Source organism: Nocardia gamkensis NBRC 108242 (assembly GCF_001612985.1).
Classification (GTDB): Bacteria; Actinomycetota; Actinomycetes; order Mycobacteriales; family Mycobacteriaceae; genus Nocardia; species Nocardia gamkensis.
On sequence record NZ_BDBM01000003.1, the window covers coordinates 285693 to 339799 of the forward strand.

The window sequence follows — 54107 nt, forward strand, 5'->3', positions numbered from 1 at the left end:
CCGCTCCAGTTCGTCGCGAAAATCGGGATGCGCCACGGCGATCAGTCTGCGGGTGCGCTCGGCCAGCGTCCGCCCGGCGAGTTCGGCGGCGCCGAACTCGGTGACGATCACGTCCACGTCGCTACGCGCCGTAGTGACCGGCCCGGACAGTGCCGCGGTGATCCGGCTGACCGTCCCGCCTTTGGCGGTGGAGGGCAGCGCGATGATCGCGTGACCGCCGGGCGAGCGAGCGCCTGCCCGGACGAAGTCCACTTGGCCCCCTGTGCCGCCGAGATAGGACCCACCGCTCTGTTCGGCGTTCACCTGTCCGGTCAGATCGACCTCCATGGCAGAGTTGATGGTGACCAGCCGTTCCAGTCGCGCGAGCACGCCCGCGTCGTGGGTGTAGTCGGTCGCGCACATCCGGATCGCCGCATTGCGGTCGGCGAACCGGTACAGGCGCTCGGTGCCGATGAGCGCGCCGGTGACCGATACCCCGCGATCAATGGCTTTGCACGCGTTCGTGATCGCGCCCGACTCGACCAGATCGACCAACCCGTCACCGATCATCCCCGAATGCACACCGAGATCGGTGCGGTCGTGCAGCATCCGCAGCACGGCGTCGGGTACGGCGCCGACCCCGATCTGCAGCACCGCGCCGTCCTCGATATAGGCCGCCGCGTGCGCGGCGATCGCTTCATCGACCGGACCGATCCGGGCGGGCGGCACCTGAACCGGCGGCCGGGAAACTCGCACCGCGTAGTCGATTCGAGCGCCGGGCAGCCGCTCGCCCAGCGTGAAGGGCACTTGGTCGTTGACCTCGGCGACCACGACGCGCGCCGCCGCCACCGCCGCGCGCACATGGTCGCTGACCAGGCCGAAGCTGTGGTCGCCGTGTTCGTCGGCTGGGCTCACCTGCACGAAAGCCACGTCGCAGCCGAGGATTCCGGCTTCGATCATCGGTCCCACCCGGCTGACATGGCAGGGGACGATGCCGAGCCGATGCTCCTCGGTCAGCGATCGCAGCGCGCCGATCGCGCCCATGCTGGACAAGGTGAAGGCTTCGGTCGCCGCCGGGGTGAACAGACCGGAGAAGCTCGTCGCGATGAACGCCGACACCCCGCCGATCGCACCGCCCTGTGCGATGAGCACCTCGATCAAGGTGGCCGGCTCGCCGCACGCCTGCCCGACCACGATGCGGTCACCGGCCCGCAGGATCGTGCTCAGGTCCAGGTCGGCGGCCTCGAGCAGCGCGGTCACCGCTGGACCCGGCCGTTCGGAAGGTCGTCGGCGGCGGGCCGCAACCGGCTGAGCACCTCGGCGGTGTCGGCGCCGAGCCTGGGTGCTGGTCCCGCGACGTGGCCGGGAGTTCGGGAGAACCATGTTGGCGGCCCAGGAAAACGGACCGATCCATATGGTGAATCAACTGTTTCGAAGAAGTCCGTGTCGGCGAGATGCGGATTGTCGAAGAGTTCGTCCAGCGACCGCACCGGTGCGGCCGGAATGTCCAGCGAACGCAGCAGTTCCAGCCATTCGGCCGTGGTCCGCTCACGGAACGTTTCGGCGAGATGGGCGTAGACGGTGTCGATCCTGGCCGCGCGCTGCTCCAGCGTGGCGAACTCCGGCCCGGCCCACGGCGGCCGCACCGCCTCGACGAATGCCGTCCACTGCTTGTCGTTGTAGACCAGCGCGGACAGGTAACCATCCACGGTGCGATAGGGCTTGCGGTTCGGCGTCACCGCGCGCGGGTAGGCCGCGGGGCCCAGCGGGGGATCGAACATGGCCCCGTTGGCGTGCTCGACCAGCATGAACGCGGCCATCGTCTCGAACATCGCGACCTCGACTTCTTGTCCCTCCCCGGTGCGTTCCCGGTGGAACAGCGCCATCGTGGTCGCGTACAGCGCGGTCATCCCGGCGATCTTGTCGGCCATGATGGTGCCGACGTACCCGGCGGCGCCGGTGAGCCGCTCCTGCACGAAGGGCAGTCCGCACTCGGCCTGAATCGTGTCGTCGTACGCGGTACGGCCGGCGTCCCGGCCACGGCGGCCGTAACCGTAGCAATTGGTGTAGACGACCGAAGGATTGAGCGCGGCAACCTCGTCGTAAGCGAAGCCCAACCGGGCGATCGCGGAGGCGCGCATCGAGTGGATGAACACGTCGGCCTGTGCGACGAGTTCGCGCAACGATCGCTTGCCGTCCTCGGATCGCAGGTCCAGCACCACGCTGCGCTTGCCCCGGTTGACATTGATGAAGACGCCGCCCATCCCCCGCTCCGGGCCCACCGAGATGTAGCGGGTGTTGTCCCCGTCCGGCGGCTCGATCTTGATCACGTCCGCGCCCATGTCGGCCATGATCTGCGTGCAGTACGGGCCCATGACCATCGCCGTCAGATCGACGACCCGGACCCCCACCAGCGGACCACGATATTCCATCGCCACGCCTCTTTCACCACCCTCCACCGCCGCCGGATCACCATCCGACCAGCGGCCGTGAGCCTATCTGATGAATCTTTGCAAGGATAGTGATATCAAGGATGCTGTGGACGATTTCAACGCTGACGCCCCACCCCCTCGGCATGCCCTCCGCCCGATCGCCGAGGTACTGGACGCCGCGCTCGGCTCCCACCCCGACGCCACGTCGGTGGAGGCCGTTTCCGGTGCGTGGACCTACGTCGAACTCGACGATCACGCCCACCGCGCTGCCGGTGCCCTCTGGGCGCTCGGCGTGCGCCCCGGCGATCGCGTCGCGGCCTGCCTCCCCAACGATCTGGACATCGTCGCCGCCTTCCACGGCGCGCAACGCATCGGTGCGGTGTGGGCGGGCATCGGCGAGGCGCTGACCGCGACCGAACAGCAGCACCTGCACGACCTGTGCGAACCGGCAGTCGTACTCGCCGGATCCCGCTGCCGGGTGGACTCGCCCGGTACGGTCGACCCCGATCATTGGGCGACACTGCTGGATCGCGCGGCACCCGCGCCACGGGTGGAGCACGACATCGATGCCCCGGCCGCAATCGCCTTCACCAGCGGCACCTCCGGACAGCCGAAGGCCGTGGTGCACAGCCAGCGCAACCTCCTGCTGCCCGGCGCCGTGCTGACGGCCACTCGAGGCTGGGGGCCCGATCTGCGCAAGGGCGACAGCTTCCCGCTGACGATCCTCAATCTGATGGTTCTTTCCACCCTGCTCACCGCGCAGGCCCGCGGCTGCTCGGTCGTCATGGACCGCCGCGATGCCGACGGGGTCGCCGAATGGATCGCCGAGCATCGCGTCACGGTCTGGAACGGCGCACCCGCGCAGCTCTACGACCTCGCGCGCAGGCCGGGGCTCGATCTCGGCTCGTTGCGCGAAGTCTGGAGCGGCGGCAGCGATACGCCCGACTCGGTTCGCGCGGCCTTCGCCGACGCGCACGGGCCGGTGCCCCGCGCCACCTACGGCCTCACCGAGGCGCCGACTGTGGTCTCGATCGACCCACCCGGCGACGAATGGTTCCCGGGTACCAGCGGCCGGGTGCTGCCACAGTACGACGTCGCCGCCTACGACGACGATGGCCGCAGGCTACCGCCCGGTTCGCTCGGCGAGCTGCGGCTGAAGGCGGCCACCGACGGCCCGTGGGCCCGATGGTGGACGCCGATGCTGGGCTACCGGGAGCGCGAGGGCGTGCGACCGCCGCGACCCGGACCGATCCCCACCGGCGACGTCGGCACCGTGAACGCCGAAGGCAGGCTGTCGATCCTGGACCGCAAGAAGATGGTCATCATCCGGGGCGGAGCGAACGTCTACCCGCAGGAGGTGGAGCGGGTCATCGCGACGCACCCCGGCGTGGCCAAGGTGGCGGTGTGCCCGGTGCCGGACGAGCGGCTCGGCCAGAGGGTCGCGGCGGTGATCGAAAGCGCCGATCCCGCGGTGGATCTCGACGCCCTGGCGCGATTATGCCGACGCGAGCTGGCCGGATACAAGGTGCCGGAGTTCTGGGCACGGGTGGACGCACTGCCGGTGAACGCCATGGGCAAGATCGAGCGAACACGGCTCACCGAACTGGCGACCGCCGCGCGGCACACGACGCGGGAGCGGCCGTGACCGCCCGGTCCGCGCGCGCCCCGCGCCTGTTCGACCTCGACGGCCGGGTGGCGATCGTGACCGGAGCGTCCTCCGGGCTCGGCGCCGCGGTCGCGGAAACGCTGGCCTCGCTCGGGGCCCGCGTCGCGGTCGCGGCCCGGCGCGCCGACCGGCTGACCGAGCTCGCCGGGCGCATCGACGGGCTCCCCGTGGTGTGCGATCTGAGCCGGCCGCAGGGCATCGGCGCCGTGGTCACCGCGGTGGCCGACGGCTTGGGGCCGCCGGAGATCCTGGTCAACGCGGCGGGGAACCGGTTCACCACCGAGCGCGCCGAATCCGAGCCGCTCGACGCCGTGTACCGGACCCTGGAACTCAACCTGGTGGCGCCGTTCCTGCTCGCTCGAGCGGTGTTCCCGCACATGCGCGCGGTGGGTCGCGGCTCGATCGTCAACGTCTCCTCCATCAGCGGCCGGGTCGGCGTGCCCGGCATCCCGCAGGCGTCCTACGCCGCGAGCAAGGCGGGGCTGTCCGGACTCACCGCCGAACTCGCCGTGCAATGGGCGCGGTATTCGATCCGGGTGAACACCGTCGCGCCCGGCTTCTTCCGCAGCGAGATCACCGACACCCTCTATGACGACGAGCGCGGCGCCGCTTACCTGCGCCGCAACACTCCCCTGCCGACCGAGGCGGAGGCCGAGGACATCGTCGGAGCCGTCGTCTGGCTGGCCGGTGACGCCGCCCGGTACGTCACCGGCCAGACCGTCGTCGTCGACGGCGGCTGGACCGCTCGGTGAGCGAACGGCGCGGTGATTCCACGTTGACACCCGAATCTCACGGTGAAAGCATGACAACGCGTACGAGAATCTAATTCTCCAAATCGAAAACGTCTATACGCTCAGATGGCCCACCCGTTCTAGGAAGGGAATTCTTCCGCATGTTTGCCGCAGTTCTGATCGAGAAGGGCGAGGCGGGACCGAAGGTCACGCTGACGAACGTGGACGAAGCGACGCTGCCCGAGGGGAATGTCACCGTCGAGGTCGCCTACTCCACCCTCAATTACAAAGACGCCCTGGCGATCACCGGAAAATCTCCCGTCGTGCGCGCGTTCCCGATGGTGCCCGGCATCGACTTCGCCGGCGTCGTCACCGAGAGCAGCCACGCGGATTGGTCGGTGGGCGACGACGTGATCCTCAACGGCTGGGGCGTCGGAGAATCGCACTGGGGCGGCCTCGCCGAGCGGGCCCGCGTGAACGGCGACTGGCTGGTGCCCCGCCCAGCCGAGTTCACCGCGCGACAAGCGATGGCGATCGGCACCGCCGGATACACCGCGAGCCTGTGCGTCGAAGCGCTGCTGCGCCACGGCGTTCGGCCCGACCGAGGCGAGATCCTGGTGACCGGCGCGACCGGCGGCGTGGGCAGCATCGCGATCGCGCTGCTGAGCAGAGCCGGGTTCACCGTCGCGGCCGCCACCGGCAAGACCGCCGAGACCGCCTACCTCCAGCAACTGGGCGCGGGCACCGTGGTGGATCGCGCCGAACTGGCCGAGCGCGGCAAGCCGCTACAGAAGGAGCGCTGGGCAGGTGTGGTCGACACCGTCGGCAGTCACACGCTGGCCAATGTGTGCGCCCAGACCCGGTACGGCGGCGCGGTGGCCGCCTGCGGCCTGGCCCAGGGGATGGACTTCCCCGCGACGGTCGCCCCGTTCATCCTGCGCGGGGTCACGTTGTTCGGCATCGACAGCGTGATGGCGCCCAAGCAGCGGCGCCTCGACGCCTGGGCGCGGCTCGCCCGTGACCTGGACCCGGCCGCCTTGGACAGCATCGCCCAAGAGATCCCCCTCGGCGAAGCCGCCACCGCGGCCGGCCGGCTCATCGACGGCGCCGTGCGCGGCCGGATCGTCGTCGACGTCAATCGTTGATCAGGAGCATCCCGTGACCAGGAAATCGATGAAATCGACTGTGGAACTCGATCTGTCCGACGTCGACCACCGGGTCGGCAAGCCGGTGGGCGGCGGCCAACTGTGGGACCCGTGCAGTTCCTCCGACATCCGCCGCTGGGTGATGGCGATGGATTATCCGAATCCGCTGCATTGGGACCAGGAATTCGCTCGCGAATCGCGATACGGCGGAATCGTGGCGCCCCAATCCATCGCGGTCGCATTGGATTACGGGCACGGCGCACAGCCCGCCTGCGTCGGCCACATCCCCGGCAGCCACCTGATCTTCGGCGGCGAGGAATGGTGGTTCTACGGCTGCCCGGTGCGCCCCGGCGACACCCTGTTCCAGGACCGGCGATTCCACGACTACAAGGTGGTGGAGACGAAGTTCGCCGGGCCGACGATGTTCTCCCGCGGCGACACCGTCCACCGCAATCAGCACGGCGTTCTGGTCGCCCGCGAAAGGTCCACCGCCATCCGCTATCTGGCGGCGGAGGCCAACAAGCGGGGCATGTACGACAACCAGCTCGGCGCGGTGCGGAGCTGGACCGCCGCCGAACTGGCCGAGATCGAGTCGCTGCGGCACGAGTGGATCCTGACCAACCGCGCCGGGGTCTCGCCGCACTTCGACGAAGTGAAGATCGGGGACCGGCTGCCGCGCAGGGTGATCGGCCCGCACACCATCGCCAGCTTCACCACCGAGTACCGCGCCTTCTTGTTCAACATCTGGGGCACATTCCACTGGACCGCGCCGGCGGACATCGACGACCCCTGGGTCAACCAGGATCCGGGCTGGACCGAAGGGTTCGCCTTCGACGAAGAGGGCGCGCGCATCGACCCGCGCAAGCGCGACGGCCTGTACGTCGGCCCCTCCCGCGGGCACATCGACGCCGACAAGGCGGGCGAGGTCGGGATGGCGCGGGCCTACGGCTACGGCGCCACCATGGGCGCCTGGTGCACCGACTACCTCTCCTACTGGGCCGGGCACGACGGCATCCTCCGCCACAGCAAGGCGGACTTCCGCCTGCCCGCTTTCGAAGGCGACGTGACCTACTTCGACGCCGAGATCATCGGCAAGGAAGCGGATTCGGTCTGGGGCGTACCGCTGGTGCAGGTGAAACTGCGGCTGACCAATCAGGATTTCGGCGTGCTGGTGGACTGCACGGCCGAGGTCGAGCTTCCCTATTGACGGCCACCGGAGAGAAACGGGAGAGGCGATGCCCACCGACACAAACGACGTCCTCGCGCCTGCCGTGGCGATCGCCTCCGGGCCGCCGCTGTCCGAAGAGCCGGGTCTCGGACCGCTCACCCTGCCCGGCTTCCTGCGCGAAGTCACCCGCGGGTACGGCGACCGCGAGGCGCTCGTCGCGCACACCGGCACCGGCGTCGTCCGCTGGAGCTATGCCGAGTTGTGGGAGCGCGCCACCGAAGTGGCGCGCGCTCTGCGCGCCTGCGGGATCGGCAAGGACAGCCGGGTCGGCGTGCTGATGACGAACCGGCCGGAGTGGCTCTCGGCCGTGTTCGGCGTGTCGCTGGCCGGCGGGGTGGCCGTCGCCCTCAGCACCTTTTCCAGCCCCGCGGAACTCGACCATCTGCTAAGGCTGTCCGGTGTGTCGGTGCTGCTGTTCGAAAGGTCGGTGGCGAACAAGGATTTCGCCGACGTGCTGACCGGACTGGAACCCGCCGTCGGCACCGCCGCGCCGGGCGCTCTGCGCTCGACGGACTATCCGTTCCTACGTCATCTCGCGATGGTCGGCGAACCGGTGCCCGATGCGGCGATCGACTCCTGGCACACGTTCCTGGCTCGCGGGCATTCCGAAGCACAGGAACTGATCGAGGCGACGGCCGCCACGGTGCGGCCCGCGGATACCGCTGTGCTGTTCTTCTCGTCGGGAACCACCAGCAAGCCGAAAGGCATCCGCAGCGCGCACCGCGGCGTCGCCATCCAGATGTGGCGGTTCCGGCGCATGTTCGGGTTCGGCCCGGACGACCACGTGCGCTGCTGGACCGCCAACGGTTTCTTCTGGTCCGGCAACTTCGGCCAAGCGCTCGGCGCCACCCTGGCAGCGGGCGGCAGCCTGGTGCTGCAATCGACCTTCGACGCCGACGAGGCGCTGGAGTTGATGCGGGCCGAGCGAGTGAACTTCCCGGTGGCGTGGCCGCACCAGTGGGCGCAACTGGAAGGCGCGCCCAACTGGTCGACGACCGACCTGAGCAGCCTGCGATTCGTGGACGTGAAGACGCCCGCGGCGCGGCACCCTCGCGTGTCGACCACCTGGACCGAGCCCGGGCACGCCTACGGCAACACCGAAACCTTCACCATCACCACCTGTTTTCCGGCCGATACAGCCGAGGACGAGATCGCGGGCAGCAGCGGCAAGCCGTTGCCCGGCAACACCGTCAAGATCGTCGACCCGCTCACCGGCGCGGTCGCGGCGCGCGGCGAGCGCGGCGAGATCTGCGTCAAAGGGCCGACGCTCATGCTCGGCTATCTCGGCACCGCATTGGACGAGACGCTCGACGTCGACGGTTACTTCCACACCGGCGACGGCGGCTACCTCGATGACGCGGACCGGCTGTACTGGGAGGGGCGGTTGACCGACATCATCAAGACCGGCGGCGCGAATGTCTCCCCGCTGGAGGTCGACGAGGCGTTGGCCGGCTTCCCGGGTGTCAAGGTCGCGCGCACCGTCGGCGTCCCGCACGAGACGCTCGGCGAGGTCGTGGTGGCGTGTGTGGTGCCGCACGCGGACGCGACCGTGGACGCCGCCGCGGTCCGCGCGTTCCTGCGGGAGCGGCTGGCCAGCTACAAGGTGCCCCGACAGGTGCTGTTGTTCGCCGAGGAGGACATCGCGCTCACCGGCAGTGCGAAGATCAAGTCCAGTGACCTGCGGCAGCTCGCGGTGAAACGGCTGGCCGACAGCTAGCGCCACGGGCCCTGCCGACGCTTCTCCCGTCCAGCGCGTCCAACCCCGCGCCGACGGTCCCGAGGTCGCTCCGCCGGGCGACACCTGACACGGCGGCACCGCACCCACCGGGCTTCACACGGCCGGTCCCGGATGCTATACATTAGGGGAGGCTTACCTCGTTAGTCGAGGCTAACCTCATTGGAACGGTGACCCTGGCTGTGAGGCTTCATGTACGTGTGCATCTGTAACGCGCTGTCCGAAGGTGACGTGCACACCTGCGTCGCGGCCGGGGCCGACAGTGTCCGCCAAGTGAAGAACGCCTGCGGCTGGAAGCCCGGCTGCGGCAGTTGCACGGCGCGATTGGCCGAGGTCATCGGCCGCGCCCGCGCGACGACCGAAGCGCAACCCTCGGCCGCCTGAGCCGACACACCAGGCGGTCTGCCTGCCGCTGCGCACAATCTGTGCCACGATCGCAGCTATGGACGGCGACAAGGACATCGTGGCGTTGCTCAACGAGCAACTGACGGCCGAACTCACGGCGATCAACCAGTACTTCCTGCACGCCAAGATGCAGGAGAACTGGGGCTTTACCAAGCTGGCGCGGCACACTCGGCACGAGTCCATCGATGAGATGAAGCATGCCGAACTCCTCACCGACCGGATCCTCTTCCTGGACGGCCTGCCGAACTACCAGAAGCTCAATCCGTTGCGCATCGGGCAGAGCGTGCCGGAGCAATTGCGGGCCGACCTGCAGATCGAGCTGGAAGCGGTCGAACGGCTTCGCCGGGGCATCGAGTTGATGCGGTCACGCGGCGACGTGACCTCGGCTCGCATCTTCGAGCACATCCTCGAAGACGAAGAGCAGCACGTCGACTATTTAGAGACCGAACTCGACCTGGTGGAGAAGCTGGGCGAGCCGCTGTACCTCCAGCGCTTCACCGAGACCCCGGAGGACTGACCCGGTTTCCGGGGCGCCTGCGAACGGCTGCCCGGCGAAACGCCCCGGCACTACGCCGAGGCGTACCGCCGGGCCAGTCGTTTCCGATGCTCGGCGGGCGTACCGAAGAGGGAACGATCGAGCGTGGCCCGCTTCAGGTACGCGTGGATCCCGCTTTCCCAGGTGTAGCCCATGCCGCCGTGCAGTTGCATGGCCTTCCCCGCCACCCGCACCGCCGTCTCGGTGCTCAACGCCTTGGCCATCGATGCCACGTCGCCCGCGTCCGGCGCCGACGTCGCCTCGGCCCGGACCGCAGCCGCTACCACCTGACGGGCCACCGTGACCTGCACCAGGATGTCCGCACAGGCGTGTTTGACGGCCTGGAAGGAACCGATCGGACGGCCGAACTGCTCGCGCACCCCGGCATAGCCGACGGTGGCCTCGAGCATGGCCTCGCTCAGCCCGAGGCTGTCGCAGGCCATCGCGACCGCCGCCCGGTCGTACAACCGCCGCAGGGCGCGCTCTCCGTCGCCACGGAATCGCCACACCGCCACCGGCGCCACCGCGACGTCGTCGGCGGTGACGCGCCCGAGGCTGCGGGTCGCGTCGACCACCGGTCGCGTGGTGACGACCGCCCCTGGCGCACCGGATTCGACTGCCGCGAGCACGATCTCGCCGCCGGGATCGCGGGCAGGAACGAGCAGCCGGTCCGCCCCGGGCGCGTCGAGCACGAAGTCGGCGCAACCGTGCAGACGCAGGCCGCCGGTACCGGTCACGAGCCGGAACGGCGATTCGACCGGCGCGCGATCGGCGCGCGCGGAGACCGCACCTGACGAGGCGGTGCCGGCCCGCTGCTCCCCCGCGAGCGCGAGAACCGGGACCACCGCACCGGCGACGGTGCCGCGGAACAGTTCGTCCCGTTGCGGATTCCGCTCCAGCAAGGCGAGCGCGCCGACGGCGAGCACCGCCACCGACGGGTAGGCGCCACGGGCGACCGCTCGGCCCACTTCTCGGAGCACCACGGCGACCTCGGCGAACGTTGCTCCGGCACCGTCGAATTCGTCGGGCGCCTCCAGACCGAGCCACCCCGATCGAGCGATCAGCGACCAGTCGGCCGCCGACTCGGAATCGGCTTCGCCGAGCAGGTCGCGCGCCACCGCGCGCAGATCGTCGTGGATCTCGGCGAATTCGTCGCTCATCATGTTCCCGTCGGTTCCCGGGGCAGGCCCAGGCCGCGCTCCGCGATGATGGTGCGCTGGATCTCGCTGGTCCCACCCGGAATCGTCCACTCCCAGGAGCCGACGAAGTCGAGCACCCATGCGCCCGACTCCCAGCCGCTGGACATCGGTTTGCGCAGTATCGTGTGCGCGGCCAGTCCCCCGACCTCCGTGCCGAAATCCGTCATCCGCTGCAACAATTCGCTGTAGTACAGCTTCACCACCGAAGCGTCGGCCGGGCCCGCGACGCCCGCCTCGTGCCGCTCCACCAGGTCACGGCACAATGCGCGCAATCCGAAGATCTCGATCTCCAGCGCGGCCAGCCGATCGGCCACCACCGCGTCGTCGACCGCGCGCCGCCCACCGGGATCGGCTCGCTCGCACGCTTCGACGAGCCATCGGAATCCGGCGTTGCCGAGCCGTTCGGCCAGCTCCAGCATGGTCAGGCCACGCTCGGCGCCGAGCGTCTGCTGCGCCACCTGCCAACCCGCGTGTTCCGCGCCGACCAGCCCGTCCGCCGGGATCCGCACCTCGTCCAGGAAGATCTCGCAGAAGTGCGATTCCCCGGTGGCCTGCCGGATCGGGCGCACCTGGATGCCGGGGCTGCGCATGTCCAGCAGGAAGTAGGAGATCCCGCGCCGCTTCGGGGCGCCCGGGTCGGTACGGGCCAGCAGCAGGCACCAGTCCGCGTATTGCGCACCGCTGGCCCACACTTTCTGCCCGGTCACGACATAGCCGTCACCGTCTCGACGGGCGCTGGTCCGCAATGCCGCCAGATCGGATCCGGCGCCGGGTTCGGAGAAGCCCTGTACCCAGATCTCGCCGTCCAGGATCGCGGGGAGATGCCGCCGCCGCTGCTCCTCGGTCCCCGCCGCCAGCAACGTCGCGGCCGCGTGATGAACAGCCACGAAGGCCAGCACCAGTCGCGGCGCGTCGTGGGCGGCGAGTTCCTGATACAGCACGATCTGTTCCGGGAGGGACATACCGCCGCCGTATTCGCGCGGCCAATGCGGCACCGCGTATCCCGCACGGCGGAGCCGCTGGAACCACTCATGCTGGAAACGGACGAATTCCGCGTCCGTGGGGCCGGTCTGCGACCGCCGCCAATCGGCAGGCACGTGCGCGCGGCACCAGTCCCGGACCTCGCCGCGGAACCCGTCGAGGTCGTGCCCGGTCACCGTGCCCGCGCCCGCTGTCGCAACGCCAGCAGCCGGTCCCGGTGCTCCGGTGACCGCATGGTGACCACCTCGGCGGCGAAACCGGCTTGCATCGGACCAGCGAGCGCCTGGGACAGGTACATGTTCACCACCCGTTTCGTGCTGCGCAGCGCCTCCGGCGGCAGGGCGGCCAACCGGACGGCCAGTTTCCTGGCCTCGTCGAGCAATTCGTCCGCGGCGACGACCCGCGACGCCAGTCCGACCTCGACGGCGGTGGCGGCATCGATCCGGTCGCCGGTGTACAGGAATTCCCGCGTCCGCAGGATCGGGGTGAGCAGCGGCCAGAACGCGGCGCCGCCGTCCCCGGCGACCAGCCCGACCGCCACGTGCGGGTCGGCCAGGTAGGCGCGATCCGACATCAGCACGACGTCGCACAGCACCGCCAGGCTGGCGCCGAGCCCCATCGCCGCGCCGTTCACCGCGGCGATCACCGGCAGCGGGAAGCGCAGCATCTCCTCGATGATCTGGGCGCCTTCGCGAATGCTCTCGTCCCGCGCGACCGGGTCGTCCGAGAAGGAGCTGATCCAGTCCAGATCGCCACCCGCGCTGAAGGCCCGGCCGGAACCGGTGAGGATCACGACTGCGGCCTCCTGGTCCGCGGCCAGCTGCCGCCACACCCCGGCCAGCGCTCGGTGCATCTCGGCGTTCACCGCGTTGAGCTCGTCGGGGCGGTCGATGACGACGATACGGACGGGCCCTTCGGCGTCCACGGTCAGCACATCGGGCAGGTCGTAGCGCATGGCGTCACCCTTCCCCCGGATCGGAGAACAAACCGGTCAGACCGCGGCGGCCGGCCAACCGGGCCAGCAGTTCCTCGGTGGCGACCGAGCCGAGCGGAAGTCGGCGCAACGGCAGGCTGTAACGCGACAGCCAGGACAGCGGCGACTCGTCGCAGAAGCCGAGGGCGCCGTGCAATTGGTGGGCGACGCGGAACACGGCCTCGGCCGCCTCGAGGGTCGCGGAACGCAGAGCCAACGCGTCGATCAGCGCATCGCCGCGCTCGGCTCGAATGCTCCACAACGCGTAGCGGGCGAGCATGTCCACGCCGCGCCGTTCCACCTCGGCGTCGGTCAACTGGAACTGCACCGACTGGAATTCGGCCAGCGGTTTGCCGAACTGCTCCCGGACCAGCACGTGGGCACGGGTGAGTTCGAGGGCACGGTCGAGCATGCCGAGCAGGGTCCAGCACGGCAGCACCAGCGCCAACGCCAGGTCGGCGCCGCCGCCGGTGTCCACCGGCGACACCTCCAGCGCCGTCACGAACGCCGACTCACGCGCGGACGCACGGGGTGGTCGCACCACCACCGAGCCCCGGGAACCGTCCAAGGTCGCCGCCGCCCACCGCAGGTCGAGATGCGCGACCGCTGCGGCGGGCTCGTCATCCGACACCACCACCAGCCCGTCGACGTCCGAGTCGACGGGGCGGGCCAGCCGCTCCGCGACCGGATAGGGCGTGGCCCAGTAACCGGCGCTGCGGCACAGCGCCGCGGCGGCTTCCAGTTCGACCGGGTCGCGCCGCGGCTCCAGCTCCCACGCGCCGAGTTCGCCGAGCACCGGCGCGACGAGCGCGCGGCGCGCGGGCTCGCGCTCGGCCCACCGCACCAGCTCGTCGCCGCCTGCCGCGCGCAACGCGCGCACGGCTTCTCTACCGTATTCCGTTGCCTCGGCGCATAGTTCGATGGTCATCGCCCGCCCGCCCGGCGGGAACGACGCGGCGGTCATGCGGCCTCCCCCGTCCGGCGCGGACCGCTCAGCAACGAGCGCGCCAGCAGGATCTTCTGCATCTCGATACTGCCGGAGGCGACCGTGGCGGCATTCGCGTATCGCCAATGGTCGTCCACCGCGCGCCGGAACCGGTGCCCGCGCTCGTCTTCCGAGCCCGCGAACGCGGCGAGTTCGGCCAGAACACTCGCGCTTTCCTGATCGAGCCGGGTCACCGCGATGCGATAGGCCGCGGCGTCACCCGGTGCGACCCGCCCGGCGCTCTGCATCGCGACCACCTGATACGCCAGCAGCCGCGCCCGCCGCGCCCGGGTGAGCATGCGGGCCCAGCGGCCGCGCAATTCGGCCGGAACCGTCTCCCACCTCGGGCCGAGAACATCGGGCGCGGCCTGCAACAGCCGCTCACAGCGCGCGTAGCGGGCGATGCCGACGCGTTCGAACGCGAGCACCTCCTGCACCACCGACCAGCCCTCGTCGACCCGACCGAGCACGTCGGCTTCCGTCACGCGCACCCCGTCGAAGAAGACCTCGTTGAGGTGGTGCGGGCCGAGCATGGACCGGATCGGCCGGACCTCGATCCCCGGATCGGACATCGGCACCAGGAAGACGGTGAGCCCTTGCTGTTTCCGCGCCCTGGTCGCGGTGCGCGCGAGCAGGAAACACCACTGCGCCATGGTGGCGTAGGAGGTCCAGATCTTCTGGCCGGAGATACGCCAGCCCTCGCCGTCGCGGCGAGCGGTGGTCCGCAAGGAGGCCAGGTCGGACCCGGAGTCCGGTTCGCTGAAGCCCTGGCACCAGATCGTCTCACCGCGCGCGATCGGCGGCAGGTGCGTGTGCTGCTGTTCCGCCGTGCCGTGCCGCATGATCGTCGGGCCCACCCAGTTGACGCCCATATACTGCGCCCCCCGAGGTTCGTGGTGCGCCCACATCTCCTCGCGGACCACGGTCTGCTCCCACACCGAGGCGCCGCGGCCACCGAACTCCGCAGGCCAGGCCGCGCACAGCAGGCCCCGCTCGGCCAGTACCCGGCAGAAACGCTGAGCGACAGCCAGATCGGCCGGATCGTCGGTGAACGCGCCGAGGTAGTCAGCAGGGACCTCCTCGGCAATCAGCCGCCGTAGTTCACCCCGGAGGCGGGTGGCGGCCTCACCCATAGTGAAGTCCATGTGGCGCACAGTACTTCAATCCTCATAAGGATAGCAATATTTGTACGGTCATCTCGCGGTGACTACACTGCCGCCATGACGGAAAGGCGTGCCCGGTGAGGACCGACCAGAGGTGGACCGCATGACGGCCGCCAAACGCGGCCGGGTCCCGCAGCGTCGTATCGCGGAGACCGTCGCCGCTGAGCTGCGCACCCGGATCCTGGCCGGCGACGAGAACTTTCGGCTTCCCACCCAGGATCAGCTGGTCCAGGACTTCGGGGTGAGCTACCCCTCGATCCGCGAGGCGCTGCGCATCCTGGAAACCGAGGGCCTCGTCACCGTCCGCCGGGGCAATGTGGGCGGCGCCGAAGTGCACCGGCCCGACGAGACGTCGGCGGCGTATCACCTCGGCCTGGCCCTGCAAGGTGCGCGCGTCACCCTCGGCGACCTCGCCGCGGGCCTGCGCACGCTGGAACCGCAGTGCGCGGCCGCCTGCGCCGAGCGGCCCGACCGCGCCGAGACCGTCGTCCCCGCGCTCACGGAGAACGTCGAGAAGTCGGCCGAGCTCATCGACGACGGCGTCGCCTTCACCCACACCGCTCGCGAATTCCACGACCTCATCGTCTCGTTCACCCCGAACCTCACCATTCGCTACGTTGTGAGCACACTGGTCACCCTGTGGTCGGCACAGGAGGAGGCGTGGGCGGAGGCGCTGACCCGGCGCGGGGAATACCCGTCCGAGGCCGAGTCGACCGAAGCCGTGCGCACTCATCGCCGCATCACCCGTGAGATCGCGGAGGGACGGGCCGCCGAAGCCGAACGCCTGTACCGCACCCACCTCGCCGCCACCCAGACAATCGTGTTGCAGCGGTTCGACGACGGAGTGGTGAACGCTTCGTCCGCCGGTGCGCGGCTGGCGATCCAGTCGGGTCTGCGCTCGCAGATCTGAGTTCGCCGAGCCGCCGTCTCGCGCACGCCACCCCGCCTCCGCCCGGGCAAGAGCAAGTCGGTTGCGCATCACCCCGCCCGCTGTACGATAATGGCGTTTTCACAGTGTGAAATTGGGTTGCACAATTCCGGCTATAGCCAGGTAGCGCCCTGTCCGGCCGGCCACACAGCGTCCATCCGCCGGCCGAACCCGCCGCCGGCGCTGTCTCTCGAGCGGAAAATCGTGACGCACAGTGCCATCAGTCCTGACATGGTCGTAGCGAGGCGCTCGGCGGCGACGCTCCGATGACGCCCGATAGCCCCTGAGGCGAACCTACTCAGAGGTAGCCAACCAATCAAGTATTGCTATCCTTACGAGGATTGAAGTAGCGTGGCCCACGACACACGGCCCACCACACGTGGATGCCGGATTCCCGTCGCCCGGACCGCCGGGCCGGGCTGTGTCAGTGGATATCGACTTTCTCATCGCATGGGAGGCCCCGCCTTGACTCGAGGGGCGCGCTACAGCACCACCACACCGATAACCCTCGCCGAGGGGTGGAGCGTTCGCCGACTCACCCCGCCGAGCCGACTGTTCGGTGCGAACGGCCTGCGGACGGGTGCCGACGGCCGGATCTACGTCGCCCAGGTGGCGGGCAGCCAGATCAGCGCACTCGACGTCGCCACCGGCGACCTCGAGACCATCAGCGCCAAGGGCAGCGACATCATCGCCCCCGACGACCTGGCCTTCGATCCCGAGGGCAATCTCATCGCCACCGAGTACATGGACGCGCGGGTCAGTGTGCGCGGTACCGACGGCCGCACCCGCGTGATCCGCGACGATCTGCCGGGCGCCAACGGCATCACGGTGCACAACGGCCGGTTGTTCGTCAACGAGTGCCGGATCGGCGGCCGCCTCATGGAACTGCCGCTGGACGGCAGCGCGCCGCGCATCCTACAAGACAACCTGCCGATGCCCAATGCCATGGAGGTCGGCCCCGATGGTCTCCTCTACTACCCGGTCATGGGCACCAACGACATCTGGCGGATCGATCCCGACGGAGGTGCGCCCGAACGAGTCGCCGGTGACCTCGGCGTGCCCGACTCGGTCAAGTTCGACTCCGCCGGCTTCATCCTCTCCACCCAGGTGCAGACCGGCGAGGTGCTGCGAATCAACCCACGCACCGGGGACCGTCAGGTACTGGCGAGCCTGGATCCTGGATTGGACAACTGCACCTTCGTCGGCGACCGGCTGTTCGTCTCGAACTTCTCCGGCGAGCTCACCGAGATTCTCACCGGCGGCCGGACCCGGCCGGTCCTGGAAGGCGGCCTGCTGTGGCCGCTGGACCTGACCGTCGGCCACGACGGCAATCTCTACGTCGCCGACGGCACCTTCTTCTATGTGTTGCGCGACGGCAGATTGCACACGGTCGCCTCCCTTTTCAGCGCGGGCAACCCCGGCTATGTTCGCGGCGTCAGCGCCGTCGGATCGGGCGAGTTCCTGTGCGCCACCTCCACCGGGCAGATCGCGTACTACCGCCCGGGCACGGACGAGGAACCCGAGATCGTCGCCGACGGGTTCGATCAGCTCTACGGGGTCGCGGCAACCGGGAACGGGATGATCGTGGCCGCGGAACTCGGCGCGGGCCGTGTGCTGTCGATCCGCTCCGGCCAGGTCGACGTGCTGGCCTCCGGGTTGAACTCCCCGATGGGTGTCACGTTCGGCCCGGACGGCACGCCCCTGATCTCCGAATCCGGAGCCGGGCGGATTGTCTCGATCAGCGGCGCCGGAGTCGACACCGTGGTGGACGGACTGGAGACGCCGCAGGGAATTCTGGTGCGCGGCAGACAATTACTGATCCTCGACGCCGGTTCGCAAGCCTTGGTCTGCGTCGATCTCGAGACCAAGGCGCGGCAGACGCTCGCCGCGAACCTTCCGGTCGGCGCGCCGCCCGGCGTCGTCGCCAAACCCTTGCGCGGCACTCCCCCGTTCTCCGGACCCATGGGCCCGTTCGCGGGGCTCGCCGCCGGACCCGACGGCACGATCTATCTCTCCGCCGACGCCGAGGGCAGTGTGCTGGCACTGCGCGGGAAGGCATGACCCGGCCATGACCGATGACGGCCTCACACAAAACTTCTTCGGACTGACCGGGCGCGTCGTCATCGTCGCAGGCGCGGGCGGTGGCGGTATCGGCACCGCCGTCACGCGCCTGATCGCCAGAGCGGGCGCCACCGTGATCGGGGTGAGCCGCTCGAAGGAGAACCTCGCCGAGCATGTCGAACCCCTTGCCGCGGAGGGCCTTTCCGTGTTGTCCGTCGCGGCCGACGTCGGCACCGAGGAGGGTGTCGCGACCGTGCTCGAGCGCGCCCGCTCGGCGCCCGGCGAGTTGCACGGACTGGTCAATGTGGCGGGCGGCGCCGCGGTGCGCACCTGGATGCCCGCCACCCGGGTGACCAGGGAAGACTGGCGGGCGTTGTTCGCCCAGAATCTGGAGACGATGTTCTTCATGAGCCAGGCGGTGGCCGCGGAGCTCAAATCACAAGGCCGGCCCGGTTCGCTGGTATCGCTCTCCTCGATCAGCGGCATGAACACCGCACCGTTCCATATCGCCTACGGCACCGCGAAGGCGGCGCTGGTCGCGGCAACCCGGACCTTGGCGGTGGAGCTGGCCCAGGACGGCATCCGGGTGAACGCCGTCGCGCCGGGCGTCACCGAGACACCGGCCTCCGGCACCTACGTCGACGACGATCCCCAGCGTGACCGCCGGGCCATCGCCATGGGCAGACGCGGGCGGCCGGAGGAGCAGGCGGGCCCGATCCTGTTCCTGCTGTCGGATCTGTCGACCTACGTCACGGGCCAGACCCTGCTGGTGGACGGCGGCCTGAACCTCAGGTGGACCCATCTCGGGGATGACCACACCTCGCTGTTCCTCAAGGACGAAAACTTCCGCGCATCCATCACCCGCTGACGCACCCGAGTTATCACCAGGAGCATGTCATGAGCGAAACGACAAACGGGGCAACGACTTCCGCGACCGCCGAACCGTTGTCGACGCCGATGACGATCGGCGTCGAGGCGTACATCTCGGAGGAATACGCACGCGCCGAGGGCGACAAGCTCTGGGCCAAGGTGTGGCAGCAGGTCGAACGGGTCGAGGAGATTCCCCGGGTCGGCGACTTCCTCACCTACGAGATCCTCGACGATTCGATCATCGTCGTGCGCACCGCACCGGACACCATCCGGGCCTACCACAACGTGTGCGCGCACCGCGGCCGCAAACTGATCGACACCCCGGATGGCGCGCACGACGCCCGCGGCAGTCGCAAACAGTTCGTGTGCGGTTTCCACGGGTGGCGTTACGACCTGGAGGGCCGCAACACCTTCGCGGCCGAGCGCGAGGATTGGTCCTGCGGTCTCACCGAGCGCAACGACGGGCTGAACCGGGTGCGGGTCGACACCTGGGGCGGTTGGATCTGGATCAACATGGACCCCGACGCGGAACCGCTGCGGGAGTACCTCGAGCCCGCGGCCGGTCTGCTCGAACACTTCGAACTGGAGAACATGCGCTACCGCTGGCGGCGGTGGCTGACCTTCGACTGCAACTGGAAGGTCGCCTTCGAGGCGTTCATGGAGACCTACCACGTGCCCTACACCCACCCGGAGTTCATGAACTTCGGCACTTTCCTCGGATGGTCGCGGGCGCAGGGCAAGCACAGCAACATCGGCTACGACGCTCCCAAGGGCATGGAGGAGAACCAGGCCAAGGTGCGCGTCGGCAGCGGTCCGGACGCGCGCGTCTCCACCGCAACGCTACAGAACTTCACCTGGGAGAACGCCAATACCAACACCACCCGCACGCTGGTCGACGTCGCCAATCGGCTGGTCGACGAACTGCCCGAGGGCACCCCGGCCGGCGAAGTGCTGCGCTACTGGCTCGACACCGCGCGGTCGGAGGACGAGGCACGCGGCGTGGTCTGGCCGAAGGTCGACCCCGACATCGTCGCCAAGGCGGGCACCGCGTGGCAGATCTTCCCCAACTTCCAGATCGGCCACGCACTGAACAACATGCTGTGCTACCGGTTCCGGCCCTACGGCTACGACCCGGACAAGTGCATCTTCGAAGCCGCTGTGTTCGAACTCTTCCCGCCCGGCCGGGAACCGCTGACCGAGTGGGAGTACACCCCCGTCGGCGACCCCGGCTGGCGGACCGTCCTACCGCAGGACTTCGCCAATATGGCCGCGGTCCAGCAGGGCATGAAGAGCCGCGGCTTCTCCGGGTCGAAACCCAACCCCTATCGCGAACGCAGCGTGGTGAATCTGCACCACAACCTCGCCGAGTACATGGGTACCGGCGAGCCACGCGATCTGACCTGACGAGCGGGACCCGCCGGTCCGCCACCGATGACCGAGACAGAGATCCAGGAATCCGAATGCAAGAGTGCAAGCCCACGGTTACGCCCGATGTCGATCGGGATGCCCTCCGCGCGAAATATCTCGCCGAACGCGACAAGCGCCTGCGGCCCGAGGGACAGAAGCAATATCTGCTGACCGAGGGCGAATTCGCGGATTACTACGAAGAGGATCCGTACACGCCGGTCGAGCCGCGAGACGAGATCACCGACGAGATCGAGGTGGCGATTCTCGGTGGCGGTTTCGCGGGTCTCATCGCCGCGCACCGGTTGCGGCAGGCCGGTGTGGACGATTTCCGGATCATCGAATTGGGCGGCGACTTCGGCGGGGTCTGGTACTGGAATCGCTACCCGGGCATCCAGGTCGACTCGGACAGCTACTGCTATCTGCCGTTGCTCGAGGAGACCGGCTACATGCCGAAAGAGAAGTTCTCCTTCGGCGACGAGTGCTACGAACACGCCCAGCGCATCGGCGAGCACTTCGGCCTGTACGAGAAGGCGATCTTCCACACGCTGATCCGATCGCTGGAATGGGACGAGCAGATCGGACGGTGGCGGATCGCGACCAACCGGGGCGACGACATCCGCGCCCGGTTCATCGTGATGTGCCAGGGTCCGTACAACCGGCCGAAACTGCCCGGCATCCCCGGCATCACGCAGTTCCAGGGTCACACGTTCCACACCGCGCGCTGGGACTACGCGTACACCGGCGGCACGCTGAAGGGCGGCCTGGACAAGCTCGGCGACAAGAAGGTGGCCATCATCGGCACCGGCGCCAGTGGTATCGGGACGATCCCACATCTGGCCGAAGGCGCCGGACACCTGTACGTGTTCCAGCGGACGCCGTCCTACATCTTCGAGCGCGGCAACACCGCGACCGACCCCGACTGGGTGCACTCGCTGCGGCCGGGCTGGCGGGAGGAGCGGCAGCGCAACTTCCACAACGCCGCCTACGCGTTCTACTCCCCGGGCGAGCCGGACCTGATCTGCGACGGCTGGACCGAGGTCGCCCGCAACGTGGCCGCCCACCTGGATGCCACCGGCGGCTGGGCCGAACTGGCGACGAATCCGCTGAAGGTCATGGAGCTCAAGGAGGCCGAGGACTACCGCGCGATGGAGCGTGTGCGCCGCCGCGTCGAGGAGATCGTGACGGACGAGGCGACGGCCGAGGCGCTCAAGCCGTACTACCGGCACCTGTGCAAACGGCCGGGCTTCAGCGACAACTACCTGCCTGCGTTCAACCGCCCGAACGTCACGCTCATCGATGTCTCGGACACCAAAGGGGTGGAGCGCATCACGGCGAAGGGCATCGTCGCGCACGGTGTCGAATACGAGGTCGACTGCATCGTCTTCGCCAGCGGTTTCGAGATCAGCAGCGACATCGACCGCAGGCTCGCCATCCAGCCCTTCGCCGGGCGAGGCGGCCGGTCGCTCTACGAGCACTGGAGCGCGGGATTCCGCACCCTGCACGGGATCATGTCGCACGGGTTCCCGAACCACTTCGCGACCGGGTTCGTCCAGGGCGGGGTGACCGCGTCCACCACGCGGATGTTCGAGCAGCAGGCCGATCACATCGCCTACATCATCACCGAAGCCCTGGCCCGGGGGGCCACCACGGTGGAGCCCAGCGCGGAGGCCGAGGAGGCGTGGATCGCGACCATCCGGGCCAATTCGTTCGACAACAGCAACTTCGTCCGGGAATGCACGCCGGGCTACTACAACAGCGAGGGCGAACCGAACGGGCGGTCGTTCCTCGGTGATCCCTTCTGGGGTGGCTTCTACGTGCTCGAGGACCTGCTGCGGGACTGGCGCGACAACGGCCGGTTGGAGGGTCTCGTCCTGAGCGAATGACGAGTCCCCCGCCATCACGACGCACCTGTGAGAGGACCGACCACCTTGCCAGAACTCAGATTCGACAATCGCGTAGCCGTGATCACCGGCGCCGGAAGGGGGTTGGGCCGCGCCTATGCACTGCTGCTCGCCTCGAAGGGAGCCGAGGTGGTGGTCAACGACCTGGGCAGCAGCGTGCGCGGCGACAGCGTGGAGGCGAACCCGGCCGCGGAGGTGGTCGCCGAGATCGAAGCAGCGGGCGGCACCGCTGTCGTCTGTACCGAGTCGGTGGCCACCCCCGAAGGCGGGCGCGCGATCATCGACACGGCGCTCGACCGGTACGGCCGCCTGGACATCCTCGTGCACAACGCGGGCAACGTCCGCTACGGTTCGCTGCGGCAACTGAGCTACGAGGATTTCGACGCGGTGCTCGACGTGCACCTGCGCGGCGCGTTCCACGTCGTCCGGCCCGCGTTCCCGGTCATGGCCGAGGCGGGTTACGGCCGCGTGGTGCTGACCTCGTCCATCGGCGGGCTGTACGGGAACAAGGGCGTGGCCAACTACGCCATGTCGAAGGCGGGCATGATCGGCCTGTCGAATGTGATCGCCCTGGAGGGAGCCGAATTCGGCATTCTCGGCAACGTCATCGTGCCCGCCGCGGTGACACGACTGGCCGACGGACTCGACACCTCGTCCTATCCGCCCATGGGACCGGAACTGACGGCGCCGGCCGTCGGCTGGCTCGCCCACGAGTCCTGCTCGATCACCGGCGAGATGCTGGTGTCGGTCGCCGGACGGGTGGCAAGGGCGTACATCGCCGAGACCCCCGGGGTCTACCGCCCCTCGTGGACGGTCGAAGAGATCGGCGAGCAGATCGACGCGATCCGCGATACGACCGGCTCCTGGATTCTGCCTGCCGTTCCCTCGGGGCACAGCGATCACATCAGGAAGAGTTTCGAGCTAGCCACGGAAGCAGGACAGCATGCCCGTTAAGGTCTACGAACGTATTCTTCAGCTCTTCGAAGCCGAGGGCATCAACACGATATTCGGTATTCCCGACCCCAATTTCGTGCACATGTTCCACCTCGCCGAGGAACGCGGCTGGAATGTCGTCGCGCCGCATCACGAGGAATCGGCCGGTTTCATGGCCGAGGCGGTGTCGCGGATGACCGGTAAGGCCGCGGTGTGCATCGGCACCCTCGGGCCGGGCGTCGCCAATCTGGCAGGGGCGATGATGTGCGCGAAGGTCGAGAATTCGCCGGTGATCTTCCTCGGCGGGCAGCGCGCCCGGATCACCGAGCAGCGGGTGCGGCGCGGGCGGATCCAATTCGTCAAGCAGGCCGAACTCTTCGCACCGTCGGTGAAGTACCACGCCAGCATCGAATACGCCGACCAGACCGACGAGATCATTCGCGAGGGCTTGCGCCGGGCACTCACCGGAACACCCGGGCCGGTCTACATCGAGTGGCCCAAGCACATCATCCAAGAGGAACTCGACGTTCCGGAACCCCTGCCGCCCAGCCGGTATCGGCTCGTCGGCCAGACCGCGGGCCAGGACCGGATCGAGGAGGCGGCGCGGCTGATCCGCGCGGCGCGACAGCCGGTCCTGCTCGTCGGGCACGGCGTGCACACCACGCGTGCCGGGGACTCGGTACGCGCGCTCGCCGAGCTGATGGCTTGCCCGGTTATCCAGACCTCCGGCGGTACCTCGTATATCGAGGGACTCGAGGACCGCACCTTCGCTTACGGCTTCTCGCCGTCGTCCATCGATGCGGTGGTGCGATCGGATCTGTGCCTGGCCGTCGGCACCGAACTCGGTGAGCCCGTCCACTACGGGGTGGGCCGGCACTGGGTGGCCAACGAGGCGAACCGGAAATGGATTCTGGTGGAACAGAATCCCGAGGCCATCGGGGTCAACCGCCCCATCGATGTTCCGCTCGTCGGTGACCTGCGCGCGATCGTCCCGCAGCTGGTCGAGGCGCTGAAGGACACGCCTCGCACGCCGTCGCCCGAGCTCGCGGGCTGGATCGAGCAGGACGCCGCCAGGCTCGCCGAACTGTCCGAGACGGCACCGTCGGGCCGGTCGCCGGTACACCCGGCGCGACTCGTCGTCGAGGCGACCGAAGTGTTCCCCTCCGACGGCATCATGGTCCGCGACGGTGGCGCCACCACGATCTTCGGCTGGACCTATTCGCAGGCCAAGCCGCACGACGTGATCTGGAACCAGAACTTCGGGCACCTCGGCACCGGGCTGCCCTACGCCATCGGCGCCTCGGTGGCCGAGGGCGGGAAGCGGCCGGTCATGCTGGTCACCGGCGACTCGTCGTTCCTGTTCCACATCGGTGAACTGGAGACCGCGGCACGGCTGAACCTTCCGCTGGTCTGCGTGGTGGCCGTGGACTACGCGTGGGGCCTCGAAGTCGGGGTCTACAAGGGGCTTTTCGGGCCCGGCTCGCTGGAGACCGGTACGCACTGGAGCACCGACACCCGCCTGGACAAGGTCGCCGAGGGCTTCGGCTGCTACGGCGAATTCGTCGACCACGACCAGGACATCGCCCCCGCCATCAAACGGGCGTACGCCAGCGGCAAACCGGGCGTCATCCACGTGGCCGTCGATCCGAAGGCGAACTCCGAGGAGATGCCGAGTTACGACGAGTTCCGCACCTGGTACGCGGAAGGGACACAGTAGTCATGCGCGAGTATTCCCAGTTCTACATCGACGGCGCCTGGGTCGACCCGGCCGAGGCGCGGTCCTTCGAAGTCGTGAACCCGGCGACCGAAGCGGTGTGTGGCATGGTCGCCAACGGCTCGGCCGCGGATGTCGACCGGGCCGTCTCGGCCGCCCGCGAGGCGTTTCCCGCCTGGTCGGCGTCCTCGGTGCCGGAACGGATCGCGTTGCTGCGCGCCATCGGCGCGGAGTACGGCAAACGCGCGGGCGACCTCGCCGCTGCGCTGACCGAGGAGATGGGCGCACCGAGCGCGCTGGCCTGCGGATTCCAGGTGGATCTCGGGGCCGGGCACCTGTCGACCGCCATCGAGGTCCTGGAGAATTTCGCCTTCGAGCAGCGGCGCGGCGCCACCCTGGTCGTCAAGGAGCCCATCGGCGTGTGCGGCCTCATCACGCCCTGGAACTGGCCGATGAGCCTGATCGCCGTGAAAGTGTTCCCCGCCCTCGCCACGGGTTGCACGACGGTGCTCAAGCCGTCGGAACGGTCGCCGTTCACCGGGCAGATCTTCGCCGAGATCCTCGATGCCGCAGGCGTTCCCGCCGGCGTCTTCAATCTGGTGCAAGGCAACGGTCCCAGCGTCGGAGTGCCGCTGTCGGCGCATCCGGACGTGGATCTGATCTCCTTCACCGGCTCCACCCGTGCGGGCATCGAGATCGCGCGCAATGCCGCGCCCAGCGTCAAGCGGGTCACCCAGGAGCTGGGCGGCAAAAGCGCGAACATCGTGCTCGACGACGCCGACTTCACCACCAATGTCGCCGCCGCGATCGGCCCGATGATGATGAACTCCGGCCAGACCTGCAGCGCGCTGTCGCGCATGCTGGTTCCCCGTGCCCGCATGGACGAGGCCATCGACACCGCGCGTCGAGCCGCTGCCCAGCTCAGCGTGGGCGACCCCACCGGGGATGCGGCGCTGGGCCCCGTCGTCTCCGGTTCGCAGTTCGACAAGATCCAGGCCTTCATCCAGAAGGGTATCGACGAGGGAGCCACGCTGGTGGTGGGCGGCATCGGCCGCCCCGACGGACTCACCAAGGGCTACTACGTGCGGCCCACCGTGTTCGCGAACGTCACCAACGACATGACCATAGCCCGCGAGGAGATCTTCGGCCCGGTGCTGGCCATCCTCGGCTACGACAGCGTCGACCACGCCGTCGAGATCGCCAACGACACCGAGTACGGACTCGCGGGCAATGTCGCGGGCTCCGATCTGGACCAGGCCCGCTCCGTAGCCCGCCGCATCCGGTCGGGCTGGATCACCATCAACGACGCCTTCGACTTCCACGCCCCCTTCGGCGGCTATCGCAAGAGCGGAAACGGCCGCGAGTGGGGCGAATTCGGCTTTCACGACTACCTGGAGATCAAGGGAATCCTCGGGTACGCACCGGAAGAAGCCGGGTCGTAGCGGAGCGCGCATGTGGGGCGGCGGGGCACACCCCTGGTCAGGGGGTCGGCCAGACGTCCTTCAGTAGCAACGCCGCCTCGGCGGACTGGCGCACACCGGCCGCATGGGCGGGGGTCAGCGCGGCCGGGTCGAACACGTCGAGTCCGAACGCGGTGATGGCGTGGTCGTCGGGCACTATGGAAATCTCTGTGGCCGAACCCAATTCACGATCGCTGGCGATGCGGGGGAACATGTGCGCCAAGGGTTCGACGATCACCACGACGTCCGCGCCCGCGGCCAGGTCCGCGTTGACCGGTGAGCGCAATCCGCCGTCGATGTAGTGGCGGCCGTCGATCGGAATCGGCGGGAAGACACCCGGCACCGCGGTGCTCGACGCCAGCGCGGCGGGCAACGACGCCGCGCCGTCCCTGGTCCACGCGCGCAACTCGCCGGTGGTGATATCGATCGCCGTGACGACCAGATCCCGCGCGGGCCACTGCGCCACACCGGCCAGCCCACCCATGCGCGCGATGTGCTCGTCCGGATCGCCCACCTGCGCGGCCAGCGCCAGTTCACCCGCCCGGCGGCGCGCCTGGGCGGGATCCTGTCCGGGGCCGCGCAGGACCGCGAATATCTCCGCCATCCGCGCCGGATCCGCCTGCACCGGCGCCGATGTCGACCGCGGCCGCAGCAAACGCGCCGGATCACCGCCGTCGGCCAGGACCGCGCCGACCACCGCCCCGGCCGAGGTACCGACGAACCGGTCCGCCAGGGACAAATCGATGCCACTGTCGCGCAGCCCGGTAGCCAGTCCCGCCAACCACGCGAGGCCGACCGGACCACCTCCACCGAGCACGAGGGCGACCGAGAGTCCGTTGGGTGACACCGTTTCCGACATACCGCCAGCCTATCCACCCCGGTCGCGACAATCGCCACGCTCGATCGGCCGCCCTTCGCTACCAGCGGTGATAGGCCTCCACGTGGGCGTCGGTGACGACCCCGACGAGACCGGGACCCTGATTCACGTATCCGGTGCCTGTCCCGTTGTCCGCTAGCGGCATACCGTATTCACCCTGGCGCCTGGGCCACCTCTACGACGACGCGGCCCCATCCAGCCATAGCCGGGAAGCCCGGATCATCGACACCACCGATCTGCGACCACGGCGAGCGCGACCCGCATCGCTATCCGCGCAGGCACGGCCGTCGGCTGAGAACGCTCACCACCGGGTGAACTATGCCCAGATGCGCGACAGCGCCGAGCGGGAGTACGTCTGCTGGGGCGTGACCGTGATCAGGTCGCACACCTCGACGAGTTCGGCCGGAACCGCGTTGCCGAAGTGCTGCAGCCCCGGTGCGATGACCGCATCGACACCGAAGGTGCGTGCGGCTTCGACCAGGCGATCGACCGGTGCGTCGGTACCGGCGCCGAAGGTCACGGTCTTGCACAGCTCGTAACCCAGCCGCTTGGCCAAACTCCGCATCTGCGCTTCGTCCCAATCCTGGGACACACCCGAGACGTCCTTGCGGAGATATCCCAGCGCGGGTGGTTTGGCCCTCATCGGTACTCCCTCGGCGCGGTCGTTGCTGAAGTGGTCGAAGCGCCTGCACTCCCACAGCTCGAGCGGCGTCGGCGCATCGAGGAACGGGCTGAGCAAGGTATTGACATCATATGTTGTCTACAGCAGCTGATGTCAACATGTGCGGCGTGCGACAAATGCAACTTTTTCCCGGGCCGGACACGGCCTCCCGCCGAGCGTATCGCCACCCCTCCGGCATTGCCGGGCTCGTGGACGGACGCCGAGATCCATTGGCTCGGCGGCAATCTCCGAGCGGCAAGACACCGGCGAAGCGCTCCTGCGCCAACTTCCTGCTACCGGAGGCCTCCCGCTCCACCGCCTTCGGTCATCCCGACGCGGGCGGCTCGATCGGCTGGGTCGGGGCGCGCTCTATTCCAGAATCCCGGACTGCCTGCCCGCTCCGGGCGCTTGGGTCACGGGCCGCCGCGCCGAGATCACCCCCAGCGCGATCATGCCGGCGCCCAGCGCGAAGTGCAGCCAGTTGTCCGCCGTGTCGAGCGGCACGAAGTTGGCGTCGCTGTCGGGGTTCACGACGAGTCCGTACAGCCACAGGATCAGATAGACCACACCGCCGCCGATGAGGTACGCGCGCGCCGATGCGGCGGTGCGTGCGGCCAGCACTCCGGCGGCCCCGAAAGCCAGATGGACCACGTTGTGCAGCACGGACACGCGGAACAAACCGAGCAACTGAGCCTGGGAGTGATGTCCCGCCCAGTCGAGTTCGCTGTAGTCGGTGGTGATCCCCGGAATGAATCCGAGGATGCCGACCAGGAGGAATACCGCTCCTACGGCCATGGCGGCGACCTGAAGAGGAGACCGCCGATCCGTTGTCGCGCCTGGTGGGGAAGTAGCAGACATCGCCGAGCCGACCCTTTCCGCTGGTAGTGGGCACCTTCGTCCCCGTGCTACCCCAGCGGTGAGTGGGCAAACAGGCAGGCTGCACGCTTGCCGGCGCACGTGGTGGTCGACGGCCCCGACGACGTGGCGGCACCAGGTCGCCGCGCCGATGGTGGACATCCGCGCCGCGCACCGAACGGGTGCGACGCCGGGTGACCGAGACCCGGCCCACATACCAGGCCACCATTGGCGCGCCGTGATCCTCGTCTCCTGTGCCGACTACACCGGAGGCGTGCCGCACGGAGGAACCGGCGTCCGCGCTGGTGCGATGGGCCGGGCAGACGTCGATGGCGCCTTCGGTCGCGGCGCGCGGCGGTCACCGTCGACTCGCGTAGGCCACTCGCTCGGGCGATACTGTGCACGACTCGAAAACAACTGTCCGCCTTGGTAAGCCAACGCAGTCTGTCAGCCGGATGGGTGATGCCCGGGAGGCATGGCAGTGTTGGTGTGGTGCGTTGTGGCGATGATCGTCGCCGTCCTGTTGGGCACAGCGGCAACGGCGATGGTGTGGGATCCGCGCGGCCGTCGCCGCGCGGCCGTCACCGCGCCGATTCCGGCGCGGGCGACCGCGGAGTCCGCGGTGCCGAGCGCGGGAGATTGGCCGCGCACGCGCTGAACGGAACACGGCGCTGATCCGGAACACCGGATCGGCGCCGTCCGCGCGTTCGGGCGATCAGGCGGCGAAGCGGTGTTCACGCGGCCGGGTCACAACAGCAGGAAGCGGCCGAGGCGGTGTCCCGCCTCGGCCGCCACCTCGGTCACCCGTCAGCTGACGGAGACGCTGCCGCCCTTGGGCAGGTAGCCGATCTTCTCCACCGGCAGCTCGCCGACCACGGAGCCGGTGCAGTCCCGGCCGGAGTACAGCGTGACGGCACGATCGGTGCTGTTGACGACGGTGATCTGGAACGTGGTGTAGAAGGTGCCGTCGGTGTTCAAGCAGCCCACCGGATCCGCGTGCAGCTCACCGTTGATCGACAGCGTTCCGACCGCGGCCTGCGCCGTCCCCGCCGACAGCATGGCCGCGGCCCCCGCCAGGGCCAGCGCACCGACAAACCCAGCAGTACGAATCATTCGTGCCTCCAGTTCTTTTCGATGTCGACCAACCCCGAAGCCGACGTCTCGTGAAAATGCGCCTGTGATTCTGTCACGAGTTCCAGCGGGACGGAACCGTGCTGGTCGAGACGCCGGGAGACACGACATCGCCCGGGCGGGCGCAGGTAGCACCCGGCCGAGCGTTTCCGCGATCAGGCGGCGGCGTGCGCGGCGCCGACCGCCGCGGTGTCCTTGCGAACCCCGAACGCCACGATGATCTCCATGATGCCGAGAATGATCAGCCACACCCCCGCCAGAACGGCGAGCGTGGCCACCGACCGCACCGGCCAGACGATCAGCACGACGCCGGCGGCCGCGGTCACGACGCCGAAGAACACCTGCCACCAGCGCCCCGGCATCCCGGGTTCGGAGATCGCGGCTACCAGCAGCGCGATCCCGCGGAACAGCCAGCCGATGCCGATCCACAACCCGAGCAGCAGGATCGAGGCCAGTTCGTCGCGGAAGCAGAAGACGCCGACCACGATGGACAGCACCCCGATGACGAACGACAGCACCCGCAGGCCGGCGCCGCCCGGCGCTCCGAAAGCCGCGATCAGCTGCAGGAAACCGGTGACCACGAGGTAGACGCCGAAAATGATGCCTGCCGCCAGCAGAGTGATGTCCGGCCAGGCCAGGATCAGGATGCCGAGGATCACCGCCAGAATGCCGGTGAGCAGAATGGTTTGCCACGCACGGCGGGCAAGAGACTGCAGGGGACCCTCTACCACGCTGTTTGTCGTCATACCTTGATGCTATAGCTCGCTCCCTACGTTTCCTGGCTATTTGCCGAGGGGGCCGCAACATGCTGGATAGGCCGGTACCGCGGCGTTGCCCGGAGTTCACGTTTCGCCGCCCTGGCGGTCGGGTAGTCATCCCTAAGTGACTCTTCGTTGGCGCCCCCGGGGGTGAACGGGTGGGTCGGGGTTCGGTGAGACTCGGGTGGCTAGGAGAAGAGGGTGGCGGTTCTGCTCGTGTTGCAGGCGCGTGGGCTGGGTGACCTACTCACCGCGGTCCCGGCTCTACGCGCACTGCGCCGGGCCAAACCGCACGATCGCATCGTTTTGGCGGCCCCGCAGCGACTGAAGCCGATCGTCGATCTGATCGCCTCGGTCGACGCGCTGGCGCCCACCACCGATCCGGGCAACCTTCGCTGGGACGCGCCTCCCCCCGAGTTGGCGGTCAACCTGCACGGCGCGAGCGCCGAAAGCATCGTCGCGCTGTCCAAGACCCGGCCCGGACGCATCCTCTCCTTTCGCAACGCCGCGTTCCCCGAGCTGTCCGGCCCGGAATGGGAGCCCGACATGCACGAGGTGGACCGCTGGTGTCATCTGCTGGAATACGGCGGCATCGGAGCGGATCGCCGCAATCTCGGACTGGTTCCACCGGTGTCGACGACCAGCCGCCGCGACTGCGTGGTCGTGCACGTCGGCGCGGGCGCACCGGCCCGCCGCTGGCCGCCTGATCGTTTCGCCGCGGTGGTCCGGCACCTGTTGATGCTCGGGCGCGAAGTGGTCATCACCGGCGACGAGTACGAACGCCAGCTCGCGCTGGGCATCGCCGCCCGGGCGGGGCTGCCCGTCGGCCGGGTACTCGCCGGAGAGCAGAACCTCATCGATCTGGCCGCCACCGTCGCCGAGGCCGCCCTGGTGATCTGCGGGGACACCGGGGTCGTAGGCCTGGCCACGGCGTTCGGCACCCGCACCGTGCTGCTGTTCGGCCCCACCCCGCCCCGGCGGGCCGGTCCGCCCGCGCACCTGCTCGGCCGGCACGCGGTGCTGTGGACCGGCCACGTCGGCGACCCGGACGCCGACACCCCCGACCCGGGTCTGCTGCAGATCGGGGTCACCGAAGTGATCAATGCCGTCGACAAGCAGTTGAGCAAGCGCAACTGGCCCGGCACGGGCTCCGACCGCCGTAAGGCGGCCTATCGGCGCGTCGGCTGACCGCCGCCGCCCCGACGCCATTCGGGGAGCCGATCGCGGCGCCCGGTTCCTCCGCGGTCAGGCTTCCGCCGTCGCGGCGGTTCTGAGCGCCGCGGAATAGGAAGCGAGCGCACTCGGCCAGAACTGCTCCAGGTAGTCGCGGGCGTCGGCGAGGCCGCGTGGATCCAGCGAATACAGCCGCCGGTTGCCTTCCGGCCGCATCATGACCAACCGCGCGTCGCGCAGCACACGCAGATGCTGGGAGACCGCCGAACTGGTCACACCGACTTCGTGCGCGAGTTCACCGACCGAGCGCGCGGCCTGCGGCAAGGCCTCGAAGATCGCGCGGCGGGTCGGGTCCGCGAGCGCGGTCAAGGCCTGAACTCCATTAGTCGCCACTCACACAGTGTGGGCGTCCGGCGTTTCACCGGTCAACTCCTGGGAAAGGCGTCATATCCCCAGCTCGCGCGAGTAACGACCGCATGTCGTTACCTCGCCGTGACCGTCGAGCTGGGCTTTTACCGCCGGTGATGGTTGCCACAAGATAGCGGACCGGTGCGCCAGCTACCGTACGTTCGACTCCATGCCCGTGACCTTTCCGTTACCGATCCGTCGCGGCGTGACCCGATTACGCCGCGACCGCACCCTCACCCGAGTGGTCGCCGCCTCCGCGGTCGTCACCGCCTCCTTCGGCATCATCGCCGCTGCACAGCAGGACTCGGACACCGACGCGTCCGCCCGGCTCGTCGCCGGGAAGATCGCGTCGGGCGAGATCCGGCCGGCCGAGGGCACAGCGCAGTTCGCCCTCTTCACCCCGCCCGACAACCCCGCGCCGCAGGCTGCGCCCGTGCCCTGGGATCCGAACCGCGCCGCGCAGGAGTTCACCCGCCCGAAGACCGTCCGCCCGGTCGCCGGTGTGCTCACCTCGAATTTCGGCGCTCGCTGGGGCGCGATGCACGCCGGCCTGGATTTCGGTGACCCGCTCGGCGCGCCGATCGCCACGGTCACCGACGGCGTCGTGATCGAGGCAGGCCCCGCTTCCGGCTTCGGTCTGTGGGTGCGCGTGCAACAGGACGACGGCACCGTCGGCGTCTACGGCCACGTCAACGACATCCTCGTCGACGTCGGCCAGCCGGTCCGCGCGGGCGACGTCATCGCGACGGTCGGCAACCGGGGCAACTCCACCGGCCCGCACCTGCACTACGAAGTCCATCTGCCCGACGGCGTGAAGATCGATCCGCAGCCCTGGCTGGCCGAGCGCGGCATCAACGTCGGGCATGCACCCGAGGACTGATCCCGATCCTTCTCGCGGGACATGAGGGCTCGCGAATGAACTCGGCGACAGTGCCGTCGCCCGCGACGGGCCGCGAACGCAACGACGCGTTCGCGGCCCGACTTTTTTCTCTCGCCCTCGAGACCCGCTGCGGCACTTGGTTCCGCCGCCCCTGCGGTAGCGACCGCGAGAGCGACCCGGTACCGAAGTACTAGACGCGAATAGCGCCGCGGCGGGACGCCACACAGCGTGCGCGATTCCTACTTTCGGTCCATGTCCACAACACGTTTCGTCGCCGTGGCCCAGGACGGGTCGCCAGCGCCGCGGTCGGTCCCGAGCACGAAGGCGGCGATGGGCGCGCGGCTGCATCGACCACTGCTCGGCACGGTGGCCGCGATGGCCGCGCTCGTCCTGTTCTCCCTCGCGGCGATGGCGGTCGACGACCGCGAACTGCTCGGCGAGTCGGTCTGGCTCAAGCCGATGAAGTTCGGCCTCGCGTTCTTCCTCTACAGCCTCACCCTGGCGTGGCTGCTGTCGTTGCCGCACAAGGGGAGCCGCGCCACCTGGTGGCTCGGCACGGTGTTCGCGGTGACCGGGTTCATCGACGTCGGCTTCATCGTATTGCAGGCGGCCCGCGGCACATTCAGCCACTTCAACACCGAGGACGACCCGGTGAACTCGATCGGTCAGGTGGTCTTCGCCTCCGGCGTGCCCGGCCTGTTCCTCGCCAACCTGCTCATCGTGCTGATCCTGGCCTGGCAGCGGTTGGTGGACCGCCCGACGGCACGGGCCATCCACGCAGGCCTGGCGCTGGCCGTCGTCGGCATGGCGCTGGGCTACCTGATGGGTTTCACCGGAAAGCAGCTCGTGCGCGACAGTGCCGGGCGGATCGTCGAATTGGCCGCCGGGCACACGGTCGTCGCCGATCCGGGCGCTCTCGCGCCGCGCGACGCCATGGGCGGCATGCCGATCACGCACTGGAGCACCGTCGGTGGTGACCTGCGCGTTCCGCACTTCGTCGGGCTGCACGGCATCCAGGTGCTGCTGGTGGTGGCCGTCACCCTCGCCTGGCTCGCGCCGCGCTACCGCTGGCTGCGTACGGAACGCGCCCGCGCGGCCGTCGTGGGTGTGCTCGCGGCCGGATACGCCGGTCTGCTGGCCCTGGTCTTCTGGCAGGCGATGCGCGCTCAGTCCCTGGCCCACCCGGACCTGGCCACCTGGCTCGCGGCAGGCGGGCTCGTCGCGACCGTCGGAGCACTGCTCGGTGCGGTGTACCTCCGCCACCGTGACCCCGGAGCCGCGCACCGCCGCACGACAGCGGGACCGGTCAGCGCAGACGTTCCGCCTCACGGGTGAGCGCGACCAGAGTCCGGCCGAGCACGGCCAGCTCCTCGGGCGTCGCACCCTCCCCGATGGCGGTGGCGACGTCCTCGGCGGCGCAGCGGGCCGCGAACCAGCGATCGGCCAGGTCGGCGGCCTCCTGGGCACTGAGCACAACCGCGTCGTCGGGAATTCCGGTTCCCTTCAAGCTGTTGCGGTGTTCGTAGGCGCGTTGGCGACAGGACTGGCGGCAGTACCGGCGACGACGGCCGGCCTCCGATTCCACGATCTCCCGCCCACACCACTGGCAGGACAAGCGGCGCGACATGACGCAGAACACTAATCGCTCGCCACCCGCGATCCGCTCAGCGACCCCCGCCGCGAATCACCCGGCATCGGGCGTGGCGAGGCCTGCGCGACGCGGGCACTACAATGGAACGGTTCACCGCGGCCGCGTCGGGAACTATCGGCGCAGGCCCGATCGTTGTACGTAAGGTCCGGCGGGTGCCCCCGCGCACTCGTGCGGACACGGTCGCAGCGCACGAAGACTCGAGCACACAGGGAGAGGCACACCATGGCAGATCGCGTACTCCGAGGCAGTCGGCTCGGAGCGGTGAGCTACGAGACCGATCGCGACCACGACCTGGCTCCGCGTCGGATCGCCCGGTACCGGACCGACAACGGCGAGGAATTCGACGTTCCCTTCGCCGACGACGCCGAGATCCCGCCGACCTGGCTGTGCCGCAACGGCCAGGAGGGCGTGCTGATCGAGGGCACCAGCCAGGAGGCCAAGAAGGTCAAGCCGCCGCGCACGCACTGGGACATGCTGCTGGAGCGCCGCAGCAAGGAGGAGCTCGAGGAGTTGCTCAAGGAGCGCCTCGAACTGCTCAAGACCCGCCGCCGCGCCTGACGGTCCGCGCTTCACGGAAAACGGCCGCCGCATCGTCGGATGCGGCGGCCGTTCGTGTCTCGCACGCCGGTCAGCGACTGGCCACCTTGCGGTAGCGCAGCAGCGCCAGCGGCACGGCGACCACGAGGATCGCCACCGAGCAGGCCACCGCGTATTCGACGCAGTGGTCGGCGGCCCAGCCGGTGGGCGGGACGAACGTGGGCGGCGAGTCGTTGTCGAACAGCTTGCGTCCCGCCGCCGAGACCGCGGTGATCGGATTCCACTCGGCGATCGTGCGCAGCGGGCCGGGCAGCGTCTCGGCCGAGATGAACGCCGAGGAGATGAACGTCAGCGGGAACAGCCAGATCAGCCCGGCGCTCTGTGCCACCTCGACGGTCGGTGACAGCAAGCCGGTCAGCGCGCCGATCCAGGACATCGCGAACGCGAACAGCAGGATCACCGCGAACGCCAGCACGGCATCGGCGACGCTGCCGTGGATGCGCCAGCCCACCACGTACCCGCATCCGACCATCACCGCTAGGCTCAGGATGTTCACCACGAGGTCCGACAGCGTGCGGCCCATCAGCACGGCCAGCCGCGACATCGGCAGCGCCCGCATCCGGTCGATGATGCCCTTCTGTAGGTCCCCGGCCAGTCCGACCGTGGTGAACGCGGCGTTGAACGCGACCGTCTGGGTGAAGATGCCCGCGAGCAGAAATTCCCGGTACTGGCCCCCGCCCAGTGAGGCGCCGAAGATGTAGGCGAACAGGAACACGAACATCAGCGGCTGGATCGTCGCGGTCACCAGCAGCGTGGGCACGCGCAGGATGGTCAGCAGATTGCGGTGGGCCACGATCGCGCTGTCCCGGAACAGCCGCAGGCGCGGAGCGGAATTCGGCTGCGCGGCGGCTTTTCTCGGCTCCGGCTCCGCCTTCGGGTTGGCCTCCCCCACCATTGCCGTGCTCACGACATGATCTCCTCTTGTACGTCGTCGGTCTCCGGTTCCGTGGCGGGCGCGCTTCCCGGTTTGCCGGTGAGGGAAAGGAATACGTCGTCGAGGCTCGGCCGGTGCACATTCGCGTCGACCACGCAGACACCCGCGTCGTCGAGCCTGCGCAGTGCCTCCACCATGGTGCGCGAACCGTCGCCGACCACCACCGACACCTCGTCGGAGCCCGCCTCGTGGCCGGGCTCGCCGACGCCGATCTGCGCCAGTACGACCAGCGCGGGCTCGGCGGCCTGCCCGGCGGCCAGAGTGACGGTGAGGCGGTCGCCACCGATCGAGGTCTTCAGCTCGTCGGCCGAGCCGCGGGCGATGACCCGCCCGTGGTCGATGACGGTGATGCGGTCGGCCAGCAGGTCGGCCTCTTCGAGATACTGCGTGGTGAGCAGCACCGTGGTCCCGTCGTCGACGAGCTCGCCGATCACCCGCCACATGTCCAGCCTGCCGCGCGGGTCCAGACCGGTGGTCGGCTCGTCCAGCACCACCACGGCGGGCCGGGCGACCAGCGCACCGGCGAGGTCGAGCCGCCGGGCCATGCCACCGGAGTAGGTTCCGGCCCTGCGGTGCGCGGCGTAGTCGAGCCCGAGGACGCCGAGCAGTTCGGTGGCCCGCGCCGACGCCTGGCGCTGGGACATCCCGTACAGCCGGGCCACCATGCGCAGGTTCTCGTAGCCGGACAGGTTGCCGTCGACGGCGGCGTACTGGCCGGACAGGCCGATCCGTTTGCGCGCCGCCGCGGGATCGCGCAGCACGTCGATCCCCGCTACCCGCACCGACCCGGCGGACGGTTTCAGCAGCGTGGTGACGATCCGCACGGTCGTCGTCTTACCCGCGCCGTTCGGGCCGAGCAGGCCCATGACGGTACCGGTGGGGATTCGTAGGTCGACCTCGTCCAGCACGCGGACCCGGCCGTAGTTCTTCACCAGACCGGTTACCTCCACCGCGAAGCTCACCTGGGCGCCTCCTTCGTCTCCAGCCACCTCCGCAGCACCGGCCCGATCACCGCCAGCGCGTCCGGGGTGGTCATCGCGGAGTGCGCGCAGCGCAGCTCGTGGTCATGGACGGCACCGGTGACGTGCGGCTGCCAGGCGTCGGCGCGCCGGTCGGGGTCGTTCCGGTTGACCGGGTCGTCGCCCGCGGTGAAGAACAGCAAATCGCCGTCGAACGGCCGGGGCCGGAAACTGTGCGCGAGCACGGTGCCGTTCTCGTAGCCCGCGTAGAGCCGCTCCAGATGTTCCACGGTCAGCGCCGCGAACGGCCCGGACCGGGCGCGCAGCAATTCGGCCGCGTCCCGCAGACTCATGTCCGGATCGATCTCGCCATCGAGGTCGTCGTTGCCGAATTCTCCGACGATCTCGGCGACGCTCGGGGTCGCGTGCGCGAGCAATTCGTCCGACAGCCGGTAGCTGTCCATCATCGACAGCAAGGCGACCTCCTCGCCCGCCTCTTGCAGCTGCACCGCCATCTCGTGGGCGATCAGCCCGCCGAGCGACCAGCCGAGCAAGTGGTAGGGGCCCTCCGGTTGGATCTGCTTGATCGCGGCCACGTAGTGACCGGCGGCCTCGGAGATCGACTCGTAGCTGTCCTCCCCCGCGACGTGCGGAGCCTGCAAGCCGTAGACCGGCCGGTCCGCAGGCAGGTGCGCGAGCAACCCCGAGTAGCACCATGCCAATCCGATCGCCGGATGCACGCAGAACAGCGGCGCCTGACTCGCCGCGGTGCTCGGCCGGATCGGCAGCACCGGCGCGAGCATCGCCGCCACGGCGCTGCCCGAGGACGCGTCCGCCCCGTCCAGCCGCGCCGCGATCGCCGCGGGCGTCGCGTCGCCGAACATCAACTGCACCGGCAGATCGATGCCCGTCTCCCGCACATGCGCGACCACTTTCGTGGCCAGCAGCGAGTTGCCGCCGAGTTCGAAGAAGCCGTCGTCGACGCCCACCGACTCCACACCGAGTACCTCGGCGAAGGCCGCGCACAGCGCCTCCTCCGCGGGGGTGGACGGTGCGCGGTAGCCCTCGCCCGCGGTGAACACCGGCTCCGGCAGCTTCGCGCGATCCAGCTTGCCCACCGGGCTGAGCGGCACCTCGTCGAGCAACATGATCGACTGCGGGACCATGTAGTTCGGCACCAATCCGGTCAGGTGCGCGGTCAACTCGGCCGCGGTGAGCGTCACCCCGTCGCGTGGCTTCACATACGACACCAGCGCGGTCGCGCCGGCCGGGGTGCGATGCCCGATGGTGGTCGAGAACGCCACCTCGCCATGGCGGGCGAGCGCGGCGTCGACCTCCCCGAGTTCGATGCGGAAGCCGCGGATCTTGACCTGATGGTCGGTGCGGCCGACGTACTCGATCTCCGGCGCGGCATCCACCGCCGCCCCGTGGTCGCGCGACCCTGCCCACCAGCGCACCAGATCGCCGGTACGGTACATCCGCTCCCCCGGCTTGCCGAACGGATTGGCGACGAACCGCTGTGCGGTCAATCCCGGACGGTTCAGGTAGCCGCGGGCCAGCGCGTCACCGGCCAGGTGCAGTTCACCGGTCACCCCGAGCGGAGCCGGATGCAGCCGCGCGTCCAGGATCGCCGCGTTCACGCCACGGATGGGCCCGCCTATGGTGATCGGCTCGCCGGGTGTCATCGGCTGGGAGATGACCGTGACGATGGTGGTCTCGGTGGGGCCGTAGACGTTGTACAGGCTGCGGCCGGGCGCCCACCTGGTCACCAGGTCCGGCGGCAGCGCTTCACCGCCGACCAGCACGTGCTGCAACTCGGGCAGCCCAGTGGGGTCGACCGTGCCGAGAGCGGAGGTGGTGATGAACGCGTGGGTGATCCGTTCCGCGGCGAACACCTGCCGCAGATCGTCGCCGCCGACCACGCCGCCGGGCGTGATCACCAGGGCCGCCGCGCCGCCGAGGGACAGCAGCAGATCGAGCATCGCGGCGTCGAAGCTCGGGGTGGCGAAGTGCAGTACGCGGCATCCCGGCTGGACGTCGAACCGGTGGGCGGTCTCGGCGGCGAAGTTCGACAATCCGCCGTGCGTGACCATCACGCCCTTCGGTGTGCCGGTGGAGCCGGAGGTGTAGATCACGTACGCCGGGTTGTCGATTCGCAGGGGAGCGAGGCGCTCGGTGTCGGCGATCGGCGCGTCCGGCGCGTCGAGCACCCGCGCGCGGAAGGCCGGATCGTCGAGCACGATCCACTCCGTGCCCTCGGGCAGCTCGCCGCGGTAACCCGCCAGCGTGATACCCAGCGCAGCACCGGAATCCGACAGCATGTGCGTGATGCGCTGCTGCGGGTACAACGGGTCGACCGGTACGAACGCCGCCCCGGCCTTGGCCACCGCGAGCACCGTCGCCACCGATTCGATCGATCGCGGGATACCGAGTGCCACCAGGGTTTCCGGGCCGACGCCACGGGCGATGAGCACCCGCGCCAGCCGGTTGGTCCAGCGATCCAGGGCGTCGTAGGTCACCTCGGTACCGTCGGAGACCAGGGCGACGGCGGCGCGATCGACGCTCGCGGCCTGCTCGAAGACCTCGGGGAAGGTGATCGGCCGGTCCGGTTTCCCTCCGCGTACCGGAGCCAGCCCCGACCACTCGGCGGGGTCGAGCAGCTCCAGATCGCCCACCGGGGTGGTCGGGTTCGCGGCGATCGCGGCGAGCAGCCGGGCGAGGCGCTTGCCGAGCCGCTGGGCGGTCGGCTCGTCGAACAGATCCCGCGCGTAGTTCACCGACACCGTGATGCCGGCCGGATCGCGGTGCGCGGTCTGCGTTTCGGTCAGGGTGAACTGGAGATCGAACTTCGCGATCCCGGTGTCGATGTCGGCGGCCTCGATGCGCATCCCCGGCAGGTCCAGTCCGCCGACCGGCTCGTTGCGGACCGAGAGCATCACCTGGAACATCGGATGGTGTGCCTGGGACCTGGCCGGATTGAGCACCTCCACCAGACGCTCGAACGGCAGGTCCGCGTGGGCGAAGGCGTCCAGGTCGGTTTCGCGCACCGCGTGCAGCAAGTCGGTGAACCGGGCGCCCGGGTCGATCCGTGTGCGCAGCACGAGCGTGTTGACGAACATGCCGACCAGCCGGTCCAGCGCGGGATGACCGCGGCCCGCGATCGGGGTGCCGACGGTGATGTCGTCGGTGGTGGTCATCCGGTGCAGCAGCACCGCGAGCGCGGCGTGCAGGACCATGAACAGGCTGACGTTGTTGCTCCCCGCGATCGTCTGCAACTCGCGGTGGGTGACCGGGTCCACCGCGCACTCCACCGTGCCGCCCCGGTAGGACGGAGCGGGCGGTCGCGGGCGGTCGGCGGGCACGGTCAGCAACTCGGGGATGCCGTCCAGGGCCTCCCGCCAGTAGGCCAGCTGCGCGTTGACCGCCGAGTCCGGGTCGTCCTCGCTGCCGAGCACGTCCTGCTGCCACAGTGTGTAGTCGGCGTACTGCACCTCCGGCTCCGGCAAGTCCGGCGCGCCGCCGCCGCAGGACGCGCGATAGGCCACCGCGACGTCGGCGGCCATCGGCTCGAGCGACCAGCCGTCCATCGCGATGTGGTGCACGACCACGACGAGAACATGCTGCGCCGGTTCGTCGGCGCCGGTCGGCACCGAGATCAGCGCCGCGCGGATCGGCACGGTGGTGGCCAGATCGAAGCCCGGTGCGACGAAACGCCGTACGGCGGTCTCGATCTCCTCCGGATGCGCGGTCATCCGCGCCAGCGGGATCGCCGCCTCGGCCGGGTCGAGCACGACCTGGGCGGGTGCGCCGTCGGTCTCCGGGAACACCGTGCGCAGGGTTTCGTGCCTGATCTGTACCCCACGCAGCGCCGAGACCAGCGCGCCGACATCCAGATCGCCGGTCATGCGCAGCACGAGCGGGATGTTGTAGGCGCCCGCCGACTGTCCCCCGCTCGATCCGCCCGCGTTGAACCGGTTGAGGAACCACAGCCGCCGCTGCGCGGCCGACAGCGGTATGCGCTCCGGGCGTTCCCTGCGCACCAGCGCGGGGCGGTCCGCGTCGGACGCGGCACCCGTGTCCAGCAGCTCGGCGAGTTCGGCGACCGTCGGCGTGGCGAACACGGCGCGCACGGCGAGCCGCACGTTCGTCGCGGCGGCCAGCCGCGCGACGAGCTGGGTCGCCAGCAACGAGTTACCGCCGATGTCGAAGAAGTTGTCGTCGGCGTGCACGCCCTCGGCCCCGATCAACTCGCCCATCACAGCGGCGACCAAGCGCTCCGCGTCGGTCCGGGGCGCACGACCGGTCGAATCGCCGACGGACTGCGGCTCGGGCAGTGCGCTGACGTCCAGCTTCCCGACGGGGGTGAGCGGGATGGTGTCCAGCACGGTGACACCGGAGGGCACCATGTGCGTGGGCAGCCTGCGCGCGACGAAGGCGCGCAGCGCTTCGGTGTCCACCCCGGCCGCGCGGTCGGCGGGCTGGACGAAGGCGATGATCCGGTCGGCGCCCGCGATGCGGCGCACCTCGGTGTGCGCGAATCGCACCGACGGGTGTTCGCCGAGCGCGGCGGTGATCTCGCCGAGTTCGACACGGAAACCGCGCAGCTTCACCTGGTGGTCGCTTCGCCCGAGGTAGACCAGCTCGCCCGAGGCGTTCCAGCGCACTACGTCGCCGGTCCGGTACATCCTGGCGCCGGCGGGGCCGTGCGGATCGGCCACGAAACGCGTCGCGGTGAGGCCGAATCGGTCGAAGTACCCGCGCGCGACGCCATGCCCCGAGAGGTACAACTCGCCGGGGACGCCGACCGGTACCGGGCGCAGCCGTTCGTCGAGCACCGATGCCCGGGCGCCCCGCACCAGGGTGCCGATGGTGATCGGATCACCGACGCGCATCGGGCCGGAGATGGTGATGACCACCGTGGTCTCGGTGGGCCCGTACACATCGCACATCACCCGCCCCGGCGCCCACCGCGACACCAGGTCCGGCGCCACCGCCTCGCCGCCGACCATGAGCGCCCGCATATGCGGCAGCGGCCAGCGTTCGTGGTCGATCGTGGCCAGTGCGGCCGGGGTCATGAAGCCGTGCGAGACGCGCTCGCGTTCCATCAGCGCGGCCAGCTCGTCACCGCCGTAGATGTCGGTCGGGCAGATCACCATCGCCGCGCCCGCCCCCAGTGCGATCAGCAGGTCCAGGATCGCCGCGTCGAAACTCGGCGTCGCGAAGTGCAGTGTGCGGGAATGCTCGTCGATGCCGATGCGGTCGCGGATCTCGTCGGCCAGGTTGGCCAGGCCGCTGTGGGTCACCGCGACGCCCTTCGGCGTTCCGGTCGACCCCGAGGTGTAGATCAGATAGGCCAGATCGGCCACCTGGATGGTGCGCGAACGCTCGTGGTCGTGGATCGGCGCGTCGTCGTGGCCTTCGAGTTCGGCGGCGAACTCGGGGCGGTCCAGCAGCAACCACTCGATGCCGCGCCCCGCCGGGGCGCCCTCGCGCAGGTGCTCCACATGCGCGGTGATCGCGACGCCGGTCGCGCAACCGGAGTCGGCGAGCATGTGCCGGATGCGGTCGGCGGGGTACTTCGGGTCGACCGGGACGAACGCCGCGCCGGACTTCGCCGCCGCCAGCATCGTCACCACCGAGTCGATCGAGCGGATGAGCCCGAGCGCCACCCGCGTCCCCGGCCCGAGACCGCGCGCGATCAGCGCGCGCGCCAGGCGATTCGAGCGCCGGTCGAGCTCGGCATAGGTGAGTGACGTCGTGCCCGCGCACAGCGCAGTGTGGTGTGGATACCGCTGCGCGGTCGCGGTGAAGTACTCGGCCAGCGTGCACGGCGGGACCGCCGGGCCGCCCCGCGCGGGGGCGAGGGTGCGGCGCTCGTGGTCGGTGCGCGCGTCGACGTCGCGGATCAGCACGCGCGGGTCGTCGGTGACGGCGGTGAGCACGCGCAAGAATCGGTCCGCCAGCGTCTCGATCGTCATCGCGTCGAAAAGCTCTGCGGCGTAGACGAATTCGAAAACGCTGTCCGCCTCGCCCGCGATGGACCCCGGTCGGCCGGTGTCGTTCGCGACGCGCAGCTCCAGATCGAACTTCGCGGACGCGATGTCCAGCGGCTCCGCGCGCAGTGCGAGACCGGGCAGTTCCAGCGTCGGCGCCGGACCGTCCTGCACGCTCAGCGCGACCTGGAACAGCGGGTGCCTGCCCGAGGAGCGGGCTTCGGCGCCGAATTCGTCCACGATGCGCTCGAACGGGATGTCGGCATGCGCCAGCGCGGCCAGCTCGGTGTCCCGATCCGCGCGCAGCAGGTCGGTGAAGCTGCGGTCCGGATCCACGTCGGAGCGCAGCACCAACGTGTTCACGAACATGCCGACCAATCGGTCGAGCTTGGTGTCGGTGCGCCCCGCCACGGGGGTGCCGATCACGATGTCGCGACCACCGGTGACGCAGCGCAACAGCACCGCGAAGGCCGAACGCAGCACCATGAACTTGCTGACGCCGCGCTCGCGGGCCAGCGCGGCGAGCTCGCGCTGCACCTGTTCCGGCACCGTGAAACGCACCGTCCCGGCCTGCTGGGTCGGTTCGGCGGGCCGCGGCCGGTCATAGGGCAGCGGCAGCTGATCGGGGAGGTCGGCCAGCGCGGTGCGCCAGTACTCCAGTTGGGTCGCCGCGGCGCTGTCCGGATCGCTCTCCTCACCGAGGCAGGCACGCTGCCAGAGTCCGAAGTCGGCGTACTGCACCGGAAGCGGCGTCCACGACGGCGCCTCGCCCTCGTGCCGTGCCGCGTAGGCGGCGGCCAGGTCCCCGGTCAGCGGGCCGAGCGACCAGCCGTCGGCCGCGATGTGGTGCAGCACGACACCGAGCAGGTAGCGCTCGGGCGAGGTGCGCAGCAGCGACAGCCGCAGGGGCGGCTCACCGGTGAGGTCGAACCCGGTGTGCGCCAGCGCTTCCAGCGCGGCCTTCGCGCCGGAGTCGTCGATGTCGGTGACCGCCACCTCCGGCAGTGCGCGCTCGACCGGCAGAACCACCTGCTGGGCGCCTTCGGCGTCCTCCGGGAAGACGGTGCGCAGCACCTCGTGCCGCCGCAGCACATCGGCGAGCGCTTCGCGCAGTGCGGGCACGTCGAGATCACCGGCGACGCGGATCACGAAAGCGATGTTGTAGGCACTCGATTCGGGCGCGAATCGGTTGAGGAACCACAAACGCTGCTGCGGCAGCGACAATGGAATACGTCCCGGACGCGGTGTCCGCACCGCCAGCGCCGGCCGCTGCGTCCGGGGCGCTCGGTCCAGTTGCCCGGCGATCCCGGCGACCGTGGGCGCCTCGAAGATCGACCGCACCGGCAGCTCCACACCGAACTCCGCGTGCAGCGCGGCGGCGAGCCGGGTGGCCAGCAGCGAGTTGCCGCCGAGATCGAAGAAGCTGTCCTCGGCTCCGAGGACCGGGCGTCCGAGCACCCCGCCGAACACCCCTGCCACGCCCAGCTCCAGCGCGGTGCTCGGGGGCCGGGAGGTTCCCGCGGCCGCGAACACCGGCGCGGGCAACGCCTTTCGATCCAGCTTGCCCGCGGGGGTGACCGGGATCTCGTCGAGCACCGCCACCGAGGCGGGCACCATGTAGCCGGGCAGCTGCCTGCGCGCGGTCTCCAGCACGGCCCGCGTCTCGACCGGCCGGTCGGCCGTGACATACGACGCCAGCCGTACCTGACCTTGCTCGTCGGTGTGCACCACGGTGAGCGCGAACCGGATGCCGGGATGCAGGCGCAGCACGTTGTCGATCTCGCGCAGTTCGATGCGGAAGCCGCGGATCTTGATCTGGTCGTCCGCGCGTCCGAGGAACCGCAGCTGCCCCGTCCGCTCCACGACGACCAGATCGCCGGTGCGGTACATCCGCTCCCCGCGCCTGCCGTGCGGGTTGGCCACGAACCGCTGCGCGGTCAGGGCGAAACGTCCGTGGTAGCCGCGGGCGACGCCGGGGCCCGACACGTACAACTCGCCCGGCGTGCCCGGCGGCACCGGGTGCAAACGGTTGTCCAGCACGAACAGTCGCATGCCGCGGACGGGCGAACCGAGCGGCACCGGGCGGCCCGGCTCCATCGGCCCACTCGCGGTCGCCGCGACGGTGGCCTCCGAGGGACCGTACATGTTGTGCATGCGATGCCCGGCGGTCCAGGTCTCGACGAGCTCCTCCGAGCAGGCGTCACCGCCGACGATGACCGTCTCCAGCTCGTCGAGGCCCTCGTTCGGCACGGTGGCCAGCGCGGCGGGTGTGACGAAGGCGTGGGTGACCCGCTCATCGCGCAGCAGTGTGGCCAGCTCGGCGCCGCCGTACATGCCCGAGGGGGCGATCACCATAGTGGCGCCCGCGGCGAAGCCGAGCAGCATCTCCAGCACCGAGGCGTCGAAACTGGGCGAGGAGAAGTGCAGCGTACGCGCCGCGTCCGAGATGCCGAACAGGTAGTTCTGCTCGGCGGCGAGGGACGCGATGCCCGCGTGGGTCACCACGACCGCTTTCGGCATGCCGGTGGACCCGGAGGTGTAGATGAGGTAGGCCGGGTGGCTCACCCGCATCGGGTGGTGGCGCTCGTCGTCGGTGATCGGGTCCGCCGGGCGGCCCGACGACTCCGCGGTCAGTTCGCCGGAGCCCAGGACCAGCCAGTCGGCCTGACCCTTGCGGTGCTTGCCCCGTGAGGGCCAGGCGGGCAGGGCCGCCAGGCAATCGGGGTCGGTCAGGCCGAGCATCGCGCCGGAGTCACCGATCATGTGCGCGATGCGCTCACTCGGGTAGTTCGGGTCGACGGGCACATAGGCCGCACCGGTTTTGGCGACGGCCCAGATCGCGGTGATCGCGTCGAGACCGCGCGGCAGCGCGATCGCGACGACCGTCTCGGGCCCGGCGCCGTGCTGGATGAGGGCGCGCGCCAGCGTGTTCGAGCGCTCGTCGAGTTCGCGGTAGGTGGTGTCGGCGCCGAGGTAGCGCACCGCCACCGCGTCCGGCAGCCGGCGCGCGGTGGCGGTGAGCAAGGTGGCCAAGGTGATCGGCGGCTCGGCCGGCGCGCCCGCGATGGGCACGAGGTTCTCGGTTTCCCTGCGGTCCAGGATCGGCAGGTCGCCCACCGGAAGCTCCGGGGCCGCCACGCCGCCCGCCAGCACCGCGATGAACCGGCGGGCGAACGACTGCACCGTGGATTGGTCGAAAACATCGATGGTGTAGCCGAATTCGGCCGACAGCGGGCCGTCGCCCGAGTCGTCGTGGACGACCAGTTGCAGATCGAACTTGGCGACGTCCGAAGCGATCGGCAGCACTTCGGCGCGCACCCCGGGCAGATCGATCCGCAGGTCCGGCGCGTGGTCGTAGGACAGCATCACCTGGAACAACGGGTGCCGCGACGGGGAACGCTCCGGGTTGACCACCTCGACAAGCCGCTCGAACGGCACGTCGGCGTTGGCGAAGGCGTTGAGATCGGTCTCGCGCACCACGTCGAGCATGCGGTCGAATCCGACCGCCGGGTCGACCGCGGTGCGCAGGACGAGGGTGTTGACGAACATGCCGACCAGGTCGTCGAGCGCCGGATCGGAGCGGCCCGCGATCGGGGTGCCGATCGCGATGTCCTCGCTCGCGCACAGCCGCGACAGCAACGTCGCCAGCGCCGCGTGCAGCACCATGAACATGCTCACGCCCCGGCTGGCCGCGAGTTCGATCGCGCCCCGGCGGATCTCGGCCGGGATGGCGAACTCGACCCGGCCGCCGACGGTCGATCTGCGTAGCGGGCGCGGGCGATCCAGCGGCAGGTCGAGCTGCTCGGGCAGGCCGGCCAGCGCCGAGCGCCAGTGGGTGAGCTGCCTGCTGAGCGCGCTGCCCGGGTCCGACTCGTCGCCGAGCAGTTCGCGCTGCCAGAGCGCGAAATCGGCATACTGCACCGGCAGTTGGGTCCACTGCGGCGCGACACCGTTCGCGCGCGCGGCCACCGCCGTCATCAGGTCCTTGGCCAGCGGTGCGATGGACCACCCGTCACCGCAGATGTGATGCAGCACGATGAGGAAGACGTGCCGCTGCGGACCGGTGCGGTAGAGCGCCACCCGGATCGGGGCCTGGCGGCGCAGATCGAAGCCGTACCCGGCGAATTCGGTCGCCAGCTCCGCCACATCGGATTCGGCCGCATCGATCGGGTCGAGCGTCAGCGGGATCGCCTCGGCCTGGTGGATCAGCTGGTAGGGCCCGTCCGGCGACTCCGGGAAGGTGGTGCGCAGGCTCTCGTGCCGTTCGATGACGTCCACCAGGCCCGCCCGCAGTGCGGCCACATCCAGCGGTCCCTCCACCGCCACCGCCAGCGGCATGTTGTACGCGGCGGCATGCTCGGAGAACCGGTTCAGGATCCACAGCCGCTGCTGCGCCTGCGACAGCGGGATCCGCTCCGGTCGTTCGGCGGGCGCCAGCCGCGGCGAGGAGACGTCGGCGGTCTGCGTGGCGAAGCGACGGGTGAGCGCGTCGATCGTCGCGGCCTCGAACAGATCCCGGATGGTCAGCGCGGTGCCGAGCGCGGCGTTGATCCTGGACACCGCCCGCGCGGCGATGAGCGAGTTGCCGCCCAGATCGAAGAAGTTGTCCTCGACGCCGACCTCGGTGCCGAGCACCTCGGCGAAGATGCCCGCGAGGACCCGCTCCACCTCGGTACGCGGCTCGGCGATCGGCCGGATCGACCGCACGCTCGGCGCGGGAGCGGGCAGCGCTTTGCGATCGATCTTGCCGTTGGCGCTCAGCGGCAGCTCGTCGAGTTCCATCAGCGCGGAGGGCACCATGTACCCGGGCAGTGTGTGCCGCAGCGCGGTCAGCAGCGCCGCCGTGTCCAGCGGAGCGTCGTCGTCCTCGTGCTTCGCCGCGACCACATAGGCGACCAGCTCGTCACCGGTGCGTCCGGTGTGCGCCACGCACACCGCGCGAGCCACCTTCGGGTCGTCGAGCAGTGCGGCCTCGATCTCGCCGAGCTCGATGCGCAGGCCACGGATCTTGACCTGGAAGTCGCTGCGGCCCAGGTATTCCAGCACACCGGGCTCGCCGCCGGAGCGGCCGATCTGCCAGCGCGCCAGGTCACCGGTGCGGTACATCCTGGCACCCGGGGTGAACGGATCGGCCACGAAGCGGTCCGCGGTCAGCCACGGTTGCCTCAGGTAGCCGCGGGCCAGCTGGACGCCGGCGAGATACAGTTCGCCGACCACGCCGGGCGGGACGGGCTGCAACCGGTCGTCCAGCACATAGGTCTCGGTGTTCCACACCGGCGAGCCGATCGGCACGACGCTCGCGTCGGGCGGGCACGCCCAGTAGGTGACGTCCACGGCGGCCTCGGTCGGGCCGTACAGATTGTGCAGTTCGGCGGCCGGTAACGCCGCGTAGAACTCCCGCACGGTGGCGGCGGGCAGCGCTTCACCGCTGCAGAACACCCGGTGCAGGCAGGCGCAGCCGCTCAGATCGGCCTCGGTGACGAACACCGATAGCATGGACGGCACGAAATGCGCTGTCGTGATTCTTTTTTCGGAGATCATCCGGGCGAGGTACGCCGGGTCGCGGTGCCCGTCCGGGGCGGCAATCACCAATCGAGCGCCGATCTGCAAGGGCCAGAAGAACTCCCACACCGAGACGTCGAAGGTGGCGGGGGTCTTCTGTAGCACCGCGTCACCGGGGGTGAGCGGATACTCGTGCTGCATCCAGCGCAGCCGGTTGACGATCGCGGCATGAGTTACGCCGACACCCTTGGGTTTTCCGGTGGATCCCGAGGTGAAGATGACGTAGGCGAGGTGATCGGGACGCAGTGTGCCCCTGCGGTCGGCGTCGGTGATCGGCGCGTCGTCGAATCCGGAGACCCGGGCGGTGTCGATCTCCAGCCGGGTGACGGTCGCGGGCAGTTCGACATCGTCGCGGGCCGCCGTGAGCACGCACAGCGGTTCGGCCTGACGCACGATCTGCCCGATCCGCTCGGCCGGATGCTCGGTGTCCAGCGGCAGGTACGCCGCACCCGCCTTGACGATGGCGTACATGCCGACCACCAGGTCGAGGCTGCGGCGCAGGCACAGACCGACCGTCGTATCGGGTCCGGCGCCGCGCGCGATCAGCAGTCTGGCCAGGCGGTTGGCGCGGGCGTCGAGTTCGGCGTAGGTCAGCGCCTCGGCACCGAATTCGAGCGCGACCGCGTCCGGATCCGACGCGACGCGCTCGGCGAAGAGGCTCGCGAGCGTGCCGTCTTGCCGGGGCGCCGTGGTGGCGTTCCAGCCGTGCAGGACCTGTTCCCGCTCGGCATGCGTGATCGCGCCGAGGGACTCGGCGGCCGACAGCGGATCGGCGGCCAGGAACCGGCCGAGGAAGTCCAGGTAGCGCGCATGGTGCACGCTCACTTCCGCCTCGCCGTAGAGGCGGGGGTTGGCTTCGAAGTCGACGTGCAGGCGGCCGCCCGCGCCGTTGTAGACGTTGACCGAGAGATCCTCCACCGGGCCGGTGGCCAGCACGTGCATGGAACCGACCAGGCTGCCGAAACGCAGTTCGTCGTGGAACAGCATCAGGTTGACCATCGGGCCGAAGAATCCGCGCGCGTCACGGGAGTAGCCGCTGTCGCGCCGGATGTCGTCGTGGCGGTAGCGCTGATGACGTAAGGCGCCGGTGATCTGCAACTCGGCCGCCTTCACCAGGTCACCGATCGTGGTCGCCTCGTCGAATCGCAGCCGGATCGGCACGACGTTGGAGATCACGCCCGCCGAGCGGCGCAGCGACACCGTGGTGCGCGCCGACACCGGCAGGCTCAGGACCACGTCCGAGTTGCCCGTCACCGACCGCACGTACGCGGCCAGCGCGGCGACGAACACCGCCGAGTCGGTGGTGTTCCACGCGCTGGTCGCCGCCTCGATCGCGGCATGGTGGTCCTCGCCCAGCACGGCGGTGGCCAGCCTGCGGCCCGCGTCATGGGTGATGGTGCCGAGGCGGGCGCCACCCAGGCTCACCGGCTCGCCCACGCCCGACAGCTGCCCGAGCCAGTACTCGCGATCGTTCTGGAAACGGCTGGAGTCGTGGTAGCGCGCCTCGTCGGCGTAGATCTCGGCCAGGGAGGTCGCCCTGGAGGCGACCGGCTCGGTCCGATTCTCCAGCGCGGTGTAGATCTCCGCCGTGCGGGTGAGCGCGTTCATCGCGCCGTAGCCGTCGATGACGATGTGATGGGCGAACGAGTACCAGAGGTAGTCGGAGTCTCCGATCCGCAGAACCGCGTTGGAGGTCAGCGGGTCGCGTTCCAGATCGATGGGCGAACTCGTGTGCTCGTGCATCCAGCGCAGCGCCGCCGCGTACGGATCGGCCTCGCCACGCAGGTCGATGCGGACCCAGCCCGGCCGGTGCACCGGGTCCACGATCTGATACGGAGTGCCATCTATCTCCACCATGCGAACTTGACCCACCTGGGTCTCCGCACCGAATCGCTCGATCGCGTACAGCAGCCGACCCTCGTCCAAGTCGCCGTGTATCTCGACGTACTGGGAGATCGTCAACGGTACGTCGGGGCGAATGCGCTGCGCGTACCAGAGGGCAGTCTGTGCGGGTGACAGAGCAAACGGTTGTGCAGAGAATTCGCCGGATGAACATTGGTCGACGCGATCCGTGGCCAATGAACTCATCAATCACTCCGTTCTGCCGCTGTTGACGCAACTCCCCGAGCACCACCCCAGCAAGCGCGCGCGCCAGCTGTAGGACGTGATCCACGCCCTATGATTCGGAGCGTCGCATCAACCGGATTGCCGACGTTTTGGATTTGTGTCACATCCAACGTCCTTGGCAGAAGGCCACTTTGGTTGGTTACATTTCCGCAAACATTGCGACTCAACTAGGTCGATCCGAAGCAAAACGGGCCCTGACCAGACCATTCGATGGTACCCCGAGGAGCGCCTACGTTGTCTGGCGAACAGTGCGCAACTTAATTACGCACCTTCACTTCCGGGACAATGGGGGCAAGAACATACCGAATGTTCGGTTAACGTCCGGTCGGCGGGGAAAAATTTAGCGTTCGCCGACAAGACCGGGCGTCGGCCGGGCCCTGCGCGCAGCTCGCCGCCGAGCGACCGCGGCCAGCGCGGCGGCAGCGGTCAGAATAACGAAAATCCGCTCCGGCGCAGGCCCTATTCGCGTTGCGAGAGTGGTGTCGCCACGCAACGGAAGCTCCGCGACCAAAGCGGCGGGCACGAATAACGCGGTTTCCTGCCGGATAGTGCCGTCGGCGCTGATAATGGCGCTCACCCCCGAAGTGGCCGCGACGACCAGCGCTCGGCCGTGCTCGACGGCACGGATGCGAGACATGGCCAGTTGCTGATAAGTCATCTCGCTGTCGCCGAAGGTCGCGTTGTTCGTCGGCACGGTGAGCAACTGCGCACCCGCGCGCAGCGCGTCCTCGAACGACCGGTCGAAGGCCACTTCATAGCACGTCGCGACACCGATGTCGATACCCGCCGCGTGCACAACTCCGTCACCATTTCCCGGAACGAAATATCCGGCCCGATCGGCGTATTCGGAGAAAAGCCGGAAAAAACTCCGCATCGGCAGGTATTCCCCGAAGGGCTGGATGATCTTCTTGTCGTGGCGCTCACCCGGGCCGGCCGCACCGTTCCAGACCATCACCGAGTTGGTCGTCGTCCGGTCCTGGTTGATCAGCACGGCACCGACCAGGATGGGCGCGCCGATCCGCTCGGAGGCCGCGGTGATCAGGGCGGCGGCGTCGGTATTGCGCAGCGGATCGATGTCGGAGGAGTTCTCCGGCCAGATCACCACATCGGGGCGTGGCGCGCGGCCTGCCGCCACCTCGTCGGCCAGTTCTTCGGTGCGCCGGACGTGGTTGTCCAGCACGGCCCGCCGTTGCGCGTTGAAGTCCAGCCCCAGGCGCGGCACGCTGCCCTGGATCGCCGCTACGGTGACCGTTCGGACGCCGACGTCCGGATCGGGCAGCGCGGATCGCAGCAGCAAACCGGTGAGCGGCATGACGAGCAAGGCGAAAATAACCGCGGCGTATCCGAGTCGCGTCGCGGGCCAACGCGCGGCGCCCGGTCCGAGCGGACCGGTCTCGTCAGCGCCGGTTTCGCGCCTGCCTGCGGGGGTAAGCGAGGACTGGAGCAGCGCGACCGACGCCGCCGTAGCGGTTCCGGTGAGCGCCACCGCGAACCCGACCAGCGGGGCGCCACCGACCGCTGCCAGCGACAGGAACCAACCGTCGGCCTGACCGAACGCCAAACGCCCCCACGGGAACCCGCCGAACGGGAAGCTGGATCTACCCCATTCGGCCGCCGTCCATGCCGATGCCACCCACAGCGGCCAGCCGGGCAACGTACCGACGAGCCGGCCGAGCAGGCCGAAGACGCCCAGGTACAGCGCGCAGGCGAGGGACAGCGCCAGCCACGGCAGCGGCCCGACGTAAATGCCGGTCCACGGCAGCAGCGGCACGAAAAACGCCAGTCCGGCCAGGAATCCGTAGCCGAAGCCCGCCCGCAGCCGACCGTCGCCGCGTACGGCGAAGGTGAGTATCGCGACGCCGAGCGGCGCGAGAAACCACCACGGCCTGGGCGGAAAACTGCCGAACAGCAGCAGTCCCGCGACGATCGCCGCCACCGAGCGCGCCGTCACCGGATGCCCGCGTAACACCGCGGACATCTGCCGCCCCGTCCCGAGCGCTCGCTCTCGCACCATCACGCGGCCACTGCCCGCCATCGGACCGGCGAGCGCCGGTCAGCCGCCGACCGCCGTTGGACCGACCGGCACGAAGCCGGACGCACCCCACCGAAGGATCGCCGCTCGGCAAACTCCGACCGACGAGATGATGTGGCGTTCGTCACACGAAAAGTCAAGGCCGCCACAAGCAGCCCGGCCGGGCTCCCCTCGGCGCACCGGTCGGACCGAGTCGGACCGGCGGCGATCTCACGCCGCACGACCGGCTCGACCCGAGCGCGGCGCAGAACTACGCGAGCCACGACCGTATCCGGGTAGTCGGGCGTCCACCTGAGAATCGTCACCCGCCACCGAATCGTTAACCGCCGCTGCCACGATGTCGGCTTCCTGGTCGCACTCCGCCCGACAAACCGGCATTTTCCGGCCGGAACCAGCGGATCGGTAGCCCGAATTCGCGTCGGGTGAATTCTCCACTCGAACGAACGAGGCCGCTGCCGCGCAGTCCCGTCCGCGCTCGCACCGCCGCTCTTGCGCGACCCCATCAATCTGGCACTCAGTGCCATGCCGGCCCTCGTGCGGTATCGCACCGCGGCGGACAGGTGGCGGCCCGAGCGAACGCACTCCGCACGGCGGACTCCATCTTCCGTGACTGTCCTCCACGCATGCTCCGGGTTGGACGCCGGCTGCCCGGCGGTCGTCGGCTGGAGAGACGGCGTCCGCCGTTCGGCCGACCTCGAGCCGGTAGAGGGAAAGCAAGACGGGAATGTCCGGCCGAGTTCACGTACTCGAAGGCCGGGCCCCGAATGGCCGGGAGCCGTCGCGGGCTCCGCGACCGCCCGCTCATCGCGCATAGATCGTCACTCCCCGGTGCACGGTACGCAGGCACGTGGGCAGCGGTGCGTCCGGTTCGAGCGCGGGCAACCCCGGCACGCGCGACCGCGGGTCGGTGGACCAGCGCTGTACCGAATCGGCGGCCGCGGCGACGACGAGTTCACCGGTATCCCAGATCGCGTAGGAAGCGGGCGCGCCGGGTACCAGGGTGCCCGCCACCCCATCGCGGACGCCTCCCGCGCGCCAAGCGCCGCGGGTGGCCGCTGCGAACGCGGCGCGCGGGGAC

38 protein-coding genes and 1 pseudogene (1 of these 39 only partly in view) are annotated in these 54107 nt (G+C 69.4%); 20 read left to right on the forward strand and 19 right to left on the reverse strand.

Annotated features, from left to right (window positions below):
• Window positions 1-1239, reverse strand: the 5' portion of a protein-coding gene (locus tag NG1_RS02875; protein ID WP_168434029.1) for an acetyl-CoA hydrolase/transferase family protein. 33 nt of this gene lie to the left of the window's left edge; 1239 of the gene's 1272 nt are visible here — the first part of the coding sequence; it begins with the start codon at window positions 1237-1239; the stop codon falls past the left edge of the window.
• Complete coding sequence (locus tag NG1_RS02880) at window positions 1236-2411, reverse strand: CaiB/BaiF CoA transferase family protein (protein ID WP_062967656.1); 1176 nt, start codon at window positions 2409-2411, stop codon at window positions 1236-1238. The genes NG1_RS02875 and NG1_RS02880 overlap by 4 nt, the downstream gene beginning before the upstream one ends.
• Window positions 2412-2517: 106 nt before the next feature.
• On the opposite strand from NG1_RS02880, the gene NG1_RS02885 reads away from it, so the two are divergent.
• The 7 genes from NG1_RS02885 to bfr all read left to right on the forward strand — a co-directional run bounded on the left by NG1_RS02885 (window position 2518) and on the right by bfr (window position 9838).
• The gene (locus NG1_RS02885) at window positions 2518-4056 is read left to right on the forward strand and encodes a class I adenylate-forming enzyme family protein (RefSeq protein ID WP_062967785.1); all 1539 of its coding nucleotides are present in this window, start codon (window positions 2518-2520) and stop codon (window positions 4054-4056) included.
• The gene (locus NG1_RS02890) at window positions 4053-4829 is read left to right on the forward strand and encodes an SDR family NAD(P)-dependent oxidoreductase (protein WP_062967658.1); all 777 of its coding nucleotides are present in this window, start codon (window positions 4053-4055) and stop codon (window positions 4827-4829) included. The genes NG1_RS02885 and NG1_RS02890 overlap by 4 nt, the downstream gene beginning before the upstream one ends.
• Window positions 4830-4969: 140 nt before the next feature.
• Complete coding sequence (gene acuI / locus NG1_RS02895; protein ID WP_062967660.1) at window positions 4970-5953, forward strand: acrylyl-CoA reductase (NADPH); 984 nt, start codon at window positions 4970-4972, stop codon at window positions 5951-5953.
• Window positions 5954-5966: 13 nt separating this feature from the next.
• Complete coding sequence (locus NG1_RS02900; protein ID WP_084498659.1) at window positions 5967-7160, forward strand: MaoC family dehydratase; 1194 nt, start codon at window positions 5967-5969, stop codon at window positions 7158-7160.
• Window positions 7161-7188: 28 nt separating this feature from the next.
• Entirely contained in the window at window positions 7189-8898 is a 1710-nt protein-coding gene (locus NG1_RS02905; protein ID WP_062967664.1) for a class I adenylate-forming enzyme family protein, read from the forward strand.
• 210 nt (window positions 8899-9108) lie between these two features.
• Window positions 9109-9300, forward strand: coding sequence for a (2Fe-2S)-binding protein (locus tag NG1_RS02910; RefSeq protein WP_040871767.1), 192 nt, complete (start codon window positions 9109-9111; stop codon window positions 9298-9300).
• A gap of 58 nt (window positions 9301-9358) precedes the next feature.
• Window positions 9359-9838 (forward strand): bacterioferritin, encoded by a 480-nt coding sequence (bfr, locus tag NG1_RS02915; protein ID WP_062967666.1) that lies wholly within the window; start codon window positions 9359-9361, stop codon window positions 9836-9838.
• Window positions 9839-9888: 50 nt separating this feature from the next.
• Here the strand turns inward: bfr and NG1_RS02920 are convergent, their stop codons facing one another.
• From NG1_RS02920 to NG1_RS02940, 5 genes are read right to left on the reverse strand one after another with little or no spacing between them, the layout of a single operon-like run.
• Entirely contained in the window at window positions 9889-11016 is a 1128-nt protein-coding gene (locus NG1_RS02920) for an acyl-CoA dehydrogenase family protein (protein ID WP_084498660.1), read from the reverse strand.
• Complete coding sequence (locus tag NG1_RS02925; RefSeq protein WP_062967670.1) at window positions 11016-12212, reverse strand: acyl-CoA dehydrogenase family protein; 1197 nt, start codon at window positions 12210-12212, stop codon at window positions 11016-11018. The genes NG1_RS02920 and NG1_RS02925 overlap by 1 nt, the downstream gene beginning before the upstream one ends.
• Entirely contained in the window at window positions 12209-12991 is a 783-nt protein-coding gene (locus NG1_RS02930; RefSeq protein WP_062967672.1) for an enoyl-CoA hydratase/isomerase family protein, read from the reverse strand. The genes NG1_RS02925 and NG1_RS02930 overlap by 4 nt, the downstream gene beginning before the upstream one ends.
• A 4-nt stretch (window positions 12992-12995) precedes the next feature.
• The gene (locus NG1_RS02935) at window positions 12996-13937 is read right to left on the reverse strand and encodes an acyl-CoA dehydrogenase family protein (protein ID WP_062967787.1); all 942 of its coding nucleotides are present in this window, start codon (window positions 13935-13937) and stop codon (window positions 12996-12998) included.
• A gap of 32 nt (window positions 13938-13969) precedes the next feature.
• Window positions 13970-15139 (reverse strand): acyl-CoA dehydrogenase family protein, encoded by a 1170-nt coding sequence (locus NG1_RS02940; RefSeq protein WP_062967674.1) that lies wholly within the window; start codon window positions 15137-15139, stop codon window positions 13970-13972.
• Between the two features lie 121 nt (window positions 15140-15260).
• On the opposite strand from NG1_RS02940, the gene NG1_RS02945 reads away from it, so the two are divergent.
• From NG1_RS02945 to NG1_RS02980, 8 genes are all read left to right on the forward strand, one after another.
• Window positions 15261-16067, forward strand: a complete 807-nt coding sequence (locus NG1_RS02945) for a FadR/GntR family transcriptional regulator (RefSeq protein WP_062967676.1) — start codon at window positions 15261-15263, stop codon at window positions 16065-16067.
• A 468-nt stretch (window positions 16068-16535) separates the two neighbouring features.
• Window positions 16536-18146: an SMP-30/gluconolactonase/LRE family protein gene (locus NG1_RS02950; protein ID WP_062967678.1), complete on the forward strand. Its 1611-nt coding sequence runs from the start codon at window positions 16536-16538 to the stop codon at window positions 18144-18146.
• A 7-nt stretch (window positions 18147-18153) separates the two neighbouring features.
• Window positions 18154-19014 carry an SDR family NAD(P)-dependent oxidoreductase gene (locus tag NG1_RS02955; protein WP_062967680.1) on the forward strand — a complete coding sequence of 287 codons (861 nt, stop codon included), beginning with the start codon at window positions 18154-18156 and terminating at the stop codon, window positions 19012-19014.
• A 29-nt stretch (window positions 19015-19043) separates the two neighbouring features.
• Window positions 19044-20420, forward strand: a complete 1377-nt coding sequence (locus NG1_RS02960) for an aromatic ring-hydroxylating oxygenase subunit alpha (protein WP_062967682.1) — start codon at window positions 19044-19046, stop codon at window positions 20418-20420.
• A 56-nt stretch (window positions 20421-20476) separates the two neighbouring features.
• Complete coding sequence (locus NG1_RS02965) at window positions 20477-22306, forward strand: flavin-containing monooxygenase (protein WP_062967684.1); 1830 nt, start codon at window positions 20477-20479, stop codon at window positions 22304-22306.
• 45 nt (window positions 22307-22351) lie between these two features.
• Window positions 22352-23278, forward strand: a complete 927-nt coding sequence (locus tag NG1_RS02970) for an SDR family NAD(P)-dependent oxidoreductase (RefSeq protein ID WP_062967686.1) — start codon at window positions 22352-22354, stop codon at window positions 23276-23278.
• Window positions 23268-24974 carry a thiamine pyrophosphate-binding protein gene (locus tag NG1_RS02975; RefSeq protein WP_062967688.1) on the forward strand — a complete coding sequence of 569 codons (1707 nt, stop codon included), beginning with the start codon at window positions 23268-23270 and terminating at the stop codon, window positions 24972-24974. Before NG1_RS02970 ends, NG1_RS02975 begins: the two co-directional genes overlap by 11 nt.
• Before the next feature lie 2 nt (window positions 24975-24976).
• Complete coding sequence (locus tag NG1_RS02980; protein ID WP_062967690.1) at window positions 24977-26413, forward strand: aldehyde dehydrogenase family protein; 1437 nt, start codon at window positions 24977-24979, stop codon at window positions 26411-26413.
• A gap of 37 nt (window positions 26414-26450) precedes the next feature.
• Here the strand turns inward: NG1_RS02980 and NG1_RS02985 are convergent, their stop codons facing one another.
• The 3 genes from NG1_RS02985 to NG1_RS02995 all read right to left on the reverse strand — a co-directional run bounded on the left by NG1_RS02985 (window position 26451) and on the right by NG1_RS02995 (window position 28764).
• Window positions 26451-27290 (reverse strand): patatin-like phospholipase family protein, encoded by an 840-nt coding sequence (locus NG1_RS02985; RefSeq protein WP_062967692.1) that lies wholly within the window; start codon window positions 27288-27290, stop codon window positions 26451-26453.
• A gap of 334 nt (window positions 27291-27624) precedes the next feature.
• Complete coding sequence (locus NG1_RS02990) at window positions 27625-28047, reverse strand: hypothetical protein (RefSeq protein ID WP_245659770.1); 423 nt, start codon at window positions 28045-28047, stop codon at window positions 27625-27627.
• Window positions 28048-28338: 291 nt separating this feature from the next.
• The gene (locus NG1_RS02995; RefSeq protein WP_245659771.1) at window positions 28339-28764 is read right to left on the reverse strand and encodes a DUF4383 domain-containing protein; all 426 of its coding nucleotides are present in this window, start codon (window positions 28762-28764) and stop codon (window positions 28339-28341) included.
• Between the two features lie 535 nt (window positions 28765-29299).
• On the opposite strand from NG1_RS02995, the gene NG1_RS03000 reads away from it, so the two are divergent.
• Window positions 29300-29482, forward strand: coding sequence for a hypothetical protein (locus NG1_RS03000; RefSeq protein WP_062967696.1), 183 nt, complete (start codon window positions 29300-29302; stop codon window positions 29480-29482).
• Between the two features lie 149 nt (window positions 29483-29631).
• Here NG1_RS03000 and NG1_RS03005 read toward each other — a convergent pair whose 3' ends face one another.
• The gene (locus tag NG1_RS03005) at window positions 29632-29937 is read right to left on the reverse strand and encodes a hypothetical protein (protein WP_040871783.1); all 306 of its coding nucleotides are present in this window, start codon (window positions 29935-29937) and stop codon (window positions 29632-29634) included.
• Window positions 29938-30110: 173 nt separating this feature from the next.
• Window positions 30111-30701 carry an HdeD family acid-resistance protein gene (locus NG1_RS03010; protein ID WP_062967698.1) on the reverse strand — a complete coding sequence of 197 codons (591 nt, stop codon included), beginning with the start codon at window positions 30699-30701 and terminating at the stop codon, window positions 30111-30113.
• A 213-nt stretch (window positions 30702-30914) separates the two neighbouring features.
• Here NG1_RS03010 and NG1_RS03015 point away from each other — a divergent pair, with 213 nt between their 5' ends.
• Window positions 30915-31901 (forward strand): glycosyltransferase family 9 protein, encoded by a 987-nt coding sequence (locus NG1_RS03015; RefSeq protein WP_062967701.1) that lies wholly within the window; start codon window positions 30915-30917, stop codon window positions 31899-31901.
• Between the two features lie 57 nt (window positions 31902-31958).
• On the opposite strand, the gene NG1_RS03020 is transcribed toward NG1_RS03015, so the two are convergent.
• Window positions 31959-32279, reverse strand: coding sequence for an ArsR/SmtB family transcription factor (locus NG1_RS03020; protein ID WP_040867126.1), 321 nt, complete (start codon window positions 32277-32279; stop codon window positions 31959-31961).
• A 184-nt stretch (window positions 32280-32463) separates the two neighbouring features.
• On the opposite strand from NG1_RS03020, the gene NG1_RS03025 reads away from it, so the two are divergent.
• Together NG1_RS03025 and NG1_RS03030 are read left to right on the forward strand one after the other, a co-directional pair.
• Window positions 32464-33174, forward strand: coding sequence for a M23 family metallopeptidase (locus NG1_RS03025; RefSeq protein WP_157113832.1), 711 nt, complete (start codon window positions 32464-32466; stop codon window positions 33172-33174).
• Between the two features lie 252 nt (window positions 33175-33426).
• Window positions 33427-34509, forward strand: a complete 1083-nt coding sequence (locus tag NG1_RS03030) for a hypothetical protein (protein WP_062967703.1) — start codon at window positions 33427-33429, stop codon at window positions 34507-34509.
• Here the strand turns inward: NG1_RS03030 and NG1_RS03035 are convergent.
• Window positions 34481-34801, reverse strand: coding sequence for a hypothetical protein (locus NG1_RS03035; protein WP_062967705.1), 321 nt, complete (start codon window positions 34799-34801; stop codon window positions 34481-34483). The genes NG1_RS03030 and NG1_RS03035 overlap by 29 nt on opposite strands.
• 246 nt (window positions 34802-35047) lie before the next feature.
• Here NG1_RS03035 and NG1_RS03040 point away from each other — a divergent pair, with 246 nt between their 5' ends.
• Window positions 35048-35383: an RNA polymerase-binding protein RbpA gene (locus NG1_RS03040; RefSeq protein ID WP_062967707.1), complete on the forward strand. Its 336-nt coding sequence runs from the start codon at window positions 35048-35050 to the stop codon at window positions 35381-35383.
• A gap of 70 nt (window positions 35384-35453) precedes the next feature.
• Here the strand turns inward: NG1_RS03040 and NG1_RS03045 are convergent, their stop codons facing one another.
• The 5 genes and pseudogenes from NG1_RS03045 to NG1_RS03065 form a co-directional block, all read right to left on the reverse strand.
• Complete coding sequence (locus NG1_RS03045; RefSeq protein WP_062967793.1) at window positions 35454-36236, reverse strand: ABC transporter permease; 783 nt, start codon at window positions 36234-36236, stop codon at window positions 35454-35456.
• An 89-nt stretch (window positions 36237-36325) separates the two neighbouring features.
• The gene (locus tag NG1_RS03050; protein ID WP_062967709.1) at window positions 36326-37318 is read right to left on the reverse strand and encodes an ATP-binding cassette domain-containing protein; all 993 of its coding nucleotides are present in this window, start codon (window positions 37316-37318) and stop codon (window positions 36326-36328) included.
• On the reverse strand, window positions 37315-50958 hold the full coding sequence (locus NG1_RS03055) for a non-ribosomal peptide synthetase (protein WP_084498661.1): 13644 nt from the start codon (window positions 50956-50958) through the stop codon (window positions 37315-37317). Before NG1_RS03055 ends, NG1_RS03050 begins: the two co-directional genes overlap by 4 nt.
• Window positions 50959-51337: 379 nt before the next feature.
• A complete protein-coding gene (gene lnt / locus NG1_RS03060) occupies window positions 51338-52975 on the reverse strand; it encodes an apolipoprotein N-acyltransferase (RefSeq protein ID WP_062967796.1) in 1638 nt (545 codons plus the stop codon).
• Window positions 52976-53830: 855 nt separating this feature from the next.
• Window positions 53831-54107, reverse strand: a pseudogene (locus NG1_RS03065) (amidohydrolase family protein); the annotation flags it as partial.

What these genes read in the sequence shown, in the direction of transcription:
- NG1_RS02945 (WP_062967676.1), top strand. Translation starts at nt 15,261, where the DNA reads ATGACGGCCGCCAAACGCGGCCGGGTCCCGCAGCGTCGTATCGCGGAG.
- NG1_RS02880 (WP_062967656.1), bottom strand. Translation starts at nt 2,411, where the DNA reads ATGGAATATCGTGGTCCGCTGGTGGGGGTCCGGGTCGTCGATCTGACG.
- NG1_RS02930 (WP_062967672.1), bottom strand. Translation starts at nt 12,991, where the DNA reads ATGCGCTACGACCTGCCCGATGTGCTGACCGTGGACGCCGAAGGGCCC.
- NG1_RS02975 (WP_062967688.1), top strand. Translation starts at nt 23,268, where the DNA reads ATGCCCGTTAAGGTCTACGAACGTATTCTTCAGCTCTTCGAAGCCGAG.
- NG1_RS02905 (WP_062967664.1), top strand. Translation starts at nt 7,189, where the DNA reads ATGCCCACCGACACAAACGACGTCCTCGCGCCTGCCGTGGCGATCGCC.
- NG1_RS02980 (WP_062967690.1), top strand. Translation starts at nt 24,977, where the DNA reads ATGCGCGAGTATTCCCAGTTCTACATCGACGGCGCCTGGGTCGACCCG.
- NG1_RS02965 (WP_062967684.1), top strand. Translation starts at nt 20,477, where the DNA reads ATGCAAGAGTGCAAGCCCACGGTTACGCCCGATGTCGATCGGGATGCC.
- NG1_RS02955 (WP_062967680.1), top strand. Translation starts at nt 18,154, where the DNA reads ATGACCGATGACGGCCTCACACAAAACTTCTTCGGACTGACCGGGCGC.
- NG1_RS02910 (WP_040871767.1), top strand. Translation starts at nt 9,109, where the DNA reads ATGTACGTGTGCATCTGTAACGCGCTGTCCGAAGGTGACGTGCACACC.
- NG1_RS03025 (WP_157113832.1), top strand. Translation starts at nt 32,464, where the DNA reads ATGCCCGTGACCTTTCCGTTACCGATCCGTCGCGGCGTGACCCGATTA.
- bfr (WP_062967666.1), top strand. Translation starts at nt 9,359, where the DNA reads ATGGACGGCGACAAGGACATCGTGGCGTTGCTCAACGAGCAACTGACG.
- NG1_RS03055 (WP_084498661.1), bottom strand. Translation starts at nt 50,958, where the DNA reads ATGAGTTCATTGGCCACGGATCGCGTCGACCAATGTTCATCCGGCGAA.
- NG1_RS02950 (WP_062967678.1), top strand. Translation starts at nt 16,536, where the DNA reads ATGGGAGGCCCCGCCTTGACTCGAGGGGCGCGCTACAGCACCACCACA.
- NG1_RS03010 (WP_062967698.1), bottom strand. Translation starts at nt 30,701, where the DNA reads ATGACGACAAACAGCGTGGTAGAGGGTCCCCTGCAGTCTCTTGCCCGC.
- NG1_RS02935 (WP_062967787.1), bottom strand. Translation starts at nt 13,937, where the DNA reads ATGACCATCGAACTATGCGCCGAGGCAACGGAATACGGTAGAGAAGCC.
- NG1_RS03035 (WP_062967705.1), bottom strand. Translation starts at nt 34,801, where the DNA reads ATGTCGCGCCGCTTGTCCTGCCAGTGGTGTGGGCGGGAGATCGTGGAA.
- NG1_RS02960 (WP_062967682.1), top strand. Translation starts at nt 19,044, where the DNA reads ATGAGCGAAACGACAAACGGGGCAACGACTTCCGCGACCGCCGAACCG.
- NG1_RS03030 (WP_062967703.1), top strand. Translation starts at nt 33,427, where the DNA reads ATGTCCACAACACGTTTCGTCGCCGTGGCCCAGGACGGGTCGCCAGCG.
- acuI (WP_062967660.1), top strand. Translation starts at nt 4,970, where the DNA reads ATGTTTGCCGCAGTTCTGATCGAGAAGGGCGAGGCGGGACCGAAGGTC.
- NG1_RS02920 (WP_084498660.1), bottom strand. Translation starts at nt 11,016, where the DNA reads ATGAGCGACGAATTCGCCGAGATCCACGACGATCTGCGCGCGGTGGCG.
- lnt (WP_062967796.1), bottom strand. Translation starts at nt 52,975, where the DNA reads ATGTCCGCGGTGTTACGCGGGCATCCGGTGACGGCGCGCTCGGTGGCG.
- NG1_RS02940 (WP_062967674.1), bottom strand. Translation starts at nt 15,139, where the DNA reads ATGGACTTCACTATGGGTGAGGCCGCCACCCGCCTCCGGGGTGAACTA.
- NG1_RS03005 (WP_040871783.1), bottom strand. Translation starts at nt 29,937, where the DNA reads ATGATTCGTACTGCTGGGTTTGTCGGTGCGCTGGCCCTGGCGGGGGCC.
- NG1_RS02995 (WP_245659771.1), bottom strand. Translation starts at nt 28,764, where the DNA reads ATGGCCGTAGGAGCGGTATTCCTCCTGGTCGGCATCCTCGGATTCATT.
- NG1_RS02985 (WP_062967692.1), bottom strand. Translation starts at nt 27,290, where the DNA reads ATGTCGGAAACGGTGTCACCCAACGGACTCTCGGTCGCCCTCGTGCTC.
- NG1_RS03000 (WP_062967696.1), top strand. Translation starts at nt 29,300, where the DNA reads ATGGCAGTGTTGGTGTGGTGCGTTGTGGCGATGATCGTCGCCGTCCTG.
- NG1_RS03040 (WP_062967707.1), top strand. Translation starts at nt 35,048, where the DNA reads ATGGCAGATCGCGTACTCCGAGGCAGTCGGCTCGGAGCGGTGAGCTAC.